Here is a 45331-nt window from a genome sequence, read left to right as displayed (position 1 = left end):
GTTGTCGAACTTCGACTTCGTCACGGCGTCGTTCACGTTGATCGCCGGGAAGAGCAGGGTGCCGTCGCGGTGCATCTCGTACAGACGGTGCACACCGGTGGTGGTCTCCTCGGTGACACCGCGGATCTCCGAGGAGAGCTCGGTCCACTTCTTCGGCGACTCGGCGAGGGTGCGGTTGAGCAGCTCCAGGATGGCGCGGTGCTCGTCGCTCTCGGCGGTGTCGACGGAGGGGGCCTTGCCGGCCTTCTCGTACTCGACGCCCTTGTGGACGAGGAGGGTGGCGTCACCGCCGTCGTCCAGGATCATGTTCGGGCCGCCGGTGGGCGAGTTCGGCCAGGTCAGGGCCTGCTCGGTGCACCACCAGTACTCCTCCAGCGTCTCGCCCTTCCAGGCGAAGACCGGGACGCCCTGGGGGTCGTCCGGGGTGCCGTTCGGGCCGACGGCGATGGCCGCGGCGGCGTGGTCCTGGGTGGAGAAGATGTTGCAGGACGCCCATCGGACCTCGGCGCCGAGGGCGACCAGGGTCTCGATGAGGACGGCGGTCTGCACGGTCATGTGCAGCGAGCCGGTGACGCGGGCGCCGGCCAGCGGCTGGGCGGCGGCGTACTCCTTGCGGATCGCCATCAGACCGGGCATCTCGTGCTCGGCGAGGGTGATCTCCTTGCGGCCGAAGGCGGCCAGGGACAGGTCGGCGACCTTGAAGTCCTGACCGGTGGCTGCTGTCGTCATGTCGGGCTGCTCCCCGGAGGTCGGAGGGTGGTTGCGGTCGGCAGTCTGCGGCGCGGGCAGGCGGGGTGTACGGGCGGGTGTACGCGATGCGGTACGCCCGGCCCCGGACATTCCTGTGATCGGTTACCCGATCGTCCGGACATGACCGTCGCCGGGGCGGACTGTCGCTCGGACGGGTCCGCCACCGGGACATACCTGTCCCCTGGCCGCAGCACGCAGTCCGTCGGAGGCCCTCTCTCCCTCGGCCGGTCCGCGGTACGGGCCGCCCGACCGCCATCAGCAGCGACGTCTGGCACTGGGCACGAATCTACACCGATCGGCCCAGTGAACCCCAGCCCCTCCCGGGCGGTGCGGCGCGTCACACACGCGCGCCGCGGGCGGCTTCGGCGCGGCCTTCTCGGGTGAGGAGCGCGTGAGGGGCGGCGCAGTCACGGCAGGGAGAAAGTGACCCCGAGTGGTGGTGACGCGTGGGGGGCTGTGTGGGTGGGTTGGAGGGGTGGGGTTCTTGTTGCAGGATGCGGGGTGCGCGGGAACACTTGCACGCTCTTGCGCGGCACATCGTGAGGAGAGAGACGTGACCAGCAGTTCAGCGGTGCCCCCCGAGGGCGCCGGGCCCCCGGGCCCGGAGAGCACAGGCCCCCGGGGCGCAGCGTCCGAAGGGGTCGCGAGCACCGAAACGGGCACCGGGAAGAGCGGGCAGGAGCAGCGGCTGCGGCTGCTCGCGGTGACCGCCTGCCCGACGGGTATCGCCCATACGTACATGGCCGCCGAGAAGCTGGCGCAGGCCGCCGAGGCGCTCGGGCACGACATGAAGGTGGAGACGCAAGGGTCCATCGGGGCCGAGAACGTACTGTCTGACAACGATGTCAGGAACGCGGACGGGATCATCATCGCGGCGGACAAGGACGTCGACCGCGCCCGGTTCGCCGGTAAGCGCGTCATCGTGGTCGGGGTCGCCGAGGGCATCCACCACCCCGAGCAGCTGATCGAGCGGGTGCGGAGCGCGCCCGTGTACGGCGCGGGCGCGGACGCGGGTGCCGGGAGCGGCGGCGCGGCCGGTACGGACCCGGCATCCGCCGGGGCGGCCGGCGGCGGCAAGGAGCGCAGCGTCGCGTACAAGGCGCTGATGAACGGCGTCAGCTACATGATCCCGTTCGTCGTGGTGGGCGGGCTGCTCATCGCCGTCTCGCTGGCGCTGGGCGGGCATCCGCAGGCCGACGGCGGGCTCGTGATCCCCGACGGCTCGTTCTGGAAGCACGTCAACGACATCGGGACGATCGGCTTCACGCTGATGGTGCCGATCCTGTCCGGGTACATCGCGTACGCGATCGGGGACCGGCCCGCGCTGGTACCGGGCATGATCGGCGGCTGGATCGCCAATACGGGCGCGCTGTACGACTCCAAGTCGGGTGCGGGCTTCATCGGGGCGATCGTCACCGGCTTCCTGGCCGGGTATCTGGTCCAGTGGATCAAGAAGGTCCGGGTACCGAAGTTCGTCCAGCCGATCATGCCGATCATCGTGATCCCGATCGTGGCCACGACGGCGCTGGGCCTCTTCTTCATCTACGTCATCGGGCAGCCGATCTCGTGGGTCTTCGAGCATCTGACGAGCTGGCTGGGCGGGCTCACGGGGTCCAGTGCGGCGCTGCTCGGTGTCATCCTCGGGTTGATGATCGCGTTCGACATGGGCGGGCCGGTCAACAAGACGGCGTTCCTGTTCGGCGCGGGGCTGGTCTCCAAGAATCCCGAGATCATGGGCATGTGCGCGGCCGCGATTCCGGTGCCGCCGCTCGGGCAGGGCCTGGCGACGCTGCTGCGCCGCCGGCTCTACAACGACCAGGAGCGGGAGACCGGGCTCGCGGCGCTGTTCATGGGGTGCTTCGGCATCACGGAGGGCGCGATCCCGTTCGCGGCGGCCCGGCCCGCGCGGATCATTCCGTCGAACATGGCCGGTGGCGCGGTGGCCGGCGCGATCGCCGGCCTGGCCGGGGTGACGGACAATGTGCCGCACGGCGGGCCGATCGTCGCCGTACTGGGCGCGGTGGGCGGCGTCGCGATGTTCTTCGTGGCGATCGCGGCGGGAACGGCCGTCACCGCGCTGTGCACGGTGACGCTGATGTCGATGGCGGAGCGGCGTAACGGTACGGAAGACCGTACGGAGGCGGTCGGCGCGACCACGAACGATGCCGGTACCGCTACCGAGGCGGAGACCGGCACGGAGACCAGTACGGAAAGCGGTACGACCCAGGAAGTCCTCTCCGGCTACCTCACCCCCTCGACCATCAAGGTCCAGCTCGACGCCACCGAGAAGGAGGCGGCCATCCGGGAGATGGCCGAGCTGGCGGCCGGGACCGGGCGGGTCGCGGACGTGGCGGAGCTGGTGCGGGTGGCGCTGGCGCGGGAGGCGCAGGGCACGACCGGGCTCGGCGAGGAGATCGCGATTCCGCACGCCAAGACGGACGCGGTCACCGCGCCGGTCGTCGGGTTCGCGCGGTCCGCCGAGGGCATCGACTGGGAGTCGCTGGACGGCACGCTCGCGAAGCTGGTCTTCATGATCTCCGTACCGGAGGCCGCCGCAGGCGACGAGCACCTGCGCATCCTCGCCCTGCTCTCCCGGAAGCTGATGGACGCGGACTTCCGGGCGCGGCTGCAGGCGGCGCCGGACAGCGACGCGATCATGGCCGTACTCGCCGAGATCCAGTAACGGGATCCGGTAAGCGAACGGCAGCAAGAGAGCGGGCCCCGCACTCGGATCACCGAGTGCGGGGCCCGCTTCACAAGAGCGTCAGGCGCCCGGTACCGGGCTGCCCGAGGCCGCGGCCTCCGCGCTGTAGATGTCCGGCTCCAGGTAGATCACCCGGGCGATCGGTACGGCGGCGCGGATGCGGTCCTCCGCGGCGTTGATCGCTTCGGCGACCTCCGTGGCCGTGTCGTCGTGCTGGACCGCGATCTTCGCGGCGACCAGCAGCTCCTCCGGGCCGAGGTGGAGGGTGCGCATGTGGATGACGCGGGTGACGGTGTCGCCGTCGACGATGGCCGCGCGGATCTTGGCGACCTGGTCGGCGCCGGCCGCCTCGCCCAGGAGGAGCGACTTGGTCTCGGCGGCCAGTACCAGGGCGATCAGTACGAGCAGGGCGCCGATGCACATCGTGCCGATGCCGTCCCAGATCGCGTCACCCGTGATGAGGGTGAGGCAGACGCCGAACAGCGCGAGGATCAGGCCGACGAGCGCGCCGAGGTCCTCCAGGAGGACGACCGGCAGCTCGGGGGCCTTGGCGCGGCGGACGAACTGGGGCCAGGACTGCTCGCCGCGCAGCGAGTTCGACTCCTTGATGGCCGTGCTGAAGGAGAAGCTCTCGGCGACGATCGCGAAGACCAGGACGCCCACCGGCCAGTACCAGTGCTCCAGCTCGTGCGGGTGCTGGATCTTCTCGTAGCCCTCGTACAGCGCGAAGACGCCGCCGATCGTGAACAGCACGATGGAGACGAGGAAGCCGTAGATGTACCGCTCGCGGCCGTAGCCGAAGGGGTGTTCGGCCGTCGCCTCGCGCTTGGCCTTCTTGCCGCCCAGGAGCAGCAGTCCCTGATTGCCCGAGTCGGCGATCGAGTGCACGCCCTCGGCCAGCATGGAGGACGAACCGCTGAAGGCGAACGCCACGAACTTCGCTACGGCGATGGCCAGATTGGCGCCCAGCGCCGCGACGATGGCCTTGGTGCCACCTGATGCACTCATGAGTGCCGCATGTCCCTTCCGTCGACCGGGCTTTACTGCCCCTTTAACCACTTGGGAAGGTCATTGTTGCAGCCCGCCCCAGGGGCCTGCATCAGGCCACCACTGTCGCGCGGAAGAGCGTGCCCTCGCCCTCGACGGTGATTTCCTCCCCGGCCGGGACGAACGCGGACTCACCGGGCGCGAGCGCCAGTTCCCGCCCCGCGGACGCCGCGCCGGGCGCGTCCCGCAGGACGACCGAGCCCGCCGTGCACAGCACGACCTGCGGCGTCCGCGCGTCCAGGGGCACCGCCGCCGAGCCGGGGGCCAGGACGTAGCGCGAGAGCCGGAACTCGTCGATGGGCGTCTCGTAGACCTCCTCGCCCGAGGGGCCGGCCTCCGGGCGCAGCACGCCCGCGTCGCCCGCTTCGAAGCGGACGATGCGCAGCAGTTCGGGGACGTCCACGTGCTTCGGGGTGAGGCCGCAGCGCAGCACGTTGTCGGAGTTGGCCATCAGCTCGACGCCGAGGCCGTTGAGGTAGGCGTGCGGGATGCCGGCACCGAGGAAGAGGGCCTCGCCGGGCTGCAGCGTCACGTAGTTGAGCAGCATCGCGGCGATCACGCCGGGGTCGCCCGGGTAGTGGTGGGCGATCGAGGCGTACGCGGCGTAGGACTCGGCGTGCGGGCCGCCGGCCTTGCCCAGGCGTTCGGCGTGGGCCGCCGCCTCGCCGACGGTCTCGGCCATGGCGTGCCGGTCGGCGGTGAGGACGGCGGTGAGGACCTCGCGGAGCGCGTCCTCCTCGGGCCCGGCGCGCAGGATGTCGACGTACGGCTTGAGGCTGTCGACGCCGAGTCCGTCGAGCAGCTCGGCGGCCTCCTCGGGGTGCCGGAAGCCGCACAGGCCGTCGAACGGGGTGAGCGCGCAGATCAGCTCGGGCTTGTGGTTCGCGTCCTTGTAGTTGCGGTGGCCGGCGCTCAGCGGCACGCCGCGCCGCTCCTCGTCGGCGAAGCCCTCCTTGGCCTGCGCGAGGTCGGGGTGGACCTGGAGGGAGAGCGGGGAGCCGGCCGCGAGCAGCTTCAGCAGGAAGGGCAGCCGGGGACCGAAGGCGCGTACCGAGTCGGCGCCGAGCTCGTGCTCGGGGTCCTCGTCGATGATCTCGGCCAGGGACTGGGGGCCGAGGCCCCGGTCGACGCGGGACGGCGCGCCGGGGTGGGCGCCCATCCACATCTCCGCCTGCGGCTCACCGGTCGGCTCGACGCCGAGGAGGTAAGGGATCGCGGTCGTGGAACCCCAGGCGTAGGGGCGCACGGTGTTGGTGAGGCGGTCCATGGCGGGCGGGCTCCTGTAGTGATCAGTAGGGGTTTGGAGTGGCGACGGCGGAGCGGCGCCGCGGCGGTCCGCAGGGGCGCCGCGCACCGCCCCGCCTCATGATCCCTCGGCTCCGGCCAGCGCCAGGTAAACGGCGGCGAAATCCGTGGTGGCCAGGAGCTGTGCGGCGTTCTCCAGGGGGCTGCCGTCGCTCTCCGCTTCCAGCTCGCTGACCGGGGTGTCCCGCTCCAGGGCCAGGTCACGGGCGGCGGGCGCGGCGGACAGCGGGCCCGGCGCGCCCTCGCGGAGCAGCAGCGCGCGGGCGTGCAGCGCCCCGGGCTGCTCGACCCGGTCGCGGAAGAAATCGTCCGGATCGGCACCGGCCGCGAGGGCGCCGGCGAGCAGCATGCCGTGCGCGGTGAGCGCTTCGGGGAGCTCGGCGGCGAGCGCGGGGCGGCCCGCGAGGCCGGTCAGTACGGCGGCGAAGTGCCGGCCGACGGCCCCGGCGACCGGGCCCTCGGTCCAGACCAGCGGGAGGCTGTCGGCGAGCTCGGCGGCGAGGGTCTTGGCCGGATTGCTGTACGTGGCGATGGCCGGGCCGCAGTGCTCGGCGACCTGGTCGAGCCGGTCGGCGAGCCGGGACAGCGCGTCGGCCGGGGCGTCGAGCAGGCCGATCCGGTCGGCGAGCGCGAGCAGCGGGGTGAGCAGCGACCAGAGGGTGCCGGGCGCGGCGGGCGGCGCGCCCTCGACGTCGAACTCGCCGTCGTACGGGGTGGTGGCGAGCGGTACGGCCAGGCCGTGGGCCTGCGTGATGGCGTCGGCGAGCGGGCTGCCGGCCGGGGTGACGCCCACGATGGAGCAGCCCCGGCGGTAGGCGTTCTCGATCAGCTCCGCCAGGCCCGCGTCGGCGCCGTCGGGGCCCGCGACGAGCAGCAGGTCCAGCGAGCCCGTCCAGCCCGGCAGGGACCAGCGCAGCGCGCCCGGGACGGGGGCCACGCCGGTGGGCCGGATCAGCGACACCGGGCAGCTGCCGCCGCCGAGGGCGCCGAAGAGGTCGGCGACGCAGGGAGCGGCGGGGCCGGGGCCCGCGACCAGGACCGTGCGGGGGCGGCCGTCGGGCGTGAGGTCCGGTATGCCCGCCTCGGCGGCGTTCCGCGCGGCGGTGCGCACGCGGGCGCCGGACTCGGCCACGGCGCGCAGCAGGCCGTACCGGTCCGCCTCGGCCAGGGCCTCGGGGGCGTCGAGGAGTGACTCGTCGAGCATGGTGTGCTGCCTTCCGGTCGCCGGACTTGGCTGGGCGGAGCGGCGGGGCCGGCCTGGGGCGCGGGCGCTAGGCCGGTCGGCGGGCCTCGTCCACGAGGAGGACGGGGATGCCGTCGCGTACGGGGTAGGCGAGGCCGCAGTCGCTGCCGGTGCACACCAGCTCGGCGGGGTCGTCCGAGGACTTGTCCGCCAGGGGGGCATGGCACGCCGGGCAGGCGAGGATCTCAAGGAGGCTGGCTTCGACCGGCATGGAGGCGACCCCTTCAGGGTGATGATGTGTTTCCCCTCGTCAGCGTACCGCCGGGCGGCGGCGAGGGATGCTTTTGGGCGGCCGGCGGCGATCTGTGGCCGCCGCCGGCCGCCCTTCGGCGCAGTGCGTGCGCGGCTATCCGCGGACGATGGCCAGAACCTCGTCCCGTACCCGCTCGAGCGTGGTCGCGTCCCGCGCCTCGACGTTCAGGCGCAGCAGCGGCTCGGTGTTGGAGGGGCGGAGGTTGAACCACCAGTCGGCCGTGGTGATCGTGAGGCCGTCCAGCTCGTCCAGCTCCACGCCCTCGCGGCCCTCGTAGGCCGCCTTGATCGCGGCGAGCCGGCCGGCCTGGTCGTCGACGGTGCTGTTGATCTCGCCGGAGGCCGCGTACCGGTCGTACTGGGCGACCAGGCCCGACAGCGGACCCTGCTGGCCGCCGAGGGCCGCCAGGACGTGCATGGCGGCGAGCATGCCGGTGTCGGCGTTCCAGAAGTCGCGGAAGTAGTAATGCGCGGAGTGCTCGCCGCCGAAGATCGCGCCGGTCCTGGCCATCTCGGCCTTGATGAACGAGTGGCCCACCCGGGTGCGGACCGGCTTGCCGCCGCTCTCCTTGACCACCTCGGGGACCGACCAGGAGGTGATGCAGTTGTGGATCACCGTGGAGCCGGGCTCCTTGGCCAGTTCACGGGAGGCGACCAGCGCGGTGATCGCGGACGGGGAGACCGGGTCGCCGTTCTCGTCCACGACGAAGCAGCGGTCGGCGTCGCCGTCGAAGGCCAGGCCGATGTCCGCGCCGGTCTCCCGGACGCGGGCCTGGAGGTCGACGATGTTCTTCGCATCCAGCGGGTTGGCCTCGTGGTTGGGGAACGTGCCGTCCAGCTCGAAGTACATCGGGTCCAGCTCGATCGGCAGGCCCTCGAAGACCGTGGGGACGGTGTGGCCGCCCATGCCGTTGCCCGCGTCCACCACGACCTTCAGGGGGCGGATGCCGGAGAGATCGACCAGGGAACGCAGATGCGCCGCGTAGTCGCCCAGTACATCGCGCTGGGTGACGGAGCCGGTCTCGGCGACGGGCTCGGGAGCGCCCTTCTCCAGCCACTCCTCGGCCAGCGCCCGGATCTCGGCGAGGCCGGTGTCCTGGCCGATCGGCGCCGCGCCCGCCTTGCACATCTTGATGCCGTTGTACTGGGCCGGATTGTGCGAGGCGGTGAACATCGCGCCCGGCAGGCCGAGCGCACCGCTCGCGTAGTACAGCTCGTCGGTCGAGCACAGCCCGATCTCGGTGACATCGGCGCCGCGCGCGGCAGCGCCACGGGCGAACGCACGCACCAGACCCGGCGAGGACGGCCGCATGTCGTGCCCGATGACGATCGCTTCCGCCTCGGTGACCTGGGCGAACGCCGCACCGAACAGCTCGGCCAAGGTCTCGTCCCACTGGTCGGGGACCACGCCGCGCACGTCGTACGCCTTCACGATCTGCGACAGATCAGCCACAGCCACCCTCCTGAGGTTCTCTTCGGGAACCCCAAGCTACCGGGAAGATCTGTGGACCCGCCGTGAACCATCGGTGAACGACGGCCCGTAGGGCGGCTTCCGGCCCGAAACCGACGGTCGAAAGCCGGTCGCCGGGCCCCTGAGCGGTCCCGGACGCGGGCTCTCAGGGCAGCATCCAGCCCAGTACCGCCGTGCTCTGTCCCAGCACGATCAGGCACATCACGAGGAGGAGCAGCAGGCTCCAGGGGAGGACCTTGCGGAGCAGGTCGCCCTCGCGGCCCGCGAGGCCGACGGCGGCGCAGGCGATGGTGAGGTTCTGCGGGGAGATCATCTTTCCGAGGACGCCGCCGGAACTGTTGGCCGCGGCGAGGAGTTCGGGCGACAGGCCGGACTGCTGGGCCGCGGTGACCTGCAGGGCGCCGAACAGGGCGTTGGCGGAGGTGTCGGAGCCGGAGACGGCGACGCCGAACCAGCCCAGTACGGGCGAGAGGAAGGCGAGGCCCGCGCCGGCCGCGGCGACGAAGTGGCCGATGGTGGCGGCCTGTCCCGAGAGGTTCATGACGTAGGCCAGGGCGAGGACGGACGTCACGGTCAGGATGGCGAAGCGCAGTTCGTGGACCGTGGCCAGCCACTCCTTGGCGGCGGCGCGCGCCCGTACGCCCAGGACGGCCGCGGTGATCGCCCCCGCGAGGAGGACGAGCGTGCCGCCGGTGGCGACCAGCGGGAGCGTCAGGACATTGCCGCCGACCGGCTTGCCGTCGGCTCCCGCGACGTCCAGCAGCGGCCAGTCGAAGGACTGCGTGGCGGCCGCGGCCCAGTCCTTGAACGGCGGTATCTGCGCGAGCGAGAAGATCACGATGATCAGGCCGTACGGGGCGTACGCGCGGACCGTCTCGCGGCGGCTGTCGCGCACGTCGAGGTCCTCGCTGCGGGCGCCGGTCAGGACGGCGGCGCGTACGTCGGCGGAGGCGGGCCGGCGCGCGGCGGGCACCGCGACCAGCGCGGCGGCGCCGATCAGCGCCGCGCCGATGTCGGCGAGCTGCGCCGAGACGTAGTTGGCGGCGGCGAACTGGGTGGCGGCGAAGGCGATGCCGCAGGCGAGCGCGGGCAGCCAGGTCTCGCGCAGGCCGCGGCGGCCGTCCACGAGGGCGACGAGGAGGAGCGGGACGATGAGGGCGAGGAGCGGAGTCTGTCGTCCCACCACGGACGCGACGGAGTCCAGCGGGAGGCCGGTGACCTGGGCGAGGGTCACGACGGGGGTGCCCATGGCGCCGAACGCGACGGGGGCGGTGTTGGCGACGAGCGCGACGACCGCCGCCTTGACGGGGTCGAAGCCGAGGGCGACCAGCATGACGGCGCTGATGGCGACCGGCGCACCGAAGCCCGCGAGGGCTTCCAGGAGCGCGCCGAAGCAGAAGGCGATGACGAGCGCCTGGATACGGGGGTCGTCGGAGAGCCGGGAGAAGGAGCGGCGGAGGACGTCGAAGTGCTGGGTGCGGACCGTCATCCGGTACACCCAGAGGGCGTTGACGACGATCCACATGATGGGGAAGAGCCCGAAGACGGCACCCTGCACCGCGCTGGACAGCGCCTGCGTCACGGGCATGCCGGAGCCGAACCAGGCGGTGAGCAGGGCGACGGCGAGGCCGATGAGGCCCGCGTGGTGAGCGCGCATCCGTACGGCGCCGAGCAGGACCAGGACGGTGATCAGCGGCAGGGCCGCGACGAGGGCGGACAGGGCGAGCGAATCGGCGATCGGCTGCAACTGCTGGACGAACACTCCGGACATGCGGGCCTCCCCGGCGGCGTGGCGACTCCCCCTTCCTTCCGGCATGCGGAAGGCGATCTCGCAGGAGTGGAGGAATGGTCGTGTCCGCGCCAAGCCGGAGTCAATGGGCCGTCATGAACTCACTGAACGGTCCGTCATGAACTGACCGCCGATCAGGGGTGATCACGCGTCAGAAAGGAATGCTCCTCGGAAAAGGCCGAAAACCGCCGGTCGTTGAGCCGTTACGGCTCCAACGCGGGCGCCCAGGAGACCGGAACGCAGGCTCTCAGGAGTCCGGGGAGCGGAGCACACGGAGGTGACCGCGGCGGGCCACCTCCATGGGGTCGGCCTCACGGGGGCCTGCCGCCTCGGGACCGCCGACCGTACGTTCCTGCGGACGCGCCGCTTCCCGCACCGCGTTGGCGAGTGCTTCGAGGTCGTCACCGCTCGGCTGGACCGCGCCGGGATCGGCGGCCAGCCGGACGACCTCCCAGCCGCGCGGCGCGGTCAGGCGCTCGGAGTGCTCGGCACACAGGTCGTAACAGTGGGGTTCCGCGTAGGTGGCGAGCGGGCCGAGCACAGCGGTCGAATCCGCATAGACGTACGTCAGCGTTGCGACGGCGGGACGGCCGCACGCAGTGCGCGAACAGCGACGTACAGGGCTCACGACGTTGGACGGTACCGCACTCTTGAGCGGGCCGCGACGACTCTCCACGACCTCACCCGGCCGTGTCGTCCCGGTTCGCCCGACCTGTCTGACCTGCGCACGCTCGGCCTGACCTGCGTCGAGAACCCGTTGCCGCCCGAGTGGGGGCGATGATTCCCCTCCCCACTCCAGTCAATTCGTGTCATTTCGCGGGCGTTACGCGAGCGTTCGGCGGTCACATCGGCTCGGATGAACGAACGGAACAGAACTCGGACCGATCAGTGAGCGACATGAGGCGGACGGGGCAAGAGTTCGGCCGTCCCCGGCCCGCGGCGGCTACGCTCGTGATTGATGGACAGCCCCGTACCTCCCCCGGCCGGTGCCGGGGGCAACCCCAGCCCGACGGAGCCGCGTCCGCGCCGCCGCGACCGCCACGGCCGCGGGATGCGCGGCCCGATCGCGCCGCCCCAGGTGCCGCTCTCGGTGAGCCGTGCCGACGCCTTCGTGGACCTCGTGCACGACTCCGTGGAGCGTCTGGAGCGGCGCTGGCCGCAGCTGTCGGAGGTGGAGTTCTCGGTGCGCGAGGTGCCCCGGCTGGGGCCCGGCGGGGACGAGGGGTTCGCGGCGGACGAGGACACGGTGCCGCTGGGCAGGGTGCTGCCCTCGGAAGCGGGCCGCCGGGACCGGATCGTGGTCTACCGGCGCCCGGTGGAGATCCGTACGAAGAACCGTGAGGAGCGGGCGCTCCTCGTGCACGAGGTCGTCGTCGAACAGGTCGCGGAGCTGCTGGGGCTGGCCCCGGAGTCGGTCGACCCCCGGTACGGGCAGGACTGAAACGGGCCTCTCAGGAGTCATCTCCCGAGAGGCCCGGGCCGGTTCGGCCGGTCAGTCGTTCAGTACTGACATGTTCCAGCCCGCCGTCGGCACCTCGACCGTGCCACGGTCGTCCGGCAGGGGCTGGACGGTGAAGCTCTGGACGCCGCCGTGCGGCAGCGCGAGCGTGCGCGCCGCATAGACCGGCCCGCCGCCCTTCTCCGGCTCCACAGTGAGCGCGTAGGTGCCCTTGAGGCCCTTCGGACGCGGCGGCTCGACGGCGAGCGTGCTGCCGCCCTTGACCGTGTACGTCTTGGAGACCGGGCTGCCGCCCTGGCTGCCCGCCGACGCGGTGACCTTCACCCGCACGTCCTTGCCCTTCTGCGGGGCGACGAGCGAGAGCGTGCTGCCCTTGGCGCGGTTGTCGGCCGCGGTGGCACGGTCGCCGACCGGCTTCGTCGCGGGGATGAACGCCATCTCCTGGTCCGCGCCCTTGCCGCGGGTGACCCGCAGCGCGGCGGCGACCGGCGCCTTGGAGCCCTCGGCCGGCGTGAGGAGCAGCGAGCCCGCCTCCCCCTTGGTGAGGTCCTTCAGGTCGACCGCGGTGGTCATCCCGCTCTTCAGGTGCAGCGTCTCCAGCCCGGCCGGCACGATCGAGCCGGTGGGCGTGGCGAGCTGCACCTTCAGGTCGGCGTCGGCGGAACCGGGGGCGAGGGCCACCAGCCGTACCGAGGTGGCGTCGGCCGGGATGCCCGGGAGCACCAGGCCGGAGGCGCCGGAGGCCGGGTCGGCGGCGGCCGGCAGCCAGTCGCCGCCGGCCTTCTCGTCGGCGGCCTGCACGGCCGCGCCGACGCGCCCCTCACGGGCGATGACGTGCAGCGCCACATTGGTGGCGCGGGTGTCGGAGAGCGTGGACAGCAGTACCGGGACGCTGGAGTGCGGCGGCACCTGGATGTCCTCGCCGGACGCCGCCTTCAGGGGGCCGTCCTTGCCGTACAGCTTCAGGTCGACGACGGCGGCGGAGGAGTCGGGGTTGGTGAGGTGGACGTAGTCCTGGCGGTCCGGCGAGGTGCTGGCGCCGGGGAACCAGAAGTCGGTGTCCGGCGCGGTGCAGGAGGTGCCGAGCAGGCCGCGGCCGATGCCCGCGCTGACGTCGGTGGTCTGCTGGACGCTCCAGCCGGGCGCGAGGCCGCCGTCGGCGGCGCCGATGAGGGCGGGCGCGTCGGAACTGTCGGTGGTCGCGGTGACCGGCGTGCCGGGAGCCTTCAGGGGCGCGACGGGCTTCTCGTCCGCCGCCTTCTTCTTGTCCTTCTTGCCGGCGTCGTCCGCCAGGCCGTCCGCCGCGGGCTCAAGGCTCGCGCTGCCCTTGCCGGCCCCCTGCCCCTTGGGCGTGAAGGCGGTGTACGTCGTCTCGCCGACCTCGGAGGAGGTCGGGGCCGGGCACATCAGGGCGGAGCGCTGTACGGGCAGCCTGGTGGCCTTCGAGGCGGCGGGGTCCGCGCCGTCCCCGGGCGCCGCGACGGCGGCGACACCGGTGACGGCGGCGAGCGCGGCGACCGCGCCGATCAGGGACATGGTGGTGCGGTTCACTGCTGGTCGCTCCCGTCGCGGCGGGGCTCGCGGTACGAGCCGTCGTGCGTGGTGCCGTCGTACGGCGTGCCGTCCCCGTAGGGCTGCTGCTGCCCGTAGCCGTACGGGTCGTAGGCGCCGGCTCCGTATGCCTGCTGGGCATACGGGTCGGGCTGGTACGGCTGCCCGTACTGCGCACCCTGGTACGGATCGGCCGGCTGACCGCCCTGGCCGCCCTGCCAGTCCTGGTACGGCGGCTGCTGCGGCATCTCGGGCACCGCCTGCTGCGGTGCGCCCTGAGCGGCCGCGTAGGGGTCGGCGGGGTACGGATCGGCGGCGTACGGGGCACCGTGCGCGGCATACGGGTCGGCGGCGTACGGGTCGGCCTGGGCGGCGGCGTACGGATCCGCCACCGGGTCCGCACCGTCCCGGGCGCCGGGTACCGCCGCCTCCATGACGGGCTTCTGCGCTGCCGCCGCCTCCTGCGCGGCGCGCAGCCTACGGGCGCGGCGGCCCTCGCCCTCGACGGGCTGCGCGGGCACCGCCGCGAGGCCCTCCTCGGGCAGGTCGTCGTCGACGTCCCGGCGGCGGCCCGGCAGGGCCATGACCACCAGTACGACGGCGAGCAGGCCCTGTGCGGTCATCCAGAGGGTGTGGGTGAGCGGGCTCTCGTGGGTGAGGTCCAGGCGGCCCCCCGTGGCGGGCAGCTCGAAGCCCTGCGCCCAGCCGTCCACCGTGACCGGCTTCAGCGGCTTGCCGTCCAGCGTGGCCTGCCAGCCCTCGTCGGCGGCGTCCGCGAGGCGCAGCACCCGCCCCTCGGGCCCGGCGGGCACCTTCGTGTGGGCGTCGACCGGGTCGGCGGCGACCGCGACCGGCGCGGCGGCCGTACCGGCCTGCGGGGCGCCGCTCTTCGCACCGCTGACGATGGAGACCCGGGAGACCCGGCGGTCCACCTGCCACAGGGCGCTGCCGTCCTCCTGGCTCATCCGGGTCAGGCCCGGCGTGGCGTCCAGGGTGCGGCCCATCTCGCGCGGGGCACCGTCCTTGACCAGGACGTAGCGCACGGCGTAGCCGCCGAGCTGGTCGGTCTGGTCGGCGCCGGAGCCCGCGACCAGGTTGGCGACGATGTCGTTCAGACGGCTGTCCTCGCCGGCCTCGGCGGCAATGTCGGCGTCACCGAGGCGCGCGCCGGCGCCGCGCACCAGGGAGTACGCGACGTGCCCCGCATCGCCGTCCAGGACGAGGGTGCGGGGGCGGTCGGCGCTGCGGGAATCCTCGGCGACGAACGCCGGGACCTGCTCGGGGTTGCGGCGCTCCACGGGGCCCGCGGCGCCGCCGAGCATCCAGGCGACCGCCGCCCACACCGGAGCCAGCGCGGCGGCCAGCGCGATCAGCACAGCCACCGGCTGCTTCCAGCCGAAGCCGAGGGCCATCATGCGGGTACGGATGCCCTCGGCGCCGACCGCGGCGGCGCACAGCAGCGCCAGCCCGTAGACCAGTGCGGGCGGTCCGGCCCAGCCGGAGCCGTTGGCCAGGCCCGCGAAGAGCAGCCCGACCAGGCCGACGGCCCAGGCGGTACGGATAGTGCGCTGCCGCTGGTCGCGCAGCAGCGCGCCCAGGGCGGCGAGCACGACGCCGAGCAGCAGAACGCTGCCGTACGCCTTGGGGCCGCCGGGACTGAACCCGAGCAGGTCCAGCCAGGACGCGGCACCCGGCTTGTTGGCGAGCCCGGCCTCCAGGAAGAAGCGGGACGGCTCGGTCAGCAGCGACAGCGACCAGGGCGCGAGCACGACCATCGGGGAGACGACGACGGCGAGGAAGCGCAGCGCGTACGCCACGATCCTGTCGCGGTTGCCGTCCAGGAAGCGCAGGACCAGCAGGCCGATGCCGAGGAGCACGGCGATCGGCCAGACGATCGGGGTGAAGGCCGTGGTGAAGGTCAGCAGCAGCGCGTACGCCCAGGCGGCGCGGAAGCTGGGCCGCACGCCCGGCGCGAGCCGCAGCCCGCTCGCGGCGATCGCGGCGCGGGCCATCAGGGGCAGCAGGATGGCGAGGACGGCGGTGCCGATGCGGCCGCCGGCCAGCGCGCCGGTGGCGGCGGGCAGGAAGGCGTACGCCACGGCGGCCCAGGCCCGCAGCAGGCGCGAGGTGACCAGCGGCCGGGAGGCGAAGTACGCGGTCAGGCCGGCCAGCGGTACGGAGCAGACCAGCAGCAGGGTGACGGCGAAGCCGGTGCTGCCGAAGAAGACGCTCGCCACGAGGGCGACGACCGCGAGGTAGGGCGGCGCCGAGGCGGTGGAGCCGACGCCGACGTCGTGCCAGCTGTGGAAGTACCGCGCCCACAGGTCGGAGACCTCGCCGGGCGCGGGCAGCAGGGCGCCGCCGGTCAGCGCGCCGCCGCCGAGCAGGCCGCGGCAGGCGATCAGGGAAACGAGGAGCAGGACGACGAAGAGGACGGGCGCGGGCCGGCGGGCGATCCGCTTCAGCCGCGCGAACTGCTCGACCTCCAGGAAGTCCGCGTCGTCGCCGCCGGGCCCGGACTCCACGGCGCCGTGCCGGCCGCCGGCGGAGGCGTCGGGCGCGGCACGCCCGGCGAAGTTGCTGGCGACCTGTTCGGCGGTGGCCCGTACGGTCGCGCCCGGCGGCGGGAAGAGCGGGCGCAGCTCGCTCGCCTCCACCGCCGGCTTCCCGCGTCTGCGCCGCGCCGCCATGATCTTGCCGGGCCGCAGCAGGGTGCCGAAGAGCCCGGCGAGTTCGTCCAGCGCCTGGCCCGGCACCTTGCCGACGAGGTAGGCGAGGACGCGCAGGAAGGTGCCGAGGACGAGGCGGAGCAGGACGTACGGCAGTATCGCGCCGCGGGTGTTGGCCAGCAGGGTGTAGACGGCACCGGCCTTGTCGACGCGGTGCGGGCCCGCCACGGAGCGGCCGACGCAGTCGATCGGCCGCCGCTCGCGCGAGGCGGCCTCGGCGTGCCGCAGCACCGCGTCCGGCGCGATGAGCACCTGGTGTCCGGCGGCCTGGGCGCGCCAGCACAGGTCCACGTCGTCGCGCATCAGCGGCAGCCGGCGGTCGAAGCCGCCGAGCTGTTCGTAGACGTCGCGGCGGATGAGCATGCCGGCGGTGGAGACGGAGAGGACCGAGCGCACCTGGTCGTGCTGGCCCTGGTCCTGTTCGCGGCGGTCCAGGCCGGTCCAACGGCGGCCGGACCGGGCGATGCTGACGCCGGCTTCGAGGAGCTGCCTGCGGTCGTACCAGCTGCGCAGCTTGGGGCCGACGATCACGGTGGAGGGGCTGGCGTCGGCGACGCGCAGCAGTTCGGCGAGCGCGTCGGGGGCCGGCGCGCAGTCGTCGTGCAGCAGCCAGAGCCACTGCACGGGCTCGCCGTGCGGCAGGTCCGGCATGTCGTACGCCTCGTCGCGCCAGGTCCTGGTGACCGGGTCCCAGCCGCTGGGGCGCTTGAGGTACGGCAGGTCGTCGGGGGTGAGCACCGGCGCGGCGCGGACCGCCTCGTCGACGGCGGTGCCGAAGCCGGAGCGGCGGGCGAGGTGCAGCACCCGCTCGTCCCCGAGGGCTTCGGTCAGCAGCCGGGCGGAGTCGTCCGCGCTGCCGGTGTCGGCGCCGATGACGTTCTGCACCGGGCGCTCCTGGCCGAGCAGGCCGTCGAGCGCGTCGGGCAGCCAGCGCGCGCCGTCGTGCGAGACGATCACGGCGGTGACGACATGCCGCGGGAACTGTGGCGCGGCGGCTTCGTATGAGGCGGCCTGGGCCGCCGACTGGCTGTGCACGGACATCGAGGTACGGGCCCTCCGGACCCGGGGCTGCCGTCTCCCGCGGCGGACGGGCCGCTGCGGGGTGTGGCCCCCGGAAGACACTGCGATGGACTGCGATGGACTGCGCTGGACGCGCGCTCACCATGCGGGTGTTGGTGCGTCTCGGACGGAGCCCCACACTAATGGTTCTCGCGGGCGCGCCCGCCGGGTCCGTACGCGGTGCCCTCCTGGCTGCGGAAACAGCACTCCGCCCCCGGCATGGATGCCGGGGGCGGAGTGGGTGCTCGCCGTCTTCCTCGGTGGCGGTGCCGGTCCGTCGACCGGCGTACGTGCGCTGTGCCGACCGGGGCCGGGCGTCTGCCGCCCGGGCCGTCGCGGTCGGGCTTCAGACCGCGGCCTTCTTCAGCCGGCGCCGCTCGCGCTCGGACAGACCGCCCCAGATACCGAAGCGTTCGTCATTGGCAAGAGCATATTCAAGACATTCGGAACGGACCTCACAGGCGAGGCAGACCTTCTTCGCCTCGCGGGTGGAGCCGCCCTTTTCCGGGAAGAAGGACTCGGGATCGGTCTGTGCGCACAGCGCGCGCTCCTGCCAGCCGAGCTCCTCGTCCGCCTCCTCGACCAGCAATTCTTCGAACAGCTCGGTCATGTGCGCCCCTCGTCTGTCATTGCGTCCCCGTGATGTTGCCGTTACCGATGACGGCTGAACGACACGAGTGAAATTACAAGTGTGCCGATCCGGGCCAGTCAAGCCGAGATCTGCTATTGGGCCCCTTATTCACTCTGCGGAACCAAGGGTATGCGGTAAGTGTTCAAATCGGCAAAAACCAGGACAAACATTCGCCTCACTCACCCCGCTCCCCCCTTCCGCCTCTGAAGGACTCAACGGACAGCGATCACGTTGCACTCCAGCACCAGAAGCGGGCTTGATCACATTCAGATCACGGAACCGCAACGGCGTTTGGCGGCGCAACTGATGGGCCACCTCTCCCGGCCATCGGGTGCACAAACCTTTCGTCGGTCGCAGTTAACCGGATGAGGTGAAACATTTACCACATACCAGACATCCGGTTGACACGGCCGCCAAGTACCCGCTCTCCTTGACTTCATGCCAGTGACGCCCGCGCCCCGCCTGACCCGTTCCTACGGGTCCCGCTGCGCTGCCCAGGCTCGCTGTCGCTGTTGCAGCTGTTGACGCTTACGAGCTCCAGCTTTCTTCTCCCGCACCACTGCTGAGTGCCGCCGGGCGCCGTACGACGCGCCGCGCCGCACCCCTTTCTCTGCGCAGCCCGCTCTCCTTTCGAGCTCTTCTTCTTCCGAGGAACCAGAAGTCCATGAACAGCGACAGTGACCTCCAGATCGCCGGCGACATCTTCGAGGTCAGCCATCTCCTCCAGCCCGCACGCGAGCACCCCGCGACCGTGGCCGAATTCGCCGGGCTCGCCCGTTCGATCGCCGCCGACCGCGCCCAGTGGGCGCATCTGATCGAGTACGACGCCACCACGCGCTGGTACCACCGTCTGCGCACCGGGCCGGGCTACGAGGTCTGGCTGCTGAGCTGGCTGCCCGGCCAGGGCAGCGGCCGCCACGACCACGGCCCGTCCTCCGGTGTACTGACCGTCCTGGACGGCGAGTTGACCGAACACAGCCCGAGCGGCAGCCGCGGCCTGACGCCCGGCGCGCAGCGGGTCTTCGCGCCCGGCTACGTCCACGAGGTCACCAACGACACGCTCACGCCCGCCGTCAGCCTGCACATCTACTTCCCGGGCCTGACGGACATGCCGATGCACGCTTCCCAGTGCTCGCCCAGTGCCCAGAAAGCCGTCGCCTCCTGACATCCTGGGGCCATGCGCATTGTGGTTCTCGCCGGCGGCATCGGCGGCGCCCGCTTTCTGCGGGGACTGAAGACAGCGGCTCCGGACGCGGACATCACGGTCATCGGCAACACCGGTGACGACATCCATCTGTTCGGGCTGAAGGTCTGCCCCGACCTGGACACCGTGATGTACACGCTCGGCGGCGGCATCAACGAGGAACAGGGCTGGGGGCGTACGGACGAGACCTTCCGTGTGAAGGAGGAGCTGGCCGCCTACGGGGTCGGACCCGAGTGGTTCGGGCTCGGCGACCGGGACTTCGCCACGCACATCGTCCGGACGCAGATGATGGGCGCCGGTTACCCGCTCAGCGCGGTGACCGAAGCGCTCTGCGACCGCTGGCAGCCCGGCGTCCGGCTGCTCCCGATGACCGACGACCGGGTCGAGACCCACGTCGCCATCGAGGAGGACGGCGAGAAGAAGGCCGTGCACTTCCAGGAGTACTGGGTCCGGCTGCGCGCCTCCGTACCGGCGCACGCCGTCGTCCCGGTCGGCGCCGAGCAGGCCAAGCCCGCGCCCGGCGTGCTGGAGGCCATCGGCGCCGCCGACGTGATCCTCTTCCCGCCGTCCAACCCGGTCGTCAGCGTCGGCACGATCCTGGCGATCCCCGGCATCCGCGAGGCGATCGCGGAGGCCGGCGCGCCGGTCGTCGGCCTCTCCCCCATCGTCGGCGACGCGCCCGTGCGCGGCATGGCCGACAAGGTGCTGGCCGCGGTCGGCGTGGAGTCCACGGCCTCGGCGGTCGCCGCCCACTACGGGATGGGGCTGCTGGACGGCTGGCTGGTGGACACCGTCGACGCGGAGAAGGCCGCCGAGGTGGAGGCCGCCGGCATCCGCTGCCGCGCGGTGCCGCTGATGATGACCGACCTGGAGGCGACGGCGGCGATGGCCCGCGAGGCGCTGACGCTGGCCGAAGAGGTACGGGCGTGACCGCCGGACCGCAGGACGCGTCCGCGACCTCGCGCGCCCCGTACGACGCACCCGCCGAGGAGGCACCCTCGTACCGCGTCTGGGCACTGCCCGGCATCCCCGAGGTGCGCCCGGGCGACGACCTCGCCAAGCTGATCGCCGCCGCGGCCACCGGGTCCGGGATGCCGGGCCTGGCCGACGGCGACGTGCTGCTGGTCACCTCGAAGATCGTCAGCAAGGCCGAGGACCGCATCGTGGAGGCGGCGGGCCGCGAGGCCGCCATCGACCGGGAGGCCGTACGGGTCGTGGCGCGGCGCGGCGCGCTGCGCATCGTCGAGAACCGCAACGGCCTGGTCATGGCCGCCGCCGGGGTCGACGCCTCGAACACGCCGCAGGGCACGGTGCTCCTGCTGCCCGAGGACCCCGACGCCTCGGCCCGGGCCATCCGGGCCGGGCTGCGCGAGACGCTCGGCGTGGACGTCGGCGTGATCGTCACGGACACCTTCGGGCGGCCCTGGCGCAGCGGCCTGACCGATGTCGCCATCGGCGCGGCCGGCGTGCGGGTCCTGGAGGACCTGCGCGGCAGCACCGACAGCCACGGCAATCCGCTCGGCGTCACGGTCGTCGCCACGGCCGATGAGCTGGCCAGCGCGGGCGACCTGGTCAAGGGCAAGGCGGGCGGGCTGCCGGTCGCGGTGGTCCGCGGGCTGCCGCATGCCCTGACGGGCCCTCAGGAAGGTACGGAGGGCGCGGACGACATCGGCGCGCGGGCGCTCGTGCGCTCCCCCGCCGATGACATGTTCCGGCTCGGCACCTCCGAGGCCGTACGGGAAGCGGTGACGCTGCGGCGGACGGTCCGGGAGTTCACGGACGACCCGGTGGACGGGGGCGCCGTACGGCGCGCGGTCGCGGCGGCCGTGACCGCGCCCGCGCCGCACCACACCACTCCGTGGCGGTTCGTCCTGCTGGAGTCCGAGGAGTCCCGGACCCGGCTGCTGGACGCGATGCGGGACGCGTGGCTCGCGGACCTGCGCGGTGACGGGAAGTCCGAGGAGTCGGTCGCGAAGCGGGTGCGGCGCGGGGACGTGCTGCGGAAGGCGCCGTATCTGGCGGTGCCGTGTCTGGTCATGGAGGGCGCGCACACGTACGACGGGCCGGACGCGGCGGCGGACGCGCGGCGGAACGCCGCCGAGCGGGAGATGTTCGTGGTCGCGGCGGGGGCCGGGGTGCAGAACTTTCTCGTGGCGCTGGCCGGGGAGCGGCTGGGGTCGGCCTGGGTGTCCTCGACGATGTTCTGTCGGGATGTGGTGCGCGAGGCGCTTGGCCTGCCGGGTGACTGGGATCCGATGGGGGCTGTGGCCATCGGGCGGCCGGCGGGTGTGCCCAAGCCGCGGGCTCCGCGGGAGCCGGAAGGGTTCGTCGTGGTGCGGTAGGCGCGGGCGGGGGCTACAGGCGGGCGATGTCTCGGACCGAGTAGCGGGGGGCTCGGCGGGGTGGGACTCGGCCCGCGAGGAGGAGGTAGCGGGTTGCGCGGTGGCGTTGGCCCTCGTAGGGGGCCAGTAGCTCCAGCATCTCTTCGTCCGTGCCGCCGCGGCGCCCCGTCAGCGCGTAGACGGCGATGCGTGGCAGGTGCAGGTCGCCGAGGGTGACGGCGTCCGGCGCGCCGTTGGAGCGCTGCAGGACCTCCGCCGCGGTCCACGGGCCGATGCCCTGGACGAGCTGGAGGCGGTGCAGCGCGTCCGGGAGGTCCATGGCCGCCGCCTCCTCCAGGCGGCGGGCGACCCGGGCGGCGCGCACGATCGTGTCGGAGCGCTTGGAATCGACGCCCGCGCGGTGCCACTCCCAGGACGGGATCATGGCCCAGCCGCGCGCGTCCGGCAGAACGCGCAGCCGCTCGTGCGGGCCGGGCGCGGGCTCGCCGAACCGCTGCAGGAGCAGCCGCCAGGCGCGGTACGCCTCGTCGCTGGTGACCTTCTGCTCCAGGATCGAGGGGATGAGCGACTCGAGGACGAGGCCGGTGCGGGCGAGCCGCAGACCCGGGTTGCGGCGGTGTGCTTCGTGGACGATGCGGTGCCGGGCCGTGAAGGCCGACGGGTCGTCCAACTCCCCGAGGAGAGACGGGAGTTGGTCCAGCATCCAGTCCGCGCCCGGACCCCACGCCGCGGCCTCGACGCACGCTTCGGCGGCGCGTGCCGCGATCCGGAGCGTCACCGGCCCGTCGGGCGTGCGGGTGGCCCGCCAGACGGTGCCGGCCTCCACCCGGTACGCGGGATCGCCCGGTCCGCGGCCCAGCACACCGAGGGTGCGCAGGAGGTCGTACGGGCCGGGCGGGGCCCAGGTGCGGGTGCGGGGCATCCGTTCAGCGTACGGGAGCCGGGCGGCACGTCGGCCGCCCGGCCGCGACCGTCACCGGGTGGCAGTCGTCACTGGTCCGACGAGAACCGCACCGCCGCGGCCGGCAGGTCCGCGCCGCACCACACGCGGATGCCGTCGCGCAGCTCGTTGTCCGCGCCGACGGTGGCCCCGTCGCCGATGACCGCGCCGTGCAGGACCGTACGGGCGCCGATGCGGGCCCCGGCCCCGATGAGCGAGTCGTGGATCTGGGCGCCGGGCTCGACGACCGCGTCCGCCAGGACGGTGCTGCCCGCGATGCGCGCGCCCGCGCCGACCCGGGCACCGGCGCCGACGACCGTGCCGCCGCTGAGCTTGGCGTCCGCGGCGACGTCGGCGCCGTCCAGTACGAGGTGTTCGCCGCGCCGGCCGGGGACGGCCGGGGAGGGCGCGTGGCCGAGTACCAGGTCGGCGGAGCCGCGGACGAACGCCTGCGGGGTGCCCAGGTCGAGCCAGTACGTGGAGTCGACCATGCCCTGGAGGTGGGCGCCGGACTCGAGCAGGCCCGGGAAGGTCTCGCGCTCGACGGAGACCGGGCGGCCCTGCGGGATGGCGTCGATCACGGAGCGGTTGAAGACGTAGGCGCCCGCGTTGATCTGGTCGGTGACGATCTCCTCGGGGGTCTGCGGCTTCTCCAGGAAGGCGGTGACCCGGCCGGTGCCGTCGGTGGGGACGAGGCCGTACGCGCGTGGGTCCTCGACCCGGGTGAGGTGCAGCGAGACATCGGCGGAGGTCTCGCGGTGGGTGCGCACCAGGGCCGCGATGTCCAGCCCGGTGAGGATGTCGCCGTTGAAGATCAGTACCGGGTCGTCGGGGCCCGAGTGCAGCCGGTGGGCGACGTTGCGGATGGCGCCGCCGGTGCCGAGCGGCTCCTCCTCGGTGACGTATTCGAGATGAAGCCCCCATTCCGCCCCATCACCGAAATACGGCTCGAAAACCTCGGCGAGGTAGGAAGTGGCGAGCACGATGTGCTCCACGCCCGCCGCGCGGGCCCTGGCGAGCTGGTGTGTCAGGAACGGCACGCCCGCGGCCGGGACCATGGGCTTGGGCGTGTGCACCGTCAGCGGACGCAGCCGGGTGCCCTTGCCGCCGACCAGAAGGATCGCTTCAGTCACCTTTTGTTCTCTGCTTCCTGGTGGGGTCGGCCGGACGGCGGACCAGTGTAGGCAGACGGTTTGCCCGCTTTGCCAGCGGGCTTACCCGCCAGTAGGCGGGATGTTCCGGCGCCGCCCGGCCTGGGCGCCCGTGCAGGTCACGGGCGCTGACCCCGGGCCCTCAGCGTCCCTGGAAGCGGGCGGAGGCGGTGCGCGCCGAGCCGAGTGTGCCGTACAGCGCGGCCCCTGGGCAGCTCGTCACATATCCGTCCCTGTGTCCGGAGATGACATTCAGCCGGACTTTGGTTCCCTTCTTGTAACGGTTGTTGCCTGCCGAGGTCAGGGTGGCTTTGCCGTTCGGGTCGCGGCCGTGCAGCCCCAGCTTCCAGGCGGTGAGCTTGCCGAGCGCGTCGAGCGCGGGGGCCGGTGGCTTGGCCTTGTCGAAGGTGCCGATGACGGCGATGCCGGTGGTGTCGTTGTTGAAGCCGAGGGTGTGGGCGCCGATGACGGGTCTGGCGACGCCGCCGGCCCGCCCCTCGAAGATCGCGCCGCACTTGTCGATCAGGAAGTTGTACCCGAGGTCCCGCCAGTGGTTGCTCTTGACGTGGTACCGGTAGATGCCGCGGACGATGGCCCCGGACTGGTTGCAGCTGTAGCCGTTGCCGGTGGCGCTGTGGTGCACGAAGGCCGCCTTGACGGTCTTGGTGTACCCGAACTTCGGCTCCCGGAGCTGCTCGTTGGCGCCCCAGCCGATCCGGGTGATGATCTGTGGCCGCGGCCCGATCTGCGGTTGCGCCAGGGGAGCCTGGCCGCGCTGCTCCTCGCCGGCCGCCGCCAGGTCGGCCTGCAGGGCGTTCGCGGGCGCCGCCGGGATGGCGGCGGCACCCGGCTGCGCGAGTCCGGCGTTGGCCTCCGCGCTGTCCGCCGCCTCCTGTCCCTCGGCGGCGTTCGGCGCGGGATCGCGCGGCTTGGCGGGGCGGCCGGGGTCGACCAGCTCCAGGCGCATCCCGTCGGGCAGTTCGGTCACGGCCTGCCGGCCCTGCTCCGGGGCGATCCGCATCTGTACGGCGTCGGAGTCGCCCACCCACAGCGGGGCCGTGCCGCCGCGCGGCTTGTCGCCGCGGCGTTCGGGGGCGTCCAGGTCGGGTGCGTCGTCGTAGTGGGTCTGCACGTCCTGCCAGGCACCCCACCGGTGGCTGCCGGTGGCGCGGGTGCGGACCTGCGGCTGGCCGTGCAGCTCGGCCTCGGCGTCGCTCCAGACGACGCCGACGAGCGAGAAGGGCCGTACGACCTTGACGGGCATCCCCAGGGGCGCGGCCTTGCCGGCCCGGCCCGAGTGCCCGCCGGGCAGTACCCGGTCGCGGTCGCCGAGCCGGACGAGCGGCAGGGACTGGGTGCTGCCGGGAACGTCCGCCGCGGCGGCCCCGGGAGCGGCGGCTGCGGGGGCCGGGGCGGGGTTCGCTCCGGCCGGCAGCGCGAGCGGTACGACGAGGGCCGCGAAGGTCGCGGCGCCGAGCGAAGTGGCAACAAAGGCACGCATGACTGCGATGCTGTACGTAGTAGGGCAAATCCGCCATTTGGCATCTGACGCCTCATCGGCGCGGCGGGAGCTCCGGGCAGGCCGTACGGCGGCAGGCGGCCCGCGTAGGCTTCCGGGGATGAACGCCACCGACCGAACCCCCGCCGACCTGCTGGGATCCGCGCTGTCCTCGGACCCCGCGCGGCCGCTCGTGACCTTCTACGACGACGCCACCGGCGAGCGCGTCGAACTGTCCGTCGCCACCTTCGCCAATTGGGTGGCCAAGACCGCCAACTACCTCCAGGACGAGCTGTCCGCCGAGCCGGGCGACCGGCTCGCGCTGCTGCTGCCGGCGCACTGGCAGACCGCCGTCTGGCTGGTGGCCTGCTCGTCCGTCGGAGTGATCGCCGACGTCGGCGGCGACCCGGCGGCGGCGGACATCGCCGTCAGCGGCCCGGACACCCTGGAGGCGGCGCGCGCCTGCTCCGGGGAGCGGGTGGCGCTCGCGCTGCGCCCGCTGGGCGGCCGCTTCCCCGAGCCGCCGGCCGGCTTCGCCGACTACGCCGCGGAGGTGCCGGGCCAGGGCGACCGCTTCGCGCCGTACGTGCCGGTCGATCCGCACGCGCCCGCGCTCGCCGTGGACGGCCGCGAGTTCACCGGCGCGGAGATCGGCGCGGCGGCCGTGGAGCTGGCGCAGCTGCCCGAGCGGCAGCGCGTGCTCTCCACCCTGCCGTACGGGACGTGGGACGGGCTGGCGTACGGGCTGTACGCACCACTGGCGACCGGCGGCTCGGTCGTCCTGTGCCGCAACGCCGACCGGCTCGACGAGGACGGGCTGGCCAGGCGCAAGGAGGCCGAGCAGGTCACGCTCCTGGCGCCCGCCGCGGCCTGAGTCCGCTGCCAGGCAGTTCGCGTCCGTCGCCCGACCGGCCCAGCCGGCGCCCTCTGCAGGGGCCGATCCGTGCCGTGCGGTCGATGATCGTGGGGAGGTACAACCCTGCGCGGGACTCGGCCGTCTGCCTGAGTACCGGGGCCCGGGCACGTCACCCGGACCGCGGCACCGAGTGAGACGGCCGCATCCCGTGCGGCCGACGCGCGAGGGGTGGACGCAGCCGTGGACGACAGGCCGGAGATCCCCGAAGAACTGCAGCGCTGCAACGAACCGGCGGACGGTCACGACCGGCCCCGGCGGCGGTGGCTGCGCTGGACCGCGCTGGGCGGCGGCGCCGCCGTGCTGGGCACGGCGGCCGTCGGCTGGCTGGCGTACGACAAGCTCAACGGGAACATCACGGCCGACTCCGACACCGCGGCCCAGCTGCGCGAGTACGAGGCGGAGCGGCCGCCCGCCTCGGCGACGAACGTGCAGAACATCCTGCTGATCGGCTCGGACAACCGCGGCGGCGGCAACCGCAAGTACGGCGCCGACGACGGCACCCAGCGCTCCGACACCACGATCCTGCTGCACCTGGCGGCGGACCGGAAGAGCGCGACGGCGGTCAGCATTCCGCGTGACCTGATGGCGCAGGTGCCGCAGTGCACGAAGCCGGACGGCAGCCGTACGCAGCCGCTGTTCACCCAGTTCAACTACGCCTTCGAGGCGGCGGGGCCGGCCTGCACGATCCGCACGGTGGAGCGGATGACCGACATCCGCATCGATCACCACATGATCCTGGACTTCACCGGCTTCAAGAAGATGGTGGACGCGGTGGACGGCGTGGAGGTCTGTCTGCCGCAGGCCGTCGCCGACCAGGACGCGCATCTGAACCTCGCGGCGGGCCGTCATCTGCTCCGCGGCGAGCAGGCGCTGGGGTACGTGCGGACCCGCAAGTCGCTGGGCAACGGCAGCGACACTCAGCGGATCGAGCGGCAGCAGCAGTTCCTGGCGGCGCTGGTGAAGAAGGTGCAGGGCAACGGCGTACTGCTCAATCCCACGCGCCTGTACCCGCTCCTGGACGCCGCGACGAGCTCCCTCACCACCGACGAGGGGCTTGCGTCCCTGAAGGACCTGTTCAATCTTGTGCGCAGCGTCCGCGACATCCCCACCGAAAAGATCCACTTCCTGACCGTTCCCCGGCAGGCGTACGCGTACAACGTGAACCGCGACGAACTGGTGCAGCCGGACGCCGGCCGGCTCTTCGCGCGGCTGCGTGCCGACCGGCCGGTCGCGGTCCGCCCGGCGCCGACGGAACACACGGACACCACCGAATACGACGACCCGGCCAAGGACCCGCACATCGGACAGACGGACGCCCGCGGGAAGGGCCATTCGAACAGCGGGGACGAAGCTGACAAGCCCGGCCATCATGAATCGGCCACGCCGGGGCCCTCGACCACCTTCCGGGGAACCACAGCAGATCGGAGCATCTGCCAATAAAACCCTCGCAAAGGGTGGATCAAGGACACGAAAGTATCGGGTGGATTGCCCAGTTGTAGGGACGTGGAATTTGTCACGGGCGTCGCTTGACGCTGAACTGGGCGGATAGTGTGAGCGATCCGGTCCGCACGACTGGCTGACCGCGCACTGCAATCCGACCGACCGAGCGCCTTGAGGGGGCAGGCGCCGCGTGGCACCGACGGAGGACTCACAGCACCGTGGACGCGCAAGGCCGTGGGCAGGCGGGGGACATGGATCCCGCCGATCAGTGGGTGTTCGACCCGAACACCGGCAACTACGAACTGCGACTGGACGCTGGCTCAAAGTCAGCCCCCAGGCAGGCAGGCCGGAGAGCCGCCGCCCCCTCGGCAACCGCCGCCGGGAGCAGCCGGCGCGAGCGGCGACTCCAGGAGCGGGGCCGGACGGCCGGCTCCGACCGTGACACCCCGACCCGCGAGCTGCCCGCCCAGCGCAACCGCCGGGCCGGAGGCCGCGCGGGGCACCGCTCGGCAGCGGCGGCGGCGCCCGCGGCGAGCACCGGCCGGCGCAAGCCCAAGCCGAAGACGTCGAAAAAGAAGAAGGCGCTGTACTGGGGCGCGGGCGTGATGGGCTTCGTGCTGGTCGCCGGCTGCACCGGCGCGTACTTCGTCTACCAGCACCTCGACGGCAACATCTCCAAGGTCGACGTCGGCATCAACAACGACGCGGTCACCGACGGCCCGGTCAACATCCTGATCATCGGGACGGACGCCCGTGAGGGGAAGGGCAACGAGGGCTACGGCGACATGGGCAGCGTCGGCCACGCCGACACCACGATCCTCATGCACGTCTCCGAGGACCGCACCAACGCCACCGCGCTCAGCATCCCGCGCGACATGGTCACCGACATCCCGGACTGCCCGACCACGATGAAGGACGGGACCAAGAAGACGATCCCGGGCGAGACGGGTGTGCGCTTCAACACCAGCCTCGGCCAGGAGGACCGGGACCCGGGCTGCACCTGGCGGACCGTGGAGAAGCTGACCGGGCTGAAGATCAATCACTTCATGATGGCGGACTTCAACGCCGTCAAGGAGCTGTCCACCGCGGTGGGCGGCGTCGAGGTGTGCGCCGGCAAGGACATCAACGACCCCAAGTCGCACCTGAAGCTCAAGGCCGGCCGGCACGTCGTCCAGGGCGAGCAGGCGCTGGCCTTCGTACGGACCCGGCACACCGTCGGCTTCGGCAGTGACCTGAGCCGGATCGAGCTGCAGCAGCAGTTCCTCAGCTCGATGATCCGCAAGATGAAGTCCAGCGGCACGCTCTCCAACCCCAGCAAGCTGTGGAGCCTGAGCAACGCGGCGACCAAGGCGCTCACCGTCGACACCGGCATCGGCAGCGCGAGCAAGCTGATGGACCTGGCCAAGGACCTCAGCCGGGTGGACGTCAAGAACGTCACCTTCGCGACCGTGCCGGTTCTGGACAACCCTGACGACCCCGCGACCGTCATATTGGACAAGGCCAAGGCCGCTCCGCTCTTCAAGATGGTCCAGGCCGATCACTCTCTGACCAAGACGAAGAAGGAAAAGAGCAAGAAGAAGGCCAAGCCGGTCACCAAGGCGCCCGCCGCCGAGGTCCGGGTCGACATCTCCAACGGTGGCGGCCCGCTGGGCGCCGCCCAGGAGACCGTCGACTGGCTGCAGAACGACAAGGGTGCGCCGCTGACCACGAACGCCGGCAACGCCGGCACGACGCTGGACACGACGCGCCTGGAGTACGCGCCCAACCAGGCCGGCCAGGCCGCCACCCTGGCCGAATGGATGGGCCTGCCCAAGTCCGCGATGAAGCAGACGAACGGCGACGCCGGGCCCCAGGTGCCGATGAAGCTCATCCTCGGCAAGGACTTCACCGGCGCCGGGGAGCCGATAGCGGCGCCCGACAAGGCGCCCGACGGGGTCCAGAACGTCAACGCCGACGACAAGAACGTCTGCGCCAAGTAGGACCGCGCGGGACCAGCAGTACCAACAGAAGACCGACCGGCCGCCCTGCCAGGCCGCCGAGCGCACCACCGGATGAAGGAAAAACGGGGAGGGGCAGCCGATGCGGCAGAGCAGTGTGCGTGGCGACCGATCACGCCGACACCAGCCCGACGCCCAGGAGTTGGGCTGGGACGACAGCCTGTACGAGGGCCGCAGTGACGGGCGGGGCGGGGACGGCGGTGCGGCCGTCCCCGAGGAGTCCGGCGGGCACGGCCGGCGGAGGCGCCGAAGAGGCAGGCGGATCCTGCGCTGGACCGCCGGCATCGCCGCGCTCCTCGTCCTCGGCACGGCGGGCGCCGGATACCTGTACTACGAGCACCTCAACGGCAACCTCCGCAAGGGCATCCTGGACCTCGGCGGCGGCGGGCTGAAGAAGCCCGAGCCCAACGCCTTCGGCCAGACCCCGATGAACATCCTGCTGCTCGGCTCGGACAGCCGGAACAGCAAGGCGAACGTGAAGCTCGGCGGCGCGAAGGCGGACGTGGGCCGCAAGCCGCTGGCGGACGTGCAGATGCTGCTGCACGTCTCCGCCGACCGCTCCAGCATGTCGGTGCTCTCGATACCGCGCGACACCCGCGTGACCATCCCCGAGTGCACCGACCCGAAGTCCGGCGAGAAGTACCCGCAGACCACCGGGCCCATCAACCAGTCGCTCCAGCACGGCGGTCCGGGCTGCACGGTCGCCACCTGGAAAGAGCTGACCGGCATCTACATCGATCACTTCATGATGATCGACTTCGCGGGTGTGGTGCAGATGGCCGACGCGGTGGGCGGGGTCCCCGTCTGCGTCGACGGGAACATCTACTCGCACGACAGCAAGGGCCACGGCAGCGGGCTGAAGCTGACCAAGGGCGAGCACAACATCAAGGGCGTCCAGGCGCTCCAGTGGCTGCGCACCCGCTACGGCTTCGAGGACAACACCGACATCGGCCGGGCCAAGGCCCAGCACATGTACATGAACTCGATGATCCGTCAGCTCAAGGCGGGCACCAAGCTCACCGACCCGGGCAAGCTGCAGGCGCTGGCGGAGGCCGCCACCAAGGCGCTGACCGTCGACGAGGGCCTCGGCAGCGTGAAGAAGCTGTACGACCTCGGCGGCGACCTCAACCGGGTACCGGTCAAGCGCATCACGATGGCGACCATGCCGTGGTCCTACGGCCCCGGCGAGTCCTACGTCATGCCGAAGCCGGGCGAAGCCGAGCAGGTCTTCGCGATGCTGCGCAACGACACCGCGCTGGACGGCAAGGACAAGAAAAAGAAGAAGCCCGCCGCCGACCCGAAGCCCACGACGCCCAAGGAACAGCTCCAGGTCACCGTGCAGAACGGCACCAACGGCGCGATCCAGGGCCCGGTGGTCGGCCGCGCGAGCGCCATCCAGGGGCAGCTCGCCACGCTGGGCTATGCGTCAGCGGGCACCGACGCCACGCTCATCGCCCAGGCCGACACCACGATCACGTACGGGGGCCAGGACGCCGAGGGCGACGCGCTGGCCGTCGCCAAGGCGCTCGGGCTGCCCAAGAGCGCGGTGAAGGAGTCCAGTTCGGCGCAGGGCATCCGGCTGATCGTCGGCAACGACTGGCGTACCGGTACCGCGTATCCGGAGGCGGCCGGCGGGAAGCAGCAGGCGGAGAAGGCCCCGGAAAGCGCGGACGCCCTCAACGGCGAGGACAAGAAGGCGTGCATGAAGGTGAACCCGGACTACACCTGGTGAGCACGCCGGCAGACAGCGCGGCGCCCGTGTCCCCCGGGGGACACGGGCGCCGCGCTGTCTGCAAGAACCGCTAGGCGGTCTCCGCCGGGGCCTTCGTCACCGCCGGGCGGCGGCTGGCGATGACCTTCTTCGCCAGCGAGCGCGGGCTGGTCAGGAAGCCCCAGCCCCACGACATGTGCATGGTCGCCAGCGCGACGGGGATCTGGGCGCGGGCCTTCAGGGACAGCCCCTTGCCGGCCGGGACGGAGCCCGCCGCGATGGCCGCGAGGTAGGCGCCCGGGACGACGAAGCCCCACGGCGTCACGGCCGCGCCGACCACGATGCCCGCGGCGATCGCGCAGACCGCGGTCGGCGGCGCCAGGTAACGGGCGTTGATCGAGCCGGAGTGGTAGCGCGCGACGACGTGCCGCCACTTGCCGTAGTCCTTGTACTGCTTGGCCAGCGCCCTGACGCTGGGCCGCGGGCGGTACCGCACCTTCAGTTCGGGCGAGAACCAGATCAGCCCGCCCGCCTCGCGGATACGGAAGTTCAGCTCCCAGTCCTGCGCGCGGATGAACTCGATGTTGTACCCGCCCTGCTGCTCCAGCGCCTCGCGCCGGAAGACCCCCAGGAAGACGGTCTCGGCGGGGCCCGCCTGGCCGCCGGTGTGGAAGGCCGCGTTGCCCACCCCGATCTTCGAGGTCATGGCGGCCGCGACGGCCTCCTCCCAGGCGTTCTCGCCCTCGGCGTGCATGATGCCGCCGACGTTCTGCGCGCCGGTCTCCTCCAAGAGGCGCACGGCCGTCGCGATGTAGTTGGGCGACAGCATGCCGTGGCCGTCCACCCGCACCACGATGGGGTGCCGGGACGCCTCGATCGCGGCATTCAGCGCAGCGGGCGTGCGCCCGGTCGGGTTGGGCACGGTGTGGACCCGCGGGTCCTCCCGTACCAGCTCGGCGGCGATCTCGTCGGTGCGGTCCGTGGACGGCCCGAGCGCGATCACCACCTCCATCTCGCCGTCGTACTCCTGCTCCAGGATGTGGCGCACGGAGTCGCGCAGATGACGTTCCTCATTGAGCACCGGCATGATCACGGAGACTGCGGGGTGCCGGCTCGGCGTGGCGTGGGTCGCGTTCATCAGAGTTCACGTTACCGCGAACGGGCGTACGGGACTCACGGCAGCCGAGTGGCGCGGTGGACCGGTGCGGCGTGTGATGACAGTCAGCCGATCATACGGACGTACTGTCATCTTTCCCCGTGCCTACGAGGAGGTGCCCTCTATGCCCGAGCCGCCCCGCACCCTCCCGCTCCCCGCGCCCGGCAGGCGGCGCCGGAGAGCGCGGTGGATCGTGCGGGCGACCGCCGGCGTCTCCCTCGTCCTGCTGGCAGCGAGCGGCGTCGGCCACGCGATGGTGACCGGGGTCAACGAGAACATCTCCCGGGTGGACGCCTTCAAGGACATGGGCAAGCGGCCCCGGGCCGGCTCCGGGGACGGGATGAACTTCCTGGTCGCGGGCACCGACGGCCGGGACCGGCTGTCGGCGGCGGAGAAGGAGCGGTACCACCTCGGGGGTGAGCCCTGCCACTGCACCGACACGGTCATGCTCGTCCACCTCTCGGCGGCCCGGGACCGGGCCAGCGTGATCAGCCTGCCGCGCGACTCCTTCGTCGAGGCGCCCGAACGCAAGGACGACAAGACCGGACGCACGGTGCCGGCCCACCCGATCAAGCTGAACGCGGCGTACGCGGAGGGCGGCCCCAACCTCACCGTCCGCACCGTGGAGCACATGACCGGGGTGCACATCGACCACTACCTGGAGGTCGACTTCACCAGCTTCATGAAGACCGTGGACGCGGTCGGCGGAGTGCAGGTGTGCAGCACCCGGCCGCTGCGGGACCGCTACTCCGGGCTGGACCTGCCCAAGGGGACCAGCGAGCTGAACGGCGGCGAGGCACTGCAGTACGTCCGCGCGCGGCACCTCGACGGCGGCTCCGACCTGGGCCGTATGCAGCGCCAGCAGCGCTTCCTGGTCGCCCTGCTGCACAAGATCACCGACTCGGGGGCGCTGGTGAACCCGGTCACGTTCAAGCGGATCACCTCGACCCTGCTGGACTCGCTGCGTGCCGACGCCGGCTTCGGTACGCGCGAGATGGTCGCCCTCGGGCAGGCGCTGCGCGGCTTCAAGCCCGCCTCCTCGGAGTTCGCCTCCGTCCCCGTCAGCGACATCAGCTACTCCGTGCCGAGCCTCGGCTCGACGGTGAAGTGGGACGAGGAGCGCGCGGAGAAGCTCTTCGCGGCCGTCCGCGCCGACCGCCCGCTGGCCGTGCACAAGAAGCGCAAGGAGCGCGCGACCGTGGTGGACGTGGCGCCGGACGAGATCCGGGTACAGGTCGAGAACGGCACCCGCACCCGCGGCCACGCGGCGCGGGCCGACAAGGCGCTGCGCGCGACCGGCTTCGACACCACCGGCACGCCCCGCAACGCATCGGCCCCCGCCGACCGCACCGTGATCAGTTACGACCCGCGCTGGAACCGCTCGGTACGGACGCTGGCCGCCGCGCTGCCCGGCGCGAAGCTGCGTGCGGTACCGGGCCAGGGCCCGCTCCTGCGGGTCACCCTCGGCCCCGACCACAAGGGCGTCCACAAGGTGCGCGCCGAGGTCCCCGCGCCCGACTCCGGCGATGTGCCGGCGGTCACGGGGGACGAGGAGGAGTGCCGGTAGCGCTCAGGACGTGCGGCTCAGCCCTCGTCGACGCCGTCGGCGACGCGGCGCTCGCGCAGCTCCATGATGGCGCGGCGCCGGGCGAGCCGGTGCGTGCGGCGGATCTGCGCCTCCTGGTACCGCCGCTTGTCGCGCTCGGTCTCGGGGATCACCGGCGGGACCCGGCGCGGCTTGCCGTTCTCGTCGACGGCGGCGAAGACCAGATAGGCGGAGCCGACCTGCTGGGCGGGGGTGGACTCGTTCCAGCGCTCGGCCAGTACCCGTACGCCGACCTCCATGGAGGACCGGCCGGTCCAGTTGACCTGCGCCTTCACATGGACGAGGTCGCCGACCCGGACCGGCTCCAGGAACGCCATCTCGTCCATGGAGGCGGTGACGGCGGGGCCGCCGGAGTGCCGGCCGGCCACCGCGCCCGCCGCGTCGTCCACCAGCTTCATGATCACGCCGCCGTGGACGGTGCCGAGCAGATTGGTGTGGCTCGCGTCCATGATGTGGCTGAGCGTCGTACGCGAGACGGAGGTGGGCTTGCCCGGAAGGTCGCCCTCCGAGCCGTCGGTGACGAGATCGGTCATACGTCCACCCTATGCACCCCGCCGGACGCCTTCCGCCCGAGACGGTCACGAGGCCGACCAGCCGGTCCGCTTTACTCCCCTTTCGCCCCATTACAAGTGCAATCGCGGGCAAACGTGCGCCCCGCACGTCCCAAATCTTCGCTTCCCGTCCCGCGCGGCCCAATCGTCGCGCCCTCCCCTTTATGCCGCGTCGTTTTGCATCAGCTCTGCAACAGCCGGGGTCCGATCCCGTCCCCGCCCTGTATGGCGAGGTGCACCGGCAGGCACACTTTGCTCCATGAACGAGTGGCGCGACGGGCTCCCCCGTGACGACGACAGGAACCGGTACGGACGCGGCAGCAGCAGCGCCCAGCCGGAGGGCGCGCGCGCCATGCGACAGGTGCGCCGGGAGCCCACGGCCGGATACAACGAGCCGCCGCTGCCGCCCGGCATGTCGCCGCGCCGCCAGGGCGTGCCGCCGCAGCCGGGCCGCGACGGCGGGCACGGGGGCGGCCGCTACGACGACGGGTACAACACCGGCCAGGTCTACGGCGGCGGCCACGGTGGCGGCGGCGGTTACGGCGACGACGGCTACCGTCCCCGCCCCCACTGGGGCCGCCGCATCAAGCGGATCCTGGTCACGCTCGTCGTGGTGCTGCTCGTCGTGTCGGTCGGCACGTACTTCTGGGCCGACTCCAAGATGCGCAAGGAGGTCGACCTCAGCAAGGTGATCGACCGCCCCGAGGAGGGCGACGGCACCAACTACCTGATCGTCGGCTCCGACAGCCGCGAGGGGATGTCGGCCGAGGACAAGAAGCGGCTGCACACCGGTGGCGCGGAGGGCAAGCGCACCGACTCGATGATGATCCTGCACACCGGGTCCAACGGCCCGACGCTGATCTCCCTGCCGCGCGACTCCAACATCACGATCCCGGAGTTCCGCGGCTCCGAGTCCGGCAAGATGCAGCCCGCGATGGGCCCCAACAAGCTCAACGCCGCGTACTCCATCGACGGCCCCCAGCTGCTGGTGCGCACCGTGGAGTACAACACCGGGCTGCACATCGACCACTACGCCGAGATCGGCTTCGCCGGCTTCGCGAACATCGTGGACGCCATCGGCGGCGTCGACATGAAGCTCGACAAGGGCTTCAAGGACAAGTGGTCCGGCGCCGACTTCAAGGCCGGCGAGCAGACCCTGAACGGCCAGCAGGCCCTGGCGTACGTCCGTACCCGGCACGCCTTCTCCGGCAGTGACCTGGACCGCACGAAGAACCAGCAGAAGTTCCTCTCGACGCTGGCCCACCAGGTGGCCTCGCCGGGCACGATCCTGAACCCCTTCGCGCTCTACCCGGCCATGGGCGCGGGCCTGGACACCCTGATCGTCGACGAGGACATGGGCCCCTACTCGCTCGGCAAGATGTTCTTCGCGCTGAAGGACGTCACCGGCAAGGGCGGCGAGGGCAAGTCGATGAACATGCCGACCTCCGGCAGCGTCGGCGGCAACCTCCAGTGGGACATGCCGAAGGTCAAGCAGCTGGTGAACGAGCTGAAGAACGACGACCCGGTCACGGTCACCGCGGACCAGTGACCCGCCCCGGACCATGAGAAGGCCCCGGCTCCCTCCCAGGAGCCGGGGCCTTCTCGTGTGCCCTGTGCCGTGCCGTTACGGCAGGTTGCGGGCCATGACGATGCGCTGGACCTGGTTGGTGCCCTCGTAGATCTGGGTGATCTTCGCGTCGCGCATCATGCGCTCCAGCGGGTAGTCACGGGTGTAGCCGTAGCCGCCGAGCAGCTGGACGGCGTCGGTGGTGATCTCCATGGCCGCATCCGAGGCGTAGCACTTGGCGGCGGCGCCGAAGAAGGTGAGGTCCTCGGCCTTGCCGCCGGCGGAGATCCGCTCGGACTTGGCGGCGGCCGCGTAGGTGAGCTGGCGGGCCGCCTCCAGCTTCATGGCCATGTCGGCGAGCATGAACTGCACGCCCTGGAAGTCGCCGATCGGCTTGCCGAACTGCTTGCGCTCCTGGACGTACCCCTTGGCGTAGTCCAGCGCGCCCTGGGCGATGCCGAGGGCCTGGGCCGCGATGGTGATGCGGGTGTGGTCCAGGGTCTTCATCGCGGTCGCGAAGCCGGTGCCCTCCGCGCCGATCATGCGGTCGGCGGGGATGCGCACGTTGTCGAGGTAGACCTCGCGGGTCGGCGAGCCCTTGATACCGAGCTTCTTCTCCGGGGCGCCGAAGGAGACACCCTCGTCGCCCTTCTCCACGACGAACGCGGAGATGCCCTTGGAGCGCTTCTCCGGGTCGGTGACGGCCATCACCGTGTAGTACTCGGACTCGCCCGCGTTGGTGATCCAGCGCTTGACGCCGTTGAGGACGTAGGTGTCGCCCTCGCGGACGGCCTTGGTCTTCATGCCGGCCGCGTCCGAGCCCGCGTCCGGCTCGCTCAGGCAGTACGAGAACATCGCGTCGCCCTTGGCCAGCGGCGCCAGGTACTTCTTCTTCAGCTCCTCGGAGCCGGAGAGGATCACCGGCAGCGAGCCCAGCTTGTTCACGGCGGGGATCAGGGAGGAGGACGCGCAGACGCGGGCCACCTCCTCGATGACGATGACGGTGGCGAGCGCGTCCGCGCCGGCGCCGCCGTAGGACTCCGGTACGTGCACCGCGTGCAGGTCATTGCTGACCAGGGCGTCCAGCGCCTCCTGCGGGAAGCGGGCCTCCTCGTCCACCTGCGTGGCGAACGGTGCGATCTTCGCCTCGGCGAGCGCACGCACCGACTCACGGAGCATGTCGTGCTCCTCAGCCGGCCGGTACAGATCGAAATCGGCGTTTCCCGCCAAGGTCTCTCATCTCCCCTGAGTGCTAACTACCGTTAAGTAACCTGTCGCGTTTCCCCGAATTCTAGAGCCGGAGCACCCCGTGGGGTACGTGAGGTTGCCGACAACGACCGGATCGCCACACCCCTTGTCCCAGCTATGCTCGGCCCCGCAACAGACTTCGTTCGCACCTGGAGCGTCCATGCCCCTCAAGATCACCGTGATCGGCACCGGCTATCTCGGCGCCACGCACGCCGCCGCCATGGCCGAGCTCGGCTTCGAGGTGCTGGGGCTCGACATCGTGCCCGAGAAGATCGAGATGCTCGGCCGGGGCGAGGTGCCGCTGTACGAGCCGGGCCTGGAGGAGCTGCTGCGCAAGCACGTCGCGGGCCTGCCGGGCTCCAGCGGGCGGCTGCGGTTCACCACGTCCTGGGAAGAGGCCGGCGCCTTCGGCGACGTGCACTTCGTGTGCGTGAACACCCCGCAGAAGCACGGCGAGTACGCCTGTGACATGTCCTACGTGGACAGCGCCTTCGAGTCGCTCGCGCCGCACCTCACGCGGCCCACGCTGGTCGTCGGCAAGTCCACCGTGCCGGTGGGCAGCGCGGCCCGGCTCGCCAAGCGGCTCGCCGAGCTGGCGCCGGCCGGCGAGGAGGCGGAGCTGGCCTGGAACCCGGAGTTCCTGCGCGAGGGCTTCGCGGTCCAGGACACCCTGCACCCCGACCGGCTCGTGGTGGGTGTCGCGAGCGAGCGCGCCGAGTCGCTGCTGCGCGAGGTGTACGCCACGCCGCTGGCCGAGGGCTCGCCGTGGGTCGTGATGGACTACCCGACCGCCGAGCTGGTCAAGACGGCCGCCAACTCCTTCCTGGCGACCAAGATCTCCTTCATCAACGCGATGGCGGAGATCTGCGAGGCCGCCGACGGTGACGTGGTGAAGCTGGCCGAGGCCATCGGCCACGACGAGCGGATCGGCAAGAAGTTCCTGCGCGCCGGGGTCGGCTTCGGCGGCGGCTGCCTGCCGAAGGACCTGCGTGCCTTCATGGCCCGCGCCGGCGAGCTCGGCGCCGACCAGGCGCTGACCTTCCTCCGCGAGATCGACTCGATCAACATGCGCCGCCGCGGCCACATGGTGGAGCTGGCGCGCGAGGCGGTCGGCGGCGGCTTCCTCGGCAAGCGGGTCGCCGTACTCGGCGCGACGTTCAAGCCGGACTCCGACGACGTACGGGACTCCCCCGCGCTGAACGTCGCGGGCCAGATCCACCTCCAGGGCGGCCAGGTCACCGTGTACGACCCCAAGGGCATGGAGAACGCCCGCCGGGTCTTCCCGACGCTGGGGTACGCGCCGACCGCGCTGGACGCCGCGCGCGGCGCCGACGTCGTGCTGCACCTGACCGAGTGGCGGGAGTTCCGCGAGCTGGACCCGGCGACGCTGGGCGAGGTGGCGACGCACCGCCGCATCCTGGACGGCCGCAACGCGCTGGACCCGGAGCTGTGGCGCAAGGCCGGCTGGACGTACCGAGCGCTGGGCCGCCCTCGCGCCTAGCCCTGAGCCTTTCGGGCTCTGTACGTACGCATCTTGGCCCGGCTGCCGCAGACCGCCATGGAGCACCAGCGGCTGCGGCCGGCCGGGCTGCGGTCGTAGAACACCCACTGGCAGCCGTGGTCCTCGCATGCCTTGAGCCGGGGCCAGGTGCCGTCCGCTGCGGCCGTCGCGATGCCGGCGGCGATACGGGCGGTCAGTGCGGCGACGCCGGTGAGTCCGGGCGCGGGGCGCAGCGCGGCGTCGCCCTGCGCGTCGATCGCGAGGACGAGTGGCGCCTCGGCGAGCAGCGTGCGCAGCGTGCGCTCGGTGTCGGCGGAGAGATCGGCCCCCGTGTGGGCCAGACAGGCCGCGCGCAGCGCCTCGCGCAGCCACTGAACGGCGGAGAGTTCACGTTTCCCGGCGGGAGCCGGCGGCAACCCGTGGTCGCGCAGGAAGGCGGCGAGGCCGCCGGGCGCGGCCAGCGCGTCCTGCCCGCTCTCGATGTCCAGGGTGTTCGCCAGCTCCTGGACCAGAGCCAGGGAAGGCGGCGCGCTACGGTCGGCCACCCTTGCCACGTTACCTGTTGAGGGCCATTATTCAGTAACGAAGTTACCGCTACACCGTCGCAGGAGGTAACACCATGGCCATCGCTCAGTACGGCGTCGTCGTGCTCGACGCCCGCGACCCGCAGGCCCTCGCCGAGTTCTACGCCGGTCTGCTCGGCTGGCAGGTGGGCGAGCTGGAGGGCGACTGGATCGAGGTGGCAGGGCCCCAGGGGCGGATGCTCGCGTTCCAGACGGCGCCCGACCTGGTGCCGCCGGACTGGCCCAGCGGTGAGCGGTCCCAGCAGCTGCACCTGGACTTCCGGGTGCCGCGGGACCGGATCGAGGAGGCCGAGCGCGAGGCGCTGGAGCTCGGCGCGAAGCTGGTCCAGCACGACGAGGGCAAGCGCGACTTCCGGGTCTACCTCGACCCGGAGGGGCACCCGTTCTGTCTGTGCCTGCACTGAGTACCGAGTAAGGGCGCGGGGAAGGGGCGGGCGGGGTCTCCCGCCCGCCCCTCATCCGTAAGGAGATCATCCGTACGGCGGCTCAGGTCCAGGCCCAGTGCAACCGCGTCATCCGGTCCCGCCGGTCCGCCCGGTCCAGCCGGTCGATGGTCGCCGTGGACGGCCCGCGGCGGTGCCGGGCCTCGCGCGCGGCGAACTCCGCGCCGCGCATCGCGCGCAGGGCATTGCCCCAGGTCAGCCCGGCCAGATCGGAGAAGGACCAACCGCGGGTGATCAGTTCGGCGAGCAGCCGCGGGTAGCCGGAGACATCCTCCAGGCCCTCCGGCCGCCCGTCCGCCGGATCGGTGTCGAAACCGCCGCCGAGGCCGACGTGCCGCGCCCCCGCCACGTTCCGTACGTGATCGAGGTGGTCGGCGACGTCCTCCACGGTCGCCGCGCCCACCGGCCCGGTGACCCGCTGCGGGGCGAAGGTGACCATGCAGATCCCGCCGTTGCGGGGGAGCTGCGCGAGCACGTCGTCGGGCACGTTGTGCCGGTGGTTCGTCAGGTTCCGGGCGGCGGAACGGTTCAGGAAGACCGGCGCCTTGGTGATGGCCAGCGTGTGGCGCATCGTGTCGACCGAGGCGTACGAGAGGTCGATGAGCATCCCGAGGCGGTTCATCTCCCGGACCACCTCCTCGCCGAAAGCGGTGAGGCCGCCCGCGCACGGGGTGTCGGCCGCCGCGTCCGCCCACGGAGTATTGCGGTCCGGCGTGAGCAGCATCGAGCGCACGCCCAGGGTGTGCAGGGCGCGCAGCGCGCCGAGCGAGCTGTCGATGATCTGGCCGCCGGCCGAGCCGAGCAGGCAGGCGATGCGGCCGCGGTTGCGGCACTCGGTGACGTCGTCGGCGGTCATCGCCAGGCGCAGCGCTTCGGGGTAGGCGCGCACCAGCTGGTGCACGAAGTCGATCTGTTCGAGCGTGGCGCTGATGGCGTGGTCACCGCTGAGCGCGGTGGGCACCTGCACGGACCAGAACTGTGCGCCGACGCGGCCCTGCCGCAGCCGGGGGATGTCGGTACTGACGGCGGGTTCGCCGTAGTCGAGGTCGTAGTAGTGACCCGGCGTCAGGTCGTCGCCGTGGTGCAGCCGCAGCGCCCAGGGCAGGGCGTTGTGGCCGTCGAAGACGGGGTGCGCGGCGAGCAGCGCCTGCGCGCGGGAGAGCGGGTCGCGGCGCAGCGGGGGGTCGGCGGGGCGCCCGATTGATCCGTAGGGGGAGTGGGCGTCCTCGGCGGCGCCGAGATCCCCGGCGGCACCGGTGAGGTCTGCGGCTTCCAGATCGGGGGCGAGGTCGGCCATGGTCGGAACTCCTGGATCGGTGGCAGTAGGGCCACGGTGACACGGGAGATCCACTTCTTCGCGGTGGATGATCCGTACGGGTCATCCACCGCGCGACACGCGGCGGATGACCCCTACTGCGGCGCTGAGCCGTCCAGCTGACCGATCGTCGCGTTCGACGGTCCGCGACGCTTCTGAATGCTGCGCGCCGCGTCCTCCGCCGCGCGCAGCGTACGCACCGCGTTCTGCCAGGTGAGCTTGGCCAGGTCGGCCTCGGACCACTTGCGGTCCAGCAGCTCCGCGATCAGGTTCGGATAGCCCGCGACATCGCGGAGGCCGTCCGGGGTGAAGGCCGTGCCGTCGTAATCGCCGCCGATGCCGATGTGGTCGACGCCGGCGACCTCGCGCATGTGGTCCAGGTGGTCGGCGACGGTGGCGGCGGTGGCCACCGGGCGGGGGTGCGCGGCCTCGAAGGCGCGCTGCACCTTCATGCCGGCCTCGGTGGTGTCGAGGTGGTGCAGGCCGTGCGCGCGCATGTTCTCGTCGGCGCGCTTCGTCCACTCCCCGGCCTCGGGCAGCACGAACTTCGGTACGAACGTGGCCATCGCGACGCCACCGTTGGCGGGCAGCTGGGCCAGTACGTCGTCGGGGACGTTGCGCGGGTGGTCGCAGACCGCGCGCGCCGAGGAGTGCGAGAAGACCACCGGCGCCTCGGTGACCCGCAGCGCGTCCCGCATCGTGTCGGCGGAGACATGGCTGAGGTCGACGAGCATGCCGAGCCGGTTCATCTCGCGCACGACCTCCTCGCCGAAGGCGGTGAGGCCGCCGTGGCGCGGCTCGTCGGTCGCCGAGTCCGCCCAGGCGATGGTGTCGTTGTGCGTCAGCGTCATGTACCGGACGCCGAGCGCGTACAGGGCGCGCAGGGTGGCCAGCGAGCAGTGGATCGAGTGGCCGCCCTCGGCACCCATGAGGGACGCGATCTTCCCCTCGGCGCGGGCCGCCTCCATGTCGTCGGCGGTGAGCGCGCGCCGCAGGTCGCCCGGGTACCGGTCGATCAGCTGCGCCACGCAGTCGACCTGCTCCAGGGTGGCGCTGACCGCCCGGTCGCCGTCGTAGTCGGGACGTACGTACACCGACCAGAACTGCGCGCCGACGCCGCCTGCCCGCAGCCGCGGGATGTCGGTGTGCAGATGCGCGGACTGGTCGGTGGCGATGTCACGCTGCGCCAGGTCGTACCGGACCTGCTCGCGCAGCGCCCAGGGCAGGTCGTTGTGACCGTCGACGACGGGCCAGCGGGCGAGGAGGTCCCGGGCCGCCTCGCTCACTTGCCGCTCCCGAAGCCGAAGCCCTCGTTGCCTCCGACCTTGTTCCGCAGCCGCTTGCCCTTCTCGGTGGCCTGGTCGTTCAGCTCCTGCTGGAACTCGCGCATCCGCTCCTGCAGCTCACTGTCGTGCGCGGCGAGCATCCGGGCGGCGAGCAGACCCGCGTTGCGGGCGCCGCCGACCGAGACCGTGGCGACCGGCACGCCGGCCGGCATCTGCACGATGGACAGCAGCGAGTCCATGCCGTCGAGGTACTTCAGCGGGACCGGCACGCCGATGACCGGCAGCGGGGTGACCGAGGCCAGCATGCCCGGCAGATGGGCCGCTCCCCCGGCACCCGCGATGATCGCCTTCAGACCGCGGCCCGCGGCCTCCTCGCCGTACGCGACCATCTCGCGCGGCATGCGGTGCGCGGAGACGACGTCGACCTCGTAGGGAATCTCGAACTCGTCGAGGGCCTGCGCCGCGGCCTCCATGACGGGCCAGTCGGAGTCGGAGCCCATGACGATGCCGATGACAGGGGAGCTGCTCTGGCTCATTCGGTGATCGTTCCTCGCAGGTAGCCGGCGGCGTGCGCGGCGCGCTCGCGCACGTCGGCCAGGTCGTCGCCGTAGGTGTTGACGTGCCCGACCTTACGGCCGGGCTTCACGTCCTTGCCGTACATGTGGATCTTGAGCTGCGGGTCCCGGGCCATGCAGTGCAGGTACGCGCTGTACATGTCCGGGTAGTCGCCGCCGAGCACGTTGGCCATCACGGTCCACTCGGCGCGCGGGCGCGGGTCGCCCAGCGGGAGGTCCAGTACCGCGCGGACGTGGTTGGCGAACTGCGAGGTGATCGCGCCGTCCTGGGTCCAGTGCCCGGAGTTGTGCGGGCGCATCGCCAGTTCGTTGACCAGGATGCGGCGGTTTCCCTCGGAATCGACGGCCTCGAAGAGCTCGACGGCGAGGTGGCCGACGACGTCCAGTTCCTTGGCGATCCGCAGGGCCAGCTCCTGGGCCTGCGCCGACAGCTCCTCGGAGAGGCCGGGGGCGGGCGCGATGACCGTGTCGCAGACGCCGTCGACCTGGATGGACTCCACGACCGGATACGCGACGGCCTGGCCGTGCGGGGAGCGGACGATGTTGGCGGCCAGCTCGCGGGTGAAGTCGACCTTCTCCTCGGCGAGTACGGGCACGCCGGCGCGGAACGGCTCCTCGGCGTCCTTGGCGGATCGTACGAACCACACGCCCTTGCCGTCATAGCCGCCGCGGACGGTCTTCAGGATGACCGGAAAGCCGTCGCCCTCGGCGGCGAAAGCCTCGACATCGGAGGGGTCCGAAACGATGCGGTGGCGCGGGCACGGGGCGCCGATCTCGGTCAGTTTCGCGCGCATCACCCCCTTGTCCTGGGCGTGCACCAGCGCGTCCGGACCGGGGCGTACGGGGATGCCGTCCGCCTCCAATGCCCGGAGATGCTCGGTGGGGACGTGCTCGTGATCGAAAGTGATCACGTCACAGCCGCGCGCGAACTCCCGCAGGGTGGCCAGATCGCGGTAGTCGCCGATGACGACATCACCGACGACCTGCGCCGCGGAGTCCTGCGGGGTGTCACTGAGGAGCTTGAACCTGATGCCGAGGGGGATGCCTGCCTCGTGGGTCATACGAGCGAGCTGTCCGCCACCGACCATGCCGACTACCGGAAACGTCACGCCTTCAGGGTATCCGCTCCGACCGACCGTTCCCGGCCACCCCTTGGACGATCCTCTGAATCCGGACGTTCCGCACCTCTGTGCGAGCTGCCATCGGGCGATAGGCTCGTCCGGACGCGCGGATCCGGGGGAGGACGCATGGACGCCACCGACGGCATATCGACGCCGTCCCGCAAGATCGGCATAGCGGTCGCGGTGGCGGCCCTGCTGGTGACGGTGTACTCGCTGATCTCCCTGCTCACCGCCGGACCCCAGGTGTACGGGCCGCAGGACACCGTCATATCCGTCGCCCCCGGCGAGCGCTTCTCGATAGAGCTGGAAGACAACCCGAGCACCGGCTACCGCTGGGCCGTCTCGTCCCCGTCGCCCGACCCGCAGGTGCTCAAGCCGGCCGGCAGCCACTACGAGGCGAACGAGCCGGTGGTCGCGGGCTCCGGCGGCACCCGCTACCTGGAGTTCCAGGCCGTCCGCGCCGGCCGGACCGAGCTGGCGCTGCGCCACTGCTTCCAGTGCGGCACCGAACGCGCCGAGAGCGACGGCGGCGAGCAGCTCGCCTTCCGCATCACCGTGACCGACTGACGCGCCTCCTCCGTGACCGGCCGACGCGCCTCCGCACCGGGGGAACCGGCGGGGCACGGGCGGCCCGGAAGTCCGCTGGTTAGCATGAGTGAGCGGCCGGCCGCCGACCACGGCCCGCCGGACACGACGCCTCACGGGGAGCTGAACCGCCAATATGTCTGGACCGAGCCCGCTGCGTTCGCGGCTGGAGCTGCTGGGCCGCGAAATCGTGAAGTTCGGCGCGGTGGGCGGAGCCGGTGTGCTGGTCAACCTCGTGGTCTTCAACCTCGTGCGGCACACCACGGAGCTGCCCGTGGTGCGGGCCGGGATCGTCGCGACGATCGTCGCGATCCTCTTCAACTACGTCGGCTTCCGCTACTTCACCTACCGGGACCGCGACAAGAGCCGCCGCACCAAGGAGCTGGCGCTCTTCCTCTTCTTCAGCGCGGTCGGCCTGGTGATCGAGAACGGCATCCTCTACGCCGCGACGTACTGGTGCGGCTGGAACACCCCGCTGCAGAACAACGTCTTCAAGTTCCTCGGCATCGGCATCGCCACGCTCTTCCGCTTCTGGTCCTACCGCTCCTGGGTCTTCCGGGCGCTGCCGGCCAAGGAGGCGGTGGAGACCGCCGAGTCCTTCCTC

General features: G+C 71.9%; 37 protein-coding genes (1 of these 37 running past the window's edge). 15 read left to right on the top strand and 22 right to left on the bottom strand.

What is annotated here, in order from left to right:
* Positions 1 to 729 (bottom strand): adenosylhomocysteinase (locus tag IF04_RS0132245; protein WP_030266050.1); only part of this gene is annotated, 729 nt, incomplete at its 3' end.
* Positions 730 to 1489: 760 nt separating this feature from the next.
* Here IF04_RS0132245 and IF04_RS0132240 point away from each other — a divergent pair.
* Complete coding sequence (locus IF04_RS0132240) at positions 1490 to 3433, top strand: fructose-specific PTS transporter subunit EIIC (protein ID WP_425428482.1); 1944 nt, start codon at positions 1490 to 1492, stop codon at positions 3431 to 3433.
* 81 nt (positions 3434 to 3514) lie between these two features.
* Here the strand turns inward: IF04_RS0132240 and IF04_RS0132235 are convergent, their stop codons facing one another.
* The 7 genes from IF04_RS0132235 to IF04_RS0132205 all read right to left on the bottom strand — a co-directional run bounded on the left by IF04_RS0132235 (position 3515) and on the right by IF04_RS0132205 (position 11237).
* Positions 3515 to 4462 carry a cation diffusion facilitator family transporter gene (locus IF04_RS0132235; RefSeq protein WP_030266045.1) on the bottom strand — a complete coding sequence of 316 codons (948 nt, stop codon included), beginning with the start codon at positions 4460 to 4462 and terminating at the stop codon, positions 3515 to 3517.
* Between the two features lie 91 nt (positions 4463 to 4553).
* Positions 4554 to 5768 carry a mannose-6-phosphate isomerase, class I gene (gene manA, locus IF04_RS0132230; RefSeq protein ID WP_030266043.1) on the bottom strand — a complete coding sequence of 405 codons (1215 nt, stop codon included), beginning with the start codon at positions 5766 to 5768 and terminating at the stop codon, positions 4554 to 4556.
* A 96-nt stretch (positions 5769 to 5864) separates the two neighbouring features.
* A complete protein-coding gene (locus IF04_RS0132225) occupies positions 5865 to 7010 on the bottom strand; it encodes an SIS domain-containing protein (RefSeq protein WP_030266040.1) in 1146 nt (381 codons plus the stop codon).
* A 67-nt stretch (positions 7011 to 7077) separates the two neighbouring features.
* Entirely contained in the window at positions 7078 to 7260 is a 183-nt protein-coding gene (locus tag IF04_RS0132220; protein WP_030266038.1) for a Trm112 family protein, read from the bottom strand.
* A gap of 135 nt (positions 7261 to 7395) precedes the next feature.
* Complete coding sequence (locus IF04_RS0132215) at positions 7396 to 8754, bottom strand: phosphomannomutase/phosphoglucomutase (protein ID WP_030266036.1); 1359 nt, start codon at positions 8752 to 8754, stop codon at positions 7396 to 7398.
* A gap of 163 nt (positions 8755 to 8917) precedes the next feature.
* Positions 8918 to 10534, bottom strand: a complete 1617-nt coding sequence (locus IF04_RS0132210; protein ID WP_030266033.1) for an L-lactate permease — start codon at positions 10532 to 10534, stop codon at positions 8918 to 8920.
* Between the two features lie 274 nt (positions 10535 to 10808).
* A complete protein-coding gene (locus IF04_RS0132205) occupies positions 10809 to 11237 on the bottom strand; it encodes a DUF3499 domain-containing protein (protein WP_078601067.1) in 429 nt (142 codons plus the stop codon).
* A gap of 282 nt (positions 11238 to 11519) precedes the next feature.
* Between IF04_RS0132205 and IF04_RS0132200 the strand changes: the two genes are divergently transcribed.
* A complete protein-coding gene (locus tag IF04_RS0132200) occupies positions 11520 to 12002 on the top strand; it encodes a metallopeptidase family protein (RefSeq protein WP_030266028.1) in 483 nt (160 codons plus the stop codon).
* A 51-nt stretch (positions 12003 to 12053) separates the two neighbouring features.
* Here the strand turns inward: IF04_RS0132200 and IF04_RS0132195 are convergent, their stop codons facing one another.
* The 3 genes from IF04_RS0132195 to IF04_RS0132185 form a co-directional block, all read right to left on the bottom strand.
* Positions 12054 to 13571, bottom strand: a complete 1518-nt coding sequence (locus IF04_RS0132195) for a DUF5719 family protein (RefSeq protein ID WP_030266024.1) — start codon at positions 13569 to 13571, stop codon at positions 12054 to 12056.
* A complete protein-coding gene (locus IF04_RS0132190; protein ID WP_030266021.1) occupies positions 13568 to 17341 on the bottom strand; it encodes a glycosyltransferase family 2 protein in 3774 nt (1257 codons plus the stop codon). Before IF04_RS0132190 ends, IF04_RS0132195 begins: the two co-directional genes overlap by 4 nt.
* 364 nt (positions 17342 to 17705) lie before the next feature.
* Positions 17706 to 17969, bottom strand: a complete 264-nt coding sequence (locus tag IF04_RS0132185; RefSeq protein WP_030266018.1) for a WhiB family transcriptional regulator — start codon at positions 17967 to 17969, stop codon at positions 17706 to 17708.
* A gap of 685 nt (positions 17970 to 18654) precedes the next feature.
* Between IF04_RS0132185 and IF04_RS0132180 the strand changes: the two genes are divergently transcribed.
* From IF04_RS0132180 to IF04_RS0132170, 3 genes are read left to right on the top strand one after another with little or no spacing between them, the layout of a single operon-like run.
* Positions 18655 to 19155, top strand: a complete 501-nt coding sequence (locus IF04_RS0132180) for a cysteine dioxygenase (RefSeq protein ID WP_030266016.1) — start codon at positions 18655 to 18657, stop codon at positions 19153 to 19155.
* 12 nt (positions 19156 to 19167) lie between these two features.
* A complete protein-coding gene (cofD, locus tag IF04_RS0132175) occupies positions 19168 to 20124 on the top strand; it encodes a 2-phospho-L-lactate transferase (RefSeq protein ID WP_030266013.1) in 957 nt (318 codons plus the stop codon).
* Positions 20121 to 21536 carry a coenzyme F420-0:L-glutamate ligase gene (locus tag IF04_RS0132170; protein ID WP_078601066.1) on the top strand — a complete coding sequence of 472 codons (1416 nt, stop codon included), beginning with the start codon at positions 20121 to 20123 and terminating at the stop codon, positions 21534 to 21536. Before cofD ends, IF04_RS0132170 begins: the two co-directional genes overlap by 4 nt.
* Before the next feature lie 13 nt (positions 21537 to 21549).
* Here IF04_RS0132170 and IF04_RS0132165 read toward each other — a convergent pair whose 3' ends face one another.
* From IF04_RS0132165 to IF04_RS0132155, 3 genes are all read right to left on the bottom strand, one after another.
* Positions 21550 to 22458, bottom strand: coding sequence for a DNA-3-methyladenine glycosylase family protein (locus tag IF04_RS0132165; protein WP_030266009.1), 909 nt, complete (start codon positions 22456 to 22458; stop codon positions 21550 to 21552).
* Between the two features lie 68 nt (positions 22459 to 22526).
* On the bottom strand, positions 22527 to 23609 hold the full coding sequence (gene manB, locus IF04_RS0132160) for a mannose-1-phosphate guanylyltransferase (RefSeq protein ID WP_030266006.1): 1083 nt from the start codon (positions 23607 to 23609) through the stop codon (positions 22527 to 22529).
* A gap of 160 nt (positions 23610 to 23769) precedes the next feature.
* Positions 23770 to 25128 carry a peptidoglycan recognition protein family protein gene (locus IF04_RS0132155; protein WP_030266003.1) on the bottom strand — a complete coding sequence of 453 codons (1359 nt, stop codon included), beginning with the start codon at positions 25126 to 25128 and terminating at the stop codon, positions 23770 to 23772.
* Positions 25129 to 25246: 118 nt separating this feature from the next.
* On the opposite strand from IF04_RS0132155, the gene IF04_RS0132150 reads away from it, so the two are divergent.
* From IF04_RS0132150 to IF04_RS0132135, 4 genes are all read left to right on the top strand, one after another.
* Positions 25247 to 25999, top strand: coding sequence for a TIGR03089 family protein (locus IF04_RS0132150; RefSeq protein ID WP_030266000.1), 753 nt, complete (start codon positions 25247 to 25249; stop codon positions 25997 to 25999).
* 222 nt (positions 26000 to 26221) lie between these two features.
* Positions 26222 to 27481 carry an LCP family protein gene (locus IF04_RS0132145; RefSeq protein ID WP_425428480.1) on the top strand — a complete coding sequence of 420 codons (1260 nt, stop codon included), beginning with the start codon at positions 26222 to 26224 and terminating at the stop codon, positions 27479 to 27481.
* 218 nt (positions 27482 to 27699) lie between these two features.
* Complete coding sequence (locus tag IF04_RS0132140; RefSeq protein ID WP_030265992.1) at positions 27700 to 29460, top strand: LCP family protein; 1761 nt, start codon at positions 27700 to 27702, stop codon at positions 29458 to 29460.
* A gap of 100 nt (positions 29461 to 29560) precedes the next feature.
* Positions 29561 to 31210: an LCP family protein gene (locus IF04_RS0132135; protein ID WP_030265989.1), complete on the top strand. Its 1650-nt coding sequence runs from the start codon at positions 29561 to 29563 to the stop codon at positions 31208 to 31210.
* 70 nt (positions 31211 to 31280) lie between these two features.
* Here IF04_RS0132135 and IF04_RS0132130 read toward each other — a convergent pair whose 3' ends face one another.
* Positions 31281 to 32327 carry a glycosyltransferase family 2 protein gene (locus IF04_RS0132130; protein ID WP_030265987.1) on the bottom strand — a complete coding sequence of 349 codons (1047 nt, stop codon included), beginning with the start codon at positions 32325 to 32327 and terminating at the stop codon, positions 31281 to 31283.
* A 142-nt stretch (positions 32328 to 32469) separates the two neighbouring features.
* Between IF04_RS0132130 and IF04_RS0132125 the strand changes: the two genes are divergently transcribed.
* Positions 32470 to 33912, top strand: a complete 1443-nt coding sequence (locus tag IF04_RS0132125) for an LCP family protein (protein WP_078601065.1) — start codon at positions 32470 to 32472, stop codon at positions 33910 to 33912.
* A 17-nt stretch (positions 33913 to 33929) separates the two neighbouring features.
* On the opposite strand, the gene IF04_RS0132120 is transcribed toward IF04_RS0132125, so the two are convergent.
* Complete coding sequence (locus IF04_RS0132120; RefSeq protein ID WP_030265980.1) at positions 33930 to 34484, bottom strand: acyl-CoA thioesterase; 555 nt, start codon at positions 34482 to 34484, stop codon at positions 33930 to 33932.
* Positions 34485 to 34761: 277 nt separating this feature from the next.
* Here IF04_RS0132120 and IF04_RS0132115 point away from each other — a divergent pair, with 277 nt between their 5' ends.
* Positions 34762 to 36051: an LCP family protein gene (locus IF04_RS0132115; protein ID WP_030265978.1), complete on the top strand. Its 1290-nt coding sequence runs from the start codon at positions 34762 to 34764 to the stop codon at positions 36049 to 36051.
* 75 nt (positions 36052 to 36126) lie between these two features.
* Here IF04_RS0132115 and IF04_RS0132110 read toward each other — a convergent pair whose 3' ends face one another.
* Entirely contained in the window at positions 36127 to 37299 is a 1173-nt protein-coding gene (locus IF04_RS0132110) for an acyl-CoA dehydrogenase family protein (RefSeq protein WP_030265975.1), read from the bottom strand.
* Between the two features lie 178 nt (positions 37300 to 37477).
* On the opposite strand from IF04_RS0132110, the gene IF04_RS0132105 reads away from it, so the two are divergent.
* Entirely contained in the window at positions 37478 to 38818 is a 1341-nt protein-coding gene (locus IF04_RS0132105) for a UDP-glucose dehydrogenase family protein (protein WP_030265973.1), read from the top strand.
* Here IF04_RS0132105 and IF04_RS0132100 read toward each other — a convergent pair.
* On the bottom strand, positions 38815 to 39363 hold the full coding sequence (locus IF04_RS0132100; RefSeq protein ID WP_030265970.1) for a CGNR zinc finger domain-containing protein: 549 nt from the start codon (positions 39361 to 39363) through the stop codon (positions 38815 to 38817). The two genes, IF04_RS0132105 and IF04_RS0132100, sit on opposite strands and share 4 nt — an antisense overlap.
* Positions 39364 to 39437: 74 nt before the next feature.
* On the opposite strand from IF04_RS0132100, the gene IF04_RS0132095 reads away from it, so the two are divergent.
* Entirely contained in the window at positions 39438 to 39806 is a 369-nt protein-coding gene (locus IF04_RS0132095; protein WP_030265967.1) for a VOC family protein, read from the top strand.
* Positions 39807 to 39888: 82 nt separating this feature from the next.
* On the opposite strand, the gene IF04_RS0132090 is transcribed toward IF04_RS0132095, so the two are convergent.
* The 4 genes from IF04_RS0132090 to IF04_RS0132075 form a co-directional block, all read right to left on the bottom strand.
* Positions 39889 to 41142: a dipeptidase gene (locus tag IF04_RS0132090; protein WP_051831762.1), complete on the bottom strand. Its 1254-nt coding sequence runs from the start codon at positions 41140 to 41142 to the stop codon at positions 39889 to 39891.
* Between the two features lie 113 nt (positions 41143 to 41255).
* Positions 41256 to 42446, bottom strand: coding sequence for a dipeptidase (locus IF04_RS0132085; RefSeq protein WP_030265961.1), 1191 nt, complete (start codon positions 42444 to 42446; stop codon positions 41256 to 41258).
* Positions 42443 to 42982, bottom strand: a complete 540-nt coding sequence (gene purE, locus IF04_RS0132080; protein WP_030265958.1) for a 5-(carboxyamino)imidazole ribonucleotide mutase — start codon at positions 42980 to 42982, stop codon at positions 42443 to 42445. Before purE ends, IF04_RS0132085 begins: the two co-directional genes overlap by 4 nt.
* Positions 42979 to 44130 carry a 5-(carboxyamino)imidazole ribonucleotide synthase gene (locus tag IF04_RS0132075; RefSeq protein WP_106975715.1) on the bottom strand — a complete coding sequence of 384 codons (1152 nt, stop codon included), beginning with the start codon at positions 44128 to 44130 and terminating at the stop codon, positions 42979 to 42981. The genes purE and IF04_RS0132075 overlap by 4 nt, the downstream gene beginning before the upstream one ends.
* Before the next feature lie 138 nt (positions 44131 to 44268).
* Here IF04_RS0132075 and IF04_RS0132070 point away from each other — a divergent pair, with 138 nt between their 5' ends.
* The gene (locus IF04_RS0132070) at positions 44269 to 44709 is read left to right on the top strand and encodes a protease inhibitor I42 family protein (protein WP_051831761.1); all 441 of its coding nucleotides are present in this window, start codon (positions 44269 to 44271) and stop codon (positions 44707 to 44709) included.
* Positions 44710 to 44863: 154 nt separating this feature from the next.
* Positions 44864 to 45331, top strand: partial view of a GtrA family protein gene (locus tag IF04_RS0132065; protein WP_030265949.1) — the 5' portion only. 51 nt of this gene lie beyond the right edge of the window; 468 of the gene's 519 nt are visible here — the first part of the coding sequence; the start codon lies at positions 44864 to 44866; its stop codon lies off the right edge, out of view.

The organism is Streptomyces violens, from assembly GCF_000717745.1.
Classification (GTDB): Bacteria; Actinomycetota; Actinomycetes; order Streptomycetales; family Streptomycetaceae; genus Streptomyces; species Streptomyces violens.
The sequence above is the reverse complement of the archived record's forward strand: the minus strand, read 5'-3'. Positions and strand labels throughout refer to the sequence as shown.

Excerpts from the sequence above, each read along its gene's own strand:
- IF04_RS0132070 (WP_051831761.1), top strand. The coding sequence starts at position 44,269 with ATGGACGCCACCGACGGCATATCGACGCCGTCCCGCAAGATCGGCATA.
- IF04_RS0132165 (WP_030266009.1), bottom strand. The coding sequence starts at position 22,458 with ATGCCCCGCACCCGCACCTGGGCCCCGCCCGGCCCGTACGACCTCCTG.
- IF04_RS0132185 (WP_030266018.1), bottom strand. The coding sequence starts at position 17,969 with ATGACCGAGCTGTTCGAAGAATTGCTGGTCGAGGAGGCGGACGAGGAG.
- IF04_RS0132235 (WP_030266045.1), bottom strand. The coding sequence starts at position 4,462 with ATGAGTGCATCAGGTGGCACCAAGGCCATCGTCGCGGCGCTGGGCGCC.
- manA (WP_030266043.1), bottom strand. The coding sequence starts at position 5,768 with ATGGACCGCCTCACCAACACCGTGCGCCCCTACGCCTGGGGTTCCACG.
- IF04_RS0132225 (WP_030266040.1), bottom strand. The coding sequence starts at position 7,010 with ATGCTCGACGAGTCACTCCTCGACGCCCCCGAGGCCCTGGCCGAGGCG.
- IF04_RS0132200 (WP_030266028.1), top strand. The coding sequence starts at position 11,520 with ATGGACAGCCCCGTACCTCCCCCGGCCGGTGCCGGGGGCAACCCCAGC.
- purE (WP_030265958.1), bottom strand. The coding sequence starts at position 42,982 with ATGAGCCAGAGCAGCTCCCCTGTCATCGGCATCGTCATGGGCTCCGAC.
- IF04_RS0132105 (WP_030265973.1), top strand. The coding sequence starts at position 37,478 with ATGCCCCTCAAGATCACCGTGATCGGCACCGGCTATCTCGGCGCCACG.
- IF04_RS0132135 (WP_030265989.1), top strand. The coding sequence starts at position 29,561 with ATGCGGCAGAGCAGTGTGCGTGGCGACCGATCACGCCGACACCAGCCC.
- IF04_RS0132180 (WP_030266016.1), top strand. The coding sequence starts at position 18,655 with ATGAACAGCGACAGTGACCTCCAGATCGCCGGCGACATCTTCGAGGTC.
- IF04_RS0132220 (WP_030266038.1), bottom strand. The coding sequence starts at position 7,260 with ATGCCGGTCGAAGCCAGCCTCCTTGAGATCCTCGCCTGCCCGGCGTGC.
- IF04_RS0132155 (WP_030266003.1), bottom strand. The coding sequence starts at position 25,128 with ATGCGTGCCTTTGTTGCCACTTCGCTCGGCGCCGCGACCTTCGCGGCC.
- IF04_RS0132120 (WP_030265980.1), bottom strand. The coding sequence starts at position 34,484 with ATGACCGATCTCGTCACCGACGGCTCGGAGGGCGACCTTCCGGGCAAG.
- IF04_RS0132095 (WP_030265967.1), top strand. The coding sequence starts at position 39,438 with ATGGCCATCGCTCAGTACGGCGTCGTCGTGCTCGACGCCCGCGACCCG.
- IF04_RS0132125 (WP_078601065.1), top strand. The coding sequence starts at position 32,470 with ATGCCCGAGCCGCCCCGCACCCTCCCGCTCCCCGCGCCCGGCAGGCGG.
- IF04_RS0132090 (WP_051831762.1), bottom strand. The coding sequence starts at position 41,142 with ATGGCCGACCTCGCCCCCGATCTGGAAGCCGCAGACCTCACCGGTGCC.
- IF04_RS0132240 (WP_425428482.1), top strand. The coding sequence starts at position 1,490 with ATGGCCGCCGAGAAGCTGGCGCAGGCCGCCGAGGCGCTCGGGCACGAC.
- IF04_RS0132130 (WP_030265987.1), bottom strand. The coding sequence starts at position 32,327 with ATGAACGCGACCCACGCCACGCCGAGCCGGCACCCCGCAGTCTCCGTG.
- IF04_RS0132190 (WP_030266021.1), bottom strand. The coding sequence starts at position 17,341 with ATGTCCGTGCACAGCCAGTCGGCGGCCCAGGCCGCCTCATACGAAGCC.
- IF04_RS0132150 (WP_030266000.1), top strand. The coding sequence starts at position 25,247 with ATGAACGCCACCGACCGAACCCCCGCCGACCTGCTGGGATCCGCGCTG.
- IF04_RS0132115 (WP_030265978.1), top strand. The coding sequence starts at position 34,762 with ATGAACGAGTGGCGCGACGGGCTCCCCCGTGACGACGACAGGAACCGG.
- cofD (WP_030266013.1), top strand. The coding sequence starts at position 19,168 with ATGCGCATTGTGGTTCTCGCCGGCGGCATCGGCGGCGCCCGCTTTCTG.